The 54,717-nt window shown below is 63.1% G+C and carries 58 protein-coding genes, 1 tRNA gene and 1 pseudogene (2 of these 60 only partly in view); 37 read left to right on the plus strand and 23 right to left on the minus strand.

Annotated elements, in window-relative coordinates; genetic code table 11:
- The 12 genes from BSG19_RS07120 to BSG19_RS07175 all read left to right on the plus strand — a co-directional run.
- Positions 1 to 294 carry the 3' portion of a NifU family protein gene (locus BSG19_RS07120; protein ID WP_092986282.1) on the plus strand. The gene continues 273 nt to the left of window position 1, outside the view, so the window shows 294 of its 567 coding nt (coding positions 274-567); the start codon falls outside the window, past its left edge; it ends in the stop codon at positions 292 to 294.
- A gap of 108 nt (positions 295 to 402) precedes the next feature.
- A complete protein-coding gene (gene tsaB, locus BSG19_RS07125; protein ID WP_092986284.1) occupies positions 403 to 1,089 on the plus strand; it encodes a tRNA (adenosine(37)-N6)-threonylcarbamoyltransferase complex dimerization subunit type 1 TsaB in 687 nt (228 codons plus the stop codon).
- A 1-nt stretch (position 1,090) separates the two neighbouring features.
- Positions 1,091 to 1,591: a GNAT family N-acetyltransferase gene (locus BSG19_RS07130; RefSeq protein WP_092986286.1), complete on the plus strand. Its 501-nt coding sequence runs from the start codon at positions 1,091 to 1,093 to the stop codon at positions 1,589 to 1,591.
- Positions 1,592 to 1,599: 8 nt separating this feature from the next.
- Positions 1,600 to 2,388: a lyso-ornithine lipid O-acyltransferase gene (locus tag BSG19_RS07135; RefSeq protein WP_092986288.1), complete on the plus strand. Its 789-nt coding sequence runs from the start codon at positions 1,600 to 1,602 to the stop codon at positions 2,386 to 2,388.
- 98 nt (positions 2,389 to 2,486) lie between these two features.
- Positions 2,487 to 3,893, plus strand: a complete 1,407-nt coding sequence (miaB, locus tag BSG19_RS07140) for a tRNA (N6-isopentenyl adenosine(37)-C2)-methylthiotransferase MiaB (protein WP_092986290.1) — start codon at positions 2,487 to 2,489, stop codon at positions 3,891 to 3,893.
- 40 nt (positions 3,894 to 3,933) lie between these two features.
- Positions 3,934 to 4,980, plus strand: coding sequence for a PhoH family protein (locus tag BSG19_RS07145; RefSeq protein ID WP_092986292.1), 1,047 nt, complete (start codon positions 3,934 to 3,936; stop codon positions 4,978 to 4,980).
- A gap of 2 nt (positions 4,981 to 4,982) precedes the next feature.
- Positions 4,983 to 5,492 (plus strand): rRNA maturation RNase YbeY, encoded by a 510-nt coding sequence (gene ybeY / locus BSG19_RS07150; protein ID WP_092986294.1) that lies wholly within the window; start codon positions 4,983 to 4,985, stop codon positions 5,490 to 5,492.
- Between the two features lie 12 nt (positions 5,493 to 5,504).
- Positions 5,505 to 6,728 carry a hemolysin family protein gene (locus tag BSG19_RS07155; RefSeq protein ID WP_092986296.1) on the plus strand — a complete coding sequence of 408 codons (1,224 nt, stop codon included), beginning with the start codon at positions 5,505 to 5,507 and terminating at the stop codon, positions 6,726 to 6,728.
- A gap of 241 nt (positions 6,729 to 6,969) precedes the next feature.
- Entirely contained in the window at positions 6,970 to 8,565 is a 1,596-nt protein-coding gene (gene lnt / locus BSG19_RS07160; RefSeq protein WP_092986298.1) for an apolipoprotein N-acyltransferase, read from the plus strand.
- Between the two features lie 152 nt (positions 8,566 to 8,717).
- Complete coding sequence (locus tag BSG19_RS07165) at positions 8,718 to 9,143, plus strand: helix-turn-helix domain-containing protein (protein ID WP_092986300.1); 426 nt, start codon at positions 8,718 to 8,720, stop codon at positions 9,141 to 9,143.
- A 220-nt stretch (positions 9,144 to 9,363) separates the two neighbouring features.
- Positions 9,364 to 10,605: a methionine adenosyltransferase gene (metK, locus tag BSG19_RS07170; protein WP_092931812.1), complete on the plus strand. Its 1,242-nt coding sequence runs from the start codon at positions 9,364 to 9,366 to the stop codon at positions 10,603 to 10,605.
- Between the two features lie 82 nt (positions 10,606 to 10,687).
- Positions 10,688 to 11,404, plus strand: a complete 717-nt coding sequence (locus BSG19_RS07175) for a tRNA (guanine(46)-N(7))-methyltransferase TrmB (RefSeq protein ID WP_092986302.1) — start codon at positions 10,688 to 10,690, stop codon at positions 11,402 to 11,404.
- 12 nt (positions 11,405 to 11,416) lie between these two features.
- On the opposite strand, the gene BSG19_RS07180 is transcribed toward BSG19_RS07175, so the two are convergent.
- From BSG19_RS07180 to BSG19_RS07190, 3 genes are all read right to left on the minus strand, one after another.
- Positions 11,417 to 12,310: a DMT family transporter gene (locus tag BSG19_RS07180; RefSeq protein ID WP_092986304.1), complete on the minus strand. Its 894-nt coding sequence runs from the start codon at positions 12,308 to 12,310 to the stop codon at positions 11,417 to 11,419.
- Between the two features lie 150 nt (positions 12,311 to 12,460).
- Complete coding sequence (locus BSG19_RS07185) at positions 12,461 to 12,718, minus strand: BQ00720 family protein (RefSeq protein ID WP_062595250.1); 258 nt, start codon at positions 12,716 to 12,718, stop codon at positions 12,461 to 12,463.
- Positions 12,719 to 12,857: 139 nt separating this feature from the next.
- Entirely contained in the window at positions 12,858 to 13,286 is a 429-nt protein-coding gene (locus BSG19_RS07190; protein WP_092986306.1) for an Hsp20 family protein, read from the minus strand.
- Between the two features lie 206 nt (positions 13,287 to 13,492).
- Between BSG19_RS07190 and BSG19_RS07195 the strand changes: the two genes are divergently transcribed.
- On the plus strand, positions 13,493 to 14,437 hold the full coding sequence (locus tag BSG19_RS07195; RefSeq protein ID WP_092987275.1) for a nucleoside hydrolase: 945 nt from the start codon (positions 13,493 to 13,495) through the stop codon (positions 14,435 to 14,437).
- A 76-nt stretch (positions 14,438 to 14,513) separates the two neighbouring features.
- Here the strand turns inward: BSG19_RS07195 and BSG19_RS07200 are convergent, their stop codons facing one another.
- The 3 genes from BSG19_RS07200 to rmuC form a co-directional block, all read right to left on the minus strand.
- Positions 14,514 to 14,834: a hypothetical protein gene (locus BSG19_RS07200; protein ID WP_092986308.1), complete on the minus strand. Its 321-nt coding sequence runs from the start codon at positions 14,832 to 14,834 to the stop codon at positions 14,514 to 14,516.
- A gap of 97 nt (positions 14,835 to 14,931) precedes the next feature.
- Positions 14,932 to 15,831 (minus strand): ribokinase, encoded by a 900-nt coding sequence (locus BSG19_RS07205; RefSeq protein WP_092986310.1) that lies wholly within the window; start codon positions 15,829 to 15,831, stop codon positions 14,932 to 14,934.
- A gap of 62 nt (positions 15,832 to 15,893) precedes the next feature.
- A complete protein-coding gene (gene rmuC / locus BSG19_RS07210; RefSeq protein WP_092987276.1) occupies positions 15,894 to 17,090 on the minus strand; it encodes a DNA recombination protein RmuC in 1,197 nt (398 codons plus the stop codon).
- Between the two features lie 170 nt (positions 17,091 to 17,260).
- On the opposite strand from rmuC, the gene def reads away from it, so the two are divergent.
- The 3 genes from def to truA are packed head-to-tail and all read left to right on the plus strand — an operon-like array spanning position 17,261 to position 19,520.
- Entirely contained in the window at positions 17,261 to 17,785 is a 525-nt protein-coding gene (gene def, locus BSG19_RS07215) for a peptide deformylase (RefSeq protein WP_092986312.1), read from the plus strand.
- Positions 17,786 to 17,840: 55 nt separating this feature from the next.
- A complete protein-coding gene (fmt, locus tag BSG19_RS07220; RefSeq protein ID WP_092986314.1) occupies positions 17,841 to 18,776 on the plus strand; it encodes a methionyl-tRNA formyltransferase in 936 nt (311 codons plus the stop codon).
- Positions 18,777 to 19,520, plus strand: a complete 744-nt coding sequence (gene truA / locus BSG19_RS07225) for a tRNA pseudouridine(38-40) synthase TruA (RefSeq protein ID WP_092986316.1) — start codon at positions 18,777 to 18,779, stop codon at positions 19,518 to 19,520.
- Positions 19,521 to 19,526: 6 nt separating this feature from the next.
- Here truA and BSG19_RS07230 read toward each other — a convergent pair whose 3' ends face one another.
- Positions 19,527 to 20,126 carry a hypothetical protein gene (locus BSG19_RS07230; protein ID WP_092986318.1) on the minus strand — a complete coding sequence of 200 codons (600 nt, stop codon included), beginning with the start codon at positions 20,124 to 20,126 and terminating at the stop codon, positions 19,527 to 19,529.
- Entirely contained in the window at positions 20,113 to 21,378 is a 1,266-nt protein-coding gene (gene dapE, locus BSG19_RS07235) for a succinyl-diaminopimelate desuccinylase (RefSeq protein WP_092986320.1), read from the minus strand. Before dapE ends, BSG19_RS07230 begins: the two co-directional genes overlap by 14 nt.
- Before the next feature lie 116 nt (positions 21,379 to 21,494).
- Here dapE and BSG19_RS07240 point away from each other — a divergent pair, with 116 nt between their 5' ends.
- The 4 genes from BSG19_RS07240 to BSG19_RS07255 all read left to right on the plus strand — a co-directional run bounded on the left by BSG19_RS07240 (position 21,495) and on the right by BSG19_RS07255 (position 25,191).
- On the plus strand, positions 21,495 to 21,773 hold the full coding sequence (locus tag BSG19_RS07240) for a metal/formaldehyde-sensitive transcriptional repressor (RefSeq protein WP_092986322.1): 279 nt from the start codon (positions 21,495 to 21,497) through the stop codon (positions 21,771 to 21,773).
- Positions 21,770 to 22,786: a CDF family Co(II)/Ni(II) efflux transporter DmeF gene (dmeF, locus tag BSG19_RS07245; RefSeq protein WP_092986324.1), complete on the plus strand. Its 1,017-nt coding sequence runs from the start codon at positions 21,770 to 21,772 to the stop codon at positions 22,784 to 22,786. The genes BSG19_RS07240 and dmeF overlap by 4 nt, the downstream gene beginning before the upstream one ends.
- Positions 22,787 to 22,880: 94 nt before the next feature.
- Entirely contained in the window at positions 22,881 to 23,921 is a 1,041-nt protein-coding gene (locus BSG19_RS07250; RefSeq protein WP_092986326.1) for an aldo/keto reductase, read from the plus strand.
- A gap of 118 nt (positions 23,922 to 24,039) precedes the next feature.
- Positions 24,040 to 25,191: a GAF domain-containing sensor histidine kinase gene (locus BSG19_RS07255; protein ID WP_092986328.1), complete on the plus strand. Its 1,152-nt coding sequence runs from the start codon at positions 24,040 to 24,042 to the stop codon at positions 25,189 to 25,191.
- A 22-nt stretch (positions 25,192 to 25,213) separates the two neighbouring features.
- On the opposite strand, the gene dapD is transcribed toward BSG19_RS07255, so the two are convergent.
- A complete protein-coding gene (dapD, locus tag BSG19_RS07260; RefSeq protein ID WP_092986330.1) occupies positions 25,214 to 26,071 on the minus strand; it encodes a 2,3,4,5-tetrahydropyridine-2,6-dicarboxylate N-succinyltransferase in 858 nt (285 codons plus the stop codon).
- A gap of 166 nt (positions 26,072 to 26,237) precedes the next feature.
- Here dapD and BSG19_RS07265 point away from each other — a divergent pair, with 166 nt between their 5' ends.
- Positions 26,238 to 27,137, plus strand: a complete 900-nt coding sequence (locus BSG19_RS07265) for an LOG family protein (protein ID WP_092986332.1) — start codon at positions 26,238 to 26,240, stop codon at positions 27,135 to 27,137.
- A gap of 81 nt (positions 27,138 to 27,218) precedes the next feature.
- Entirely contained in the window at positions 27,219 to 27,635 is a 417-nt protein-coding gene (locus BSG19_RS07270) for a pyridoxamine 5'-phosphate oxidase family protein (RefSeq protein WP_092986334.1), read from the plus strand.
- An 86-nt stretch (positions 27,636 to 27,721) separates the two neighbouring features.
- On the opposite strand, the gene BSG19_RS07275 is transcribed toward BSG19_RS07270, so the two are convergent.
- Both BSG19_RS07275 and BSG19_RS07280 read right to left on the minus strand, forming a co-directional pair.
- Positions 27,722 to 28,240, minus strand: coding sequence for an EF-hand domain-containing protein (locus tag BSG19_RS07275; protein WP_170865890.1), 519 nt, complete (start codon positions 28,238 to 28,240; stop codon positions 27,722 to 27,724).
- A 206-nt stretch (positions 28,241 to 28,446) separates the two neighbouring features.
- On the minus strand, positions 28,447 to 29,160 hold the full coding sequence (locus tag BSG19_RS07280) for a pyrimidine 5'-nucleotidase (protein WP_092986338.1): 714 nt from the start codon (positions 29,158 to 29,160) through the stop codon (positions 28,447 to 28,449).
- Between the two features lie 105 nt (positions 29,161 to 29,265).
- Here BSG19_RS07280 and BSG19_RS07285 point away from each other — a divergent pair, with 105 nt between their 5' ends.
- Positions 29,266 to 29,898, plus strand: coding sequence for a histidine phosphatase family protein (locus BSG19_RS07285; RefSeq protein ID WP_092986340.1), 633 nt, complete (start codon positions 29,266 to 29,268; stop codon positions 29,896 to 29,898).
- Positions 29,899 to 29,902: 4 nt separating this feature from the next.
- Here the strand turns inward: BSG19_RS07285 and argB are convergent, their stop codons facing one another.
- Positions 29,903 to 30,790 (minus strand): acetylglutamate kinase, encoded by an 888-nt coding sequence (argB, locus tag BSG19_RS07290; RefSeq protein WP_092931858.1) that lies wholly within the window; start codon positions 30,788 to 30,790, stop codon positions 29,903 to 29,905.
- Between the two features lie 237 nt (positions 30,791 to 31,027).
- Here argB and BSG19_RS07295 point away from each other — a divergent pair, with 237 nt between their 5' ends.
- Together BSG19_RS07295 and msrB are read left to right on the plus strand one after the other, a co-directional pair.
- Complete coding sequence (locus BSG19_RS07295) at positions 31,028 to 31,768, plus strand: anti-sigma factor (protein WP_092987289.1); 741 nt, start codon at positions 31,028 to 31,030, stop codon at positions 31,766 to 31,768.
- A 120-nt stretch (positions 31,769 to 31,888) separates the two neighbouring features.
- The gene (msrB, locus tag BSG19_RS07300) at positions 31,889 to 32,383 is read left to right on the plus strand and encodes a peptide-methionine (R)-S-oxide reductase MsrB (RefSeq protein WP_092986342.1); all 495 of its coding nucleotides are present in this window, start codon (positions 31,889 to 31,891) and stop codon (positions 32,381 to 32,383) included.
- A gap of 60 nt (positions 32,384 to 32,443) precedes the next feature.
- On the opposite strand, the gene yihA is transcribed toward msrB, so the two are convergent.
- From yihA to rpmH, 4 genes are all read right to left on the minus strand, one after another.
- Complete coding sequence (gene yihA, locus BSG19_RS07305; protein WP_092986344.1) at positions 32,444 to 33,097, minus strand: ribosome biogenesis GTP-binding protein YihA/YsxC; 654 nt, start codon at positions 33,095 to 33,097, stop codon at positions 32,444 to 32,446.
- A gap of 67 nt (positions 33,098 to 33,164) precedes the next feature.
- Positions 33,165 to 34,979, minus strand: a complete 1,815-nt coding sequence (yidC, locus tag BSG19_RS07310; RefSeq protein ID WP_170865908.1) for a membrane protein insertase YidC — start codon at positions 34,977 to 34,979, stop codon at positions 33,165 to 33,167.
- Complete coding sequence (gene rnpA, locus BSG19_RS07315; RefSeq protein WP_092986348.1) at positions 34,979 to 35,377, minus strand: ribonuclease P protein component; 399 nt, start codon at positions 35,375 to 35,377, stop codon at positions 34,979 to 34,981. The genes yidC and rnpA overlap by 1 nt, the downstream gene beginning before the upstream one ends.
- Before the next feature lie 81 nt (positions 35,378 to 35,458).
- A complete protein-coding gene (gene rpmH, locus BSG19_RS07320; RefSeq protein WP_037104763.1) occupies positions 35,459 to 35,596 on the minus strand; it encodes a 50S ribosomal protein L34 in 138 nt (45 codons plus the stop codon).
- 367 nt (positions 35,597 to 35,963) lie between these two features.
- On the opposite strand from rpmH, the gene BSG19_RS07325 reads away from it, so the two are divergent.
- The 3 genes from BSG19_RS07325 to BSG19_RS07335 all read left to right on the plus strand — a co-directional run bounded on the left by BSG19_RS07325 (position 35,964) and on the right by BSG19_RS07335 (position 39,908).
- On the plus strand, positions 35,964 to 38,063 hold the full coding sequence (locus tag BSG19_RS07325) for a methyl-accepting chemotaxis protein (protein WP_092986350.1): 2,100 nt from the start codon (positions 35,964 to 35,966) through the stop codon (positions 38,061 to 38,063).
- A gap of 131 nt (positions 38,064 to 38,194) precedes the next feature.
- Positions 38,195 to 39,670 (plus strand): sensor histidine kinase, encoded by a 1,476-nt coding sequence (locus tag BSG19_RS07330; RefSeq protein ID WP_244529178.1) that lies wholly within the window; start codon positions 38,195 to 38,197, stop codon positions 39,668 to 39,670.
- Positions 39,671 to 39,831: 161 nt separating this feature from the next.
- Positions 39,832 to 39,908, plus strand: a tRNA-Arg gene (locus tag BSG19_RS07335).
- Between the two features lie 47 nt (positions 39,909 to 39,955).
- Here BSG19_RS07335 and BSG19_RS25995 read toward each other — a convergent pair.
- The 5 genes from BSG19_RS25995 to BSG19_RS07360 form a co-directional block, all read right to left on the minus strand.
- Positions 39,956 to 40,108: a hypothetical protein gene (locus tag BSG19_RS25995; protein WP_092986354.1), complete on the minus strand. Its 153-nt coding sequence runs from the start codon at positions 40,106 to 40,108 to the stop codon at positions 39,956 to 39,958.
- 34 nt (positions 40,109 to 40,142) lie between these two features.
- On the minus strand, positions 40,143 to 40,628 hold the full coding sequence (locus tag BSG19_RS07345) for a DUF1810 domain-containing protein (RefSeq protein ID WP_092986356.1): 486 nt from the start codon (positions 40,626 to 40,628) through the stop codon (positions 40,143 to 40,145).
- A gap of 83 nt (positions 40,629 to 40,711) precedes the next feature.
- Entirely contained in the window at positions 40,712 to 41,308 is a 597-nt protein-coding gene (locus tag BSG19_RS07350; RefSeq protein ID WP_092987290.1) for an IMPACT family protein, read from the minus strand.
- 100 nt (positions 41,309 to 41,408) lie between these two features.
- Positions 41,409 to 45,068, minus strand: coding sequence for a trifunctional transcriptional regulator/proline dehydrogenase/L-glutamate gamma-semialdehyde dehydrogenase (putA, locus tag BSG19_RS07355; protein ID WP_170865909.1), 3,660 nt, complete (start codon positions 45,066 to 45,068; stop codon positions 41,409 to 41,411).
- 217 nt (positions 45,069 to 45,285) lie between these two features.
- Positions 45,286 to 45,600 carry a YkgJ family cysteine cluster protein gene (locus BSG19_RS07360; protein ID WP_092986360.1) on the minus strand — a complete coding sequence of 105 codons (315 nt, stop codon included), beginning with the start codon at positions 45,598 to 45,600 and terminating at the stop codon, positions 45,286 to 45,288.
- A 171-nt stretch (positions 45,601 to 45,771) separates the two neighbouring features.
- Between BSG19_RS07360 and BSG19_RS07365 the strand changes: the two genes are divergently transcribed.
- Both BSG19_RS07365 and BSG19_RS07370 read left to right on the plus strand, forming a co-directional pair.
- Positions 45,772 to 46,806: a proline racemase family protein gene (locus BSG19_RS07365; RefSeq protein ID WP_092986362.1), complete on the plus strand. Its 1,035-nt coding sequence runs from the start codon at positions 45,772 to 45,774 to the stop codon at positions 46,804 to 46,806.
- 176 nt (positions 46,807 to 46,982) lie between these two features.
- Entirely contained in the window at positions 46,983 to 47,366 is a 384-nt protein-coding gene (locus BSG19_RS07370) for a DoxX family protein (protein WP_092986364.1), read from the plus strand.
- Between the two features lie 74 nt (positions 47,367 to 47,440).
- Here BSG19_RS07370 and BSG19_RS07375 read toward each other — a convergent pair whose 3' ends face one another.
- Positions 47,441 to 47,872: an RbsD/FucU family protein gene (locus tag BSG19_RS07375; RefSeq protein ID WP_092986366.1), complete on the minus strand. Its 432-nt coding sequence runs from the start codon at positions 47,870 to 47,872 to the stop codon at positions 47,441 to 47,443.
- Positions 47,872 to 49,104: an ROK family transcriptional regulator gene (locus BSG19_RS07380; RefSeq protein ID WP_092986368.1), complete on the minus strand. Its 1,233-nt coding sequence runs from the start codon at positions 49,102 to 49,104 to the stop codon at positions 47,872 to 47,874. Before BSG19_RS07380 ends, BSG19_RS07375 begins: the two co-directional genes overlap by 1 nt.
- A gap of 257 nt (positions 49,105 to 49,361) precedes the next feature.
- Here BSG19_RS07380 and BSG19_RS07385 point away from each other — a divergent pair, with 257 nt between their 5' ends.
- From BSG19_RS07385 to BSG19_RS07415, 7 genes and pseudogenes are all read left to right on the plus strand, one after another.
- Positions 49,362 to 50,384: a sugar ABC transporter substrate-binding protein gene (locus tag BSG19_RS07385; protein WP_092986370.1), complete on the plus strand. Its 1,023-nt coding sequence runs from the start codon at positions 49,362 to 49,364 to the stop codon at positions 50,382 to 50,384.
- 151 nt (positions 50,385 to 50,535) lie between these two features.
- Positions 50,536 to 51,618, plus strand: coding sequence for an ABC transporter permease (locus BSG19_RS07390; RefSeq protein ID WP_092986372.1), 1,083 nt, complete (start codon positions 50,536 to 50,538; stop codon positions 51,616 to 51,618).
- The gene (locus tag BSG19_RS07395) at positions 51,618 to 52,415 is read left to right on the plus strand and encodes an ATP-binding cassette domain-containing protein (protein WP_092986374.1); all 798 of its coding nucleotides are present in this window, start codon (positions 51,618 to 51,620) and stop codon (positions 52,413 to 52,415) included. The genes BSG19_RS07390 and BSG19_RS07395 overlap by 1 nt, the downstream gene beginning before the upstream one ends.
- A complete protein-coding gene (locus BSG19_RS07400) occupies positions 52,412 to 53,047 on the plus strand; it encodes a nucleoside triphosphate hydrolase (protein WP_092986376.1) in 636 nt (211 codons plus the stop codon). The genes BSG19_RS07395 and BSG19_RS07400 overlap by 4 nt, the downstream gene beginning before the upstream one ends.
- 154 nt (positions 53,048 to 53,201) lie before the next feature.
- On the plus strand, positions 53,202 to 54,266 hold the full coding sequence (pyrC, locus tag BSG19_RS07405; protein WP_092986378.1) for a dihydroorotase: 1,065 nt from the start codon (positions 53,202 to 53,204) through the stop codon (positions 54,264 to 54,266).
- Between the two features lie 7 nt (positions 54,267 to 54,273).
- A pseudogene (locus tag BSG19_RS07410) lies at positions 54,274 to 54,642 on the plus strand (glyoxalase superfamily protein); the annotation flags it as partial.
- Between the two features lie 60 nt (positions 54,643 to 54,702).
- Positions 54,703 to 54,717 carry the 5' portion of an orotate phosphoribosyltransferase gene (locus BSG19_RS07415; protein WP_092986380.1) on the plus strand. 681 nt of this gene lie beyond the right edge of the window, so the window shows 15 of its 696 coding nt (coding positions 1-15); its start codon is at positions 54,703 to 54,705; its stop codon lies off the right edge, out of view.

Genomic DNA, 54,717 nt, shown 5'->3' on the forward strand with positions numbered 1-54,717 from the left:
ATCATGGCGGGGCAGGGCCGTGCGGAAGAGGCAGACCAGGAAGGCGAATTCTTCGAGAAGGGCGACGAGACCATCGTCGCGACCATCAAGGAACTGCTGGAAACCCGCGTCCGCCCGGCCGTTGCGCAAGACGGCGGCGACATCACCTTCAAGGGTTTTCGCGACGGCACGGTCTTTCTCAACATGAAGGGTGCCTGTTCTGGCTGCCCGTCCTCGACCGCCACGCTGAAGCATGGCGTGCAGAACCTCCTGCACCACTTCGTGCCCGAGGTTCGTGCCGTCGAAGCGGTCTGATCCGCAACGGATGAGACTGTCCTTCGAAAGGCGCCGGGGGCGGCGCTTTTCGGAGGGGATCAATGACCGCCCGGGCACGGGCATTCCGAGACGGGGCCACCCTTCCGCATGATCGTTCTAGCCATCGACACTGCCGGCACGGCGTGTAACGTCGCGATATACGACGCCGCGCGCGACGCAACGCTGGGCATTGCCGGAGCCGATATCGGCCGCGGCCATGCCGAGCGGTTGATGGGCTTCATCGACGAAGCGCTGTCGGTGGCTGGCGTCGAGATGGACGAGGTCGATCGCATCGCCGTCACCATCGGTCCCGGCTCGTTTACCGGCATCCGCGTCGGCGTGGCCACCGCCCGCGGCCTTGGCCTGGCTTTGGGCCGACCTGTCGTCGGCGTTTCCGTTCTGCAGGCATTGGCCATTTCCGCTCTCGCAGCCGCGCCCGGCCATCCCGTCCTCATCGTGACCGATGCGAAGCGCGAAGAGGTCTATCTCCAGCGCTTCGATGCAGCGGGCGAGCCTGTCGCCGATGCCGAAGCGCTGGATGTCGTCTCCGCCAGATCCGCGTTTCATAGCTTCGCGGGCACGATCAGTGGCTCCGGCGCCCGCCTGTTACGCGAAGACGCGGCCGTTGAGGCGAACCAAACTGAAGCGAGCCAGACGTCTGGCGATACCGCGGACATTGCGGTCGTGGCCAAGCTCGGTGCGTGCGCCGATCCCGCCACCGCTCTGCCCAAACCGCTTTACCTCCGGGGCCCCGATGTCCGCTCACAGGCGGGCTTTGCCGTGGCGCGCGCCTGAGATGGCACTGATCGATTATTTCATCCGCCGCCCGGAGTTCGACATCTTCGACATGACGGTCGATCATCTCCCGGGCGTTGCGCGCATTCATGCCGCTTTGTTCAAGCCCGCCTGGAGCGCCAGCGAATTCCATGCCCTTCTCTTGCAGGAAAGCGTCTTCGGCTTCGTCGCCCGCCAGAACAATGCGAGCGTCGGGTCGGCGATGGGCGGTTTCGTGCTGACACGTTCGGCAGGCGGTGAAGCGGAGATCCTCACCATTGGCGTCGATCCCCGCTATGTCAGGGTGAGCCTTGGATGGCGCCTGATGCAGGCGGCGCTGGGTCGTGCCCGCCAGGATGGTGCGGAGGCCATGTTCCTCGAGGTCGATCAGGCGAATGTCGCGGCACTGGCACTCTATCGCCGGTTGGGCTTTCGCAAGGTCGGTGAGCGGAAGGCCTACTACAAGCCTTCGGGTCCTGATGCCGCCCCCGGCGGTGCCGACGTTCTCCGTCTCGATCTCTGAGCCGCACGATGATCGTCTGGCTCCGGATCGTCGTCTGCGTCTTTCTCCTGATCGTGGCGACGCTTCTGCTCGCGCCGGTGCAACTCTTTCTGCTCTGGCGTGACGGACCGGCGAGGCGAACCCTTCCGCGCCTCTGGCACCGCATCGCCTGCCGGATGATCGGGCTTCGCGTCCATGTCCACGGCATGCCGGATACGCGGCGCCCGCTGCTCCTCGTGGCGAACCACGTCAGCTGGAAGGACATCCTCGCTCTCGGCTCGGTCGCCGATGTCGTCTTCATTGCGAAAGCGGAGGTGAAGGCATGGCCTGTCTTCGGCCCGCTCGCCCGCCTGCAGGCAACGATCTTCGTCGCGCGCGAGCAGAAGCGCACGACCGGAAACCAGGTCAACGAGATCGGCGCGCGCTTGGCAGCAGGCGAAATCGTCGTTCTCTTTCCCGAAGGCACGACCTCTGACGGCAACCGGGTGCTAGAGATCAAGACCTCGCTCTTCGGCGCCGCCGCTGCCGCCGTTCCGCTTGCGCCGGAGGGCACCGTCCACGTCCAGCCGGTCGCCATCGCCTATACCAGGGTCCACGGCATGCCAATGGGGCGCTACCACCGCCCCATCGCAGCCTGGCCGGGGGACATCGAACTGGTGCCGCATCTCATGGGGGTCCTGCGCGAAGGGGCGGTCGATGTCGATCTCGTCTTCGGCGACACCATCGACTACCGCGCAGAGAGCAACCGCAAGAAAGTCAGCAGGGACGTGGAGATGCAGCTGAAGGGCATGCTGCTGTCCCGGCTTCGGGGGCGATGAGCGGGGGAGTGACGTGTCTCTTCCCCCATTCTTCGCTCTATCTCCTTCCCTGAAGCACATCGCTTCATTTTCCAGGCGATTTGCGCTATGGAGCCGGCATGACCGACCAAACGCTCCTCGCTCCCGTTTCCATCTCCGCTCTGGCGCCTGCCACGCCGGCGCCGACCAAGAAGGTCTTCGTAAAGACCTATGGCTGCCAGATGAACGTCTATGATTCCGACCGGATGACGGACGCGCTGGCAAAGGACGGCTATGTCGCGACCGACAATGCCGAGGATGCGGATCTTGTCCTGCTCAATACCTGCCATATCCGCGAAAAGGCGGCCGAAAAGGTCTACTCGGCGCTTGGCCGGCTGCGCGATCTGAAGAAGCGCAAGGCGGGCGAGGGGCGCGAGATGATGATCGGCGTGGCCGGCTGCGTGGCGCAGGCGGAAGGCGACGAGATCCTGCGCCGGGCACCGGCCGTCGATCTCGTCATCGGTCCGCAGACCTATCACCGCCTGCCGGAAGCGCTGAAGCGCGTCAGCCGTGGCGAGCGCGTGCTGGAAACCGATTACGCCATCGAGGACAAGTTCGAGCACCTGCCGGCCCCCGACAAGGCGAAGACGCGCGCGCGCGGCGTCACGGCGTTCCTCACCGTTCAGGAAGGCTGCGACAAGTTCTGCACCTTCTGCGTGGTGCCTTATACGCGCGGCTCTGAAGTCTCCCGCCCCATGGCGCAGATCGTGGCAGAGGCCGAGAAGCTCGTATCCGCAGGCGTTCGCGAGATCACGCTGCTCGGACAGAATGTCAATGCCTGGCACGGCACCGTCACCACGGGTGGCGAGGGCCTCGGCGCTCTGCTGCGGCGCCTTTCGGAAATAGAGGGCCTTGCGCGCCTGCGCTACACGACCAGCCATCCACGCGACATGGACGACAGCCTGATCGAGGCGCACCGGTCCCTGTCGACCCTGATGCCCTACCTGCACCTGCCGGTCCAGTCAGGCTCGGACCGTATTCTCAAGGCCATGAACCGCCGTCACACGGCGGCAGAGTACGTCGCGCTTGTCGAGCGGATCCGCCGCGCCCAGCCGGACCTTGCTTTGTCGGGCGATTTCATCGTCGGCTTCCCTGGTGAGACCGATGCGGATTTCGAGGATACGCTGAGCCTCGTGCGCACCATCGGTTATGCACAGGCATTTTCGTTCAAATATTCCACGCGCCCCGGCACGCCCGGCGCCGACCTCAAGGATCAGGTGCCGGAGGATGTAAAGGCCAACCGTCTGGAAACGCTACAGGCTTTGCTTCTGGAACAGCAGCGCGCCTTCAACGAAAGCTGCATCGGCCGCACGATCGACCTGCTTCTGGAAAAGCCCGGCCGCATGCCCGGTCAACTCATCGGCCGCTCGCCTTGGCTGCAGTCCGTGAATGTTGATGCAAAGGGCGTGGAAATCGGTGACATTATCAAGGTACGAATCACCGCCGCGGGTCCCAACAGTTTGTTTGCCGACGTGGTCGACGACTGATACAATCAGGGCCTGACGACATCCTCGGGAGCCCTGCCGCTTGAACGGACACGAATTGGTTTCAAACCCGCCGCGCCAGTCGAAGACAACGCCTACGACAGACGCCAATCACTTCGTGCTCACATTCGAGAACAACCGCTTTGCGAGCGAGCTGTTCGGACAATACGACCAGAACCTCAAGCTCATCGAGCAACGGCTGCATGTGGATGCCCGACCGCGCGGCAACTCCGTGGCGATCTCGGGCGAGGTGACGGCCACCAATCAGGCGCGTCGTGCACTGGATTATCTTTATGGTCGCCTGCAGAAGGGCAGTACGGTCGAGGTCTCCGACGTCGAAGGCGCGATCCGCATGGCTGTTGCCGCTGACGACCAGTTGCAGCTTCCCACCATGGAGAAGAAGGCCAAGTTGAACCTCGCGCAGATCTCGACCCGCAAGAAGACCATCGCCGCCCGCACCCCGACGCAGGATTCCTACATCCGCGCGCTGGAGCGTTCCGAGCTTGTCTTCGGCGTCGGCCCGGCCGGTACCGGCAAGACCTATCTCGCCGTTGCCTACGCGGCCCAGCTTCTGGAGCGTGGTGCCGTCGATCGCATCATCCTGTCGCGTCCGGCGGTCGAGGCCGGCGAACGTCTGGGCTTCCTGCCCGGCGACATGAAGGAGAAGGTCGATCCCTATCTTCGTCCGCTCTACGATGCGCTCTACGACATGATGCCCGGTGACAAGGTCGAGCGGGCGATTACTGCCGGCGTCATCGAAATTGCGCCGCTCGCCTTCATGCGCGGCCGCACGCTCGGCAATGCCGTCGTCATTCTCGACGAGGCGCAGAATACGACGACGATGCAGATGAAGATGTTCCTGACGCGTCTCGGCGAGAACGGCCGCATGATCGTGACCGGGGATCCGAGCCAGGTCGATCTTCCGCGGGGCACCAAGTCGGGCCTCGTGGAGGCGCTGCAGATCCTGAAGGATGTCGAGGGCGTGTCCGTTGTACGCTTCAAGGATGTCGACGTCGTACGCCACCCGATGGTCGCGCGCATCGTGCGGGCCTACGAGGCGCAGACGGCCGTGCCGGACGAAAGCCTCTAGGCATGGCGGCGAGACTGGACCTTCAGGTCAGCGTCGAGGAAGGCGGATGGCCGGACGAGGCCGTGCTCGAGGCATCGAGCACGCGCATTCTCGAACATGCCGCAGCCTTTCTCGTGCGTGAGGAAGGTCAGCCCTTCCCGAAGATGACGCCGGAATTGTCTCTCGTCTTCACCAGCGACGCGGAAATTCGTAGCATCAACGCGGAATGGCGCAGCCAGGACAAGCCGACGAACGTCCTGTCCTTCCCTGCCTTTCCCGTCGTTCCGGGCGGCATGCCAGGCCCGATGCTGGGCGATATCGTGCTGGCCTACGAGACGCTGGTGCGCGAATCAGAAGAACTGGGAAAGCCTTTCGACGATCATCTGACACATCTTCTGGTACATGGTTTCCTGCATCTTTTTGGCTATGACCACTTGGAAACAGAAGAAGCCGAGCAAATGGAACAGCTGGAGACTCGCATTCTCTCGGGTCTTGGGGTATCTGATCCCTATGGGGACAGCGATCCCGTTTGACAGTTTGGAACGATGAGCGACTTCAGATCACAGCCTGCCGTAGCAGGCAAAGACGACGTGGAAGCCTCCAGTCAGGACGAACCGGGCAGTAGTAGCGCGGTTCAGGCCTATGAGGCCGAAGCCGCCGAGGCCCTTAAACCCGAGGCGCACAAGCCGGAAGGTCATCGGCATCATACCTCTTTCTGGGCTCGGGCGGCCCGCCTCTTCCGCAGCCCGAACGGCGCCACGATCCGCGAGGATCTTGCCGACGCGCTGATGGCGGATCCTGGAACCGACGAGGTGTTTTCGCCCGCCGAGCGCGCCATGCTCAACAACATCCTGCGCTTCCGCGAAGTGCGCGTGGAGGATGTCATGGTGCCACGAGCCGATATCGAGGCGGTCGACCAAAGCATCACCATCGGCGAACTCATGATCATCTTCGAGGAGTCCGGACGCTCACGCATGCCGGTCTACAGCGAAAGCCTCGATGATCCCCGGGGGATGGTCCACATCCGCGACCTTCTGTCTTACGTGACGAAACAGGCGCGCGCCCGTCGTCGTGGTCCGCCGCGCGTGGCGGCGTCGCCCGCTGTTGCCGCCCTTGCCGCGGATCGGCCGCAAAAAGTGCAGCGCCAGCCGCGCGCCGGCATCGACCTTGCCCGTATCGATCTGGACAAGACCGTGGAAGAGGCCGGCATCATCCGTCAGGTTCTCTTCGTGCCGCCCTCCATGCACGCCTCTGACCTCATGCAGCGCATGCAGGCCGCACGCATCCAGATGGCGCTCGTCATCGATGAGTATGGTGGCACCGATGGTCTGGCATCGCTGGAAGATATCGTTGAAATGGTCGTCGGCGATATCGAGGACGAGCATGACGACAGCGAGGTCATGTTCTCCCGCACGTCGGACGATATTTTCGTCGCCGATGCACGCGTCGAGCTCGAGGTGATCGCAGCTGCGATCGGCCCTGACTTCGATGTTCGCGAGCAGTTGGAAGAGGTGGATACGCTGGGAGGCCTGGTCTTTGCGTCCCTCGGCCGGATACCCGCTCGCGGCGAGGTCGTGCAGGCCTTGCCCGGATTCGAGTTCCAGGTGCTGGATGCCGATCCCCGCCGCGTGAAGAAGGTCCGGATCGTCCGCAAGCGCCCGCCGGCCCGCCGCCGCGTGGTCGTGAAGGGCGAGGAGGATATCGGTGTGGAGCATTCGCTGCCGGAAGCGACTTCCGCGGAAGAGTCGTCGGGCCGAGCAGGCCGCTGATGCGATGATCGTCCTTGCCAGGAGCAGACGGCAAAATAACCTGTCTTTCAAGGTTTGATGCGCTGTCTGACACATGCTCTGGACATGCCTGATGCATCATGAAGAGGGCTAAAGCATTTCCAGCCGGAGCGGAATCGCTTCGGCGTCGGACAATGCGGCACAAAAGCATCGCCTGCGCCGCCATGATAATCATGGCGCAGGATGCCAAATGCTGGGTTGCAGCAAGCTGATAGGATTGCGAATGGAACGTTTGGCCGGCAGGATCATGCTGTCGTCGGGGCTTCGGCGGGCATTCCTCGGTTTTCTGGCCGGGCTGGTCACAGTTCTCGCCTTGCCGCCCTTCAATATTTTTGCTGTTCCTTTTCTGACCTTCCCCGTTCTCGTCTGGCTGCTGGACGGCACGTCCGGCCAGCCGGAACACGGGGCCCTCCGCCGAGCACTGCCCGCCTTCTCGCTTGGCTGGTTCTTCGGCTTCGGCTACCTTCTCGGCAGTCTGTGGTGGCTCGGCAATGCGCTGCTGGTGGAAGCCGATACCTTTGCCTGGGCTCTGCCGTTCGCCGTCGTCGGCCTGCCCGCCGTGCTCGCGATCTATTACGGTCTCGCCGCCTTCGTCGCCCGCCTGCTCTGGTCGGACGGGGTCGGGCGCATCGCGGCCCTTTCCGTCGCTTTCGCAGGCGCCGAATGGCTGCGCGGCGTGATGTTCACCGGCTTTCCATGGAACGCCGTGGGAATGGCGGCCATGCCGGTACCGCTCCTTATGCAGTCGCTCTCTCTGGTCGGCATGATCGGCATGAACCTGCTGGCCGTCTTCGTCTATGCGGCGCCCGCTCTTATCGGCACCCGCAAGGGTATGGGTGTCGGTCTTGCCATTTCGGCCGGTCTTGTCGCTGCCCATCTGGGCTATGGCGCCTATCGGCTGCACCAGGCGCCGCTGCCTGCCGCCGAGCCGCAGGCAATGGTTAGGATCGTTCAGCCTGTGATCGATCAGGCCCGCAAACTCGACGATACTGAGCGCGCCTCCGTCTTCGAAGCGCATCTCGCACTCAGCGCGGCGCCGCCCGAAAATGGCGGCAAACGGCCGGATATCATCGTCTGGCCGGAGACGGCGGTCCCGTTTATCCTCACGGACAATCCGGATGCCCTGACACGCATTGCCGACGTTTTGCAGGATGGGCAGCTTCTCGTCACCGGCGCGGTCCGTACGGAAGACGCGGGCGCCGGTCTGCCGCCGCGCTACTACAATTCCGTCTATGTGATCGATGACCGCGGCCAGATCGTCGGTGCGGCGGACAAGGTTCACCTCGTGCCTTTCGGTGAATATCTGCCATTCGAGGACCTTCTGTCGCGCATGGGGCTGAGCGCGATCGCCGCCTCGATGCCCGGCGGCTTTTCATCGGCAGCAACCCGCACCATTCTAACGCTGCCGGGGGGGCGCACGCTGTATCCGCTGATCTGCTACGAGGCGATTTTTCCGAACGAAATCGGCAGCGACGCGCTCTCCACGGGTGCGCTCCTCAATATCACCAATGACGCCTGGTTTGGGGACACGCCAGGGCCCTACCAGCATTTCCAGCAGGCGCGCCTGCGTGCGGTCGAAAATGGCGTCCCCATGATCCGGGCGGCCAATTCCGGCATATCAGCGGTCATCGATGCGCAAGGAAATGTCGTCTCGGGGCTTTCTCTCGGCGAACGTGGCTTTTTCGACACAATTCTGCCCGGTCGTGCGGCTTTGGTCGCCGCGCCTGAGCAACAGCGAAGGCACGCTTTCGTTCTGGTGCTGTTTCTGATGGTGTGCGCGTTAATTTCTCGTTTTGGTTTTGTTTTTCGGCGTAATTGACCCAAAACGCATGAAGTTGCATAGTGCCCGCCGCCGGCAACCTCACCTATGCTCGGAGGGGAATGATCCGGACCATGTGGCATGGCATATGGTCTGCTCTCTGCACCGGCCGGAGTACGGGCTGAAGTCACTTCGAATAATAGGAACCCGCTATGATTGAGAATAAGAAGAAGCCCAATCCGATCGACATCCATGTCGGAAGTCGGATCAGGCTTCGCCGGACAATGCTCGGAATGAGCCAGGAAAAGCTGGGCGAAGCCCTTGGCATCACCTTTCAGCAGATCCAGAAATATGAAAAGGGCACCAACCGTGTTGGTGCGAGCCGTCTTCAGAACATCTCCGCTATTCTCAATGTTCCCGTCTCCTTCTTCTTCGAGGATGCACCGGGCGACTCCGGTTCAGGCGGCGGTGCGTCCGGCATGGCTGAAGCCTCGAGCTCGAACTATGTCGTGGACTTCCTGTCGTCTTCCGAAGGCCTCCAGTTGAACCGGGCTTTCGTCAAGATCGGCGACCCCAAGGTCCGGCGCAAGATCGTGGACCTGGTCAAGGCACTGGCGGCGGACGTCGAGTCGGAATAGCTCCGGAAGACCCGGTTCGGAAAAGGCGGCTTACGGGCCGCTTTTTTTATGGCGGGGAGGGCTGGCGCAAGGACGTGCGACGGTGCCGCAGCAGAAGGAAATTCGCAACAAACATCCGCATTTGTTGATATAAAGATATATTTATGTCCTTGTGCGCTTGTCTTTTACGGGCATACTTACTACACCGTCGAAGCCTGTTTTCACTGAGGGGACGTCCCGCATGCGTGCTAACTACCTGTTTACTTCCGAGTCCGTGGCTGAAGGTCATCCCGATAAGGTTTGCGATCGGATTTCGGACGAGATCGTCGATCTGGTCTACCGTGAAGCTGCAAAGACGGGCGTCGATCCCTGGGGCGTGCGCATCGCGTGCGAAACGCTGGCGACGACGAACCGCGTCGTGATCGCCGGTGAAGTGCGCCTGCCGCCGAGCCTGATGAAAAAGGACAAGAACGGCAAGGACGTTATCAATCCGGCCAAGTTCAAGACCGCTGCCCGCAAGGCCATCCGCGAAATCGGCTACGAGCAGGACGGCTTCCACTGGAAGACGGCGAAGATCGACGTGCTGCTGCACTCGCAGTCCGCGGATATCGCGCAGGGGGTCGATAACGCAGCCGACAAGCAGGGCGATGAAGGTGCCGGCGACCAGGGCATCATGTTCGGCTACGCCTGCCGCGAAACCGCCGACCTTATGCCTGCCCCGATCTATTACTCCCACCGCATTCTCCACCTGCTCGCCGCCGCCCGCAAGAAGGGCGAGGGCGATGCCGGCAAGCTGGGACCCGACGCAAAGAGCCAGGTCACCGTGCGCTATGTCGACGGGCAGCCGAAGGAGGTCGCCTCCATCGTCCTGTCCACGCAGCATCTGGACGAAAGCTGGGATTCCGCCAAGGTCCGCGCCGTTGTCGAGCCCTATATTCGCGAAGCTCTGCACGACATCGAGATCGCGGCGGACTGCAACTGGTATATCAACCCCACTGGCAAGTTTGTCATTGGTGGACCGGATGGCGATGCCGGACTGACGGGCCGCAAGATCATCGTGGATACCTATGGCGGTGCAGCACCGCATGGCGGCGGCGCCTTCTCGGGCAAGGACACGACCAAGGTCGATCGCTCCGCGGCCTATGTCGCTCGTTACCTCGCCAAGAACGTCGTGGCGGCAGGGCTTGCCGACCGCTGCACGATCCAGCTCTCCTACGCTATCGGCGTTGCCCAGCCGCTCTCGATCTATGTCGACCTGCACGGCACCGGCAAGATCAGCGAAGATGAGGTCGAAGCGGCAATCCGCAAGACGATCGATCTTTCGCCCTCCGGCATTCGCCGGCATCTCGACCTGAACAAGCCGATCTATGCCAAGACATCGGCCTACGGCCATTTCGGTCGCAAGGCCGGTCGCGACGGCTCGTTCTCCTGGGAGCGTCTCGACCTCGTCAAGCCGTTGAAGGATGCGCTGAAAGCGGCCTGAGCCGTTTCGGTTTGCAGAAATGTGTGACAAGAGAACGGATGCCCTTGCCGGCATCCGTTTTTGTTTTTGGAGACGTCAGCGCATGACAGACAAGCGCCCCTCCGGGTCCCCTACCCGGGCGACAGAAGCCTTCTTCGGCCGCCGCAAGGGAAAGCCGCTGCGGGCGAGCCAGGCATTGCAGCTGGAGCATGGCCTGCCGGCATTCCGCCTCGATCTTGATGCGCCCGCACCGGAGGATCTGAAGAGCCTTTTCCCGGATGACGTGGAGCGCGTGCGGCTGGAGATCGGCTTTGGCGGCGGCGAGCATCTGATCCACCGCGCCGTCGAGCAGCCCTCGACCGGCTTCATCGGCGTCGAGCCTTTCGTCAATTCCATGGCGAAGCTGGTCGGCCGCATCGAAGAGGTCGGGGCGCGCAACATTCGCCTGCATGACGACGATGCGACGCAGGTCCTCGACTGGCTGCCGATGGCGAGCATCGATCAGATCGACCTTCTCTATCCCGATCCCTGGCCAAAGCGGAAACACTGGAAGCGCCGCTTCGTCTCCCCCGTCAATCTCGACCGCTTCGCCCGCGTCCTGAAACCGGGCGGCCTGTTCTGCTTTGCCTCCGACATCGATACCTATGTGAACTGGACGCTGCTGCACTGCCGCGATCACGAAGCCTTCGACTGGCCCGCTCGCAATGCGAGTGACTGGCTGGCGCCATATGACACCTGGCCGAGCACGCGGTACGAAGCGAAGGCGCGGCGCGAGGGGCGCAGCTCCGCCTATCTCACATTTCGGCGCAAAGAGGATTGAAGCTTCGGATCGTCAGGGGACGGGCGTGAGCTTCGGCTTGCGCCCGAAGGGCACGAGGCCCAGCACCAGCGCGCAACCGGCGATGATCACGGCGGCGCCAGCGATTTGTATCGCAGTGATCGGCTCGTCGAGCACGACGGCACCGATAAGAACGGCAACCACCGTCACCGCGAATTCGACGCTGATGGCGCGGGTCGCGCCGATCGAGGCAACAAGCCGGAAATAGGTAACGTAGGTCAGCGCGCTCATGACGCAGGCGAGCACGAGAAGCGCACCCACATCCGTCAAAGAGGGCAGCCTCGGAACCGGGATTGCCAGCAGAAGCGGTAGCGTCATGATGCCGCCGGAGAGAAACGCGCCGATCGTGACCTCCAGCGAACCAATGCCCCGCAAGCGGTGACTTGCAAAGTTGCTGCCGAAGGCGGCGCAGAAGGCACTGAAGAGCGAGGCGGCGCAGCCGAGCAGGAAATCCGGCGTGACGGGTACTGCGGGAAAACCGACCAGAAGCACGATGCCGATCGTACCGACAAGAAGGCCGAGCAGCCCCTGTGTCCGCATGCGCTCAAGCTTCCAGAGATGCGCGATGACCATGGAGAAGAGCGGGATCGCGGCGACGAGAATGGCGGCCATCGCCGTTCCGATGCGCGGCGTCGCATAGGAAAGTCCGATCAGTTGCCCGGCAACCGTGGTCGAACCGACGATGACGAAGGGCAGCGGACGCGCGCCGAAATCAAGCGCGCGGCGACGAAGAGCAGCGAAGACGAGAAGCGTGCCGCCGGCAACAAGGCTCCGTAACGTGACCGCACCCACCCAGCCGAAGGCATCGACCACGTGCAGGAGCACGAGGAACGAAAGCCCCCAGGCAATGGCGAGGAACAGATAGGCGGCGACGTCATGCTTCTTCATGCCATCCGGTTATCCGATGGCAATGAGGACGGCAAAGACTTTTGCTGGGGACGTTTGGGACGCCGCTATAGCCGGGTTCAATGGCTGCGGCGTCGTGTGCGGCTTCGAAAAGAGGGGTTCATCGCCCGCAGATCGGAGCCGTCTCGATGATCAGTGAAGCGTGACCGTTTTCAGGTCGTCTTCGGCAGCCTTGAAAAAGGTGCTGGAACGGTTGTCTGTGAGAAGGATGGGCGTACCATCGGCGCCGAAAAGGGCCCAGAGGTCCAGTCCCGGTTCCATGCTGGGTGCTTCGGGGAAGCAGCGCGAGACCTCGTCAGACCGCATTTTCCGGATGTAACCGACTTCACCTGCACCAAGATGTGCCAGGTCGGTTTTCGACAAATGGCTGCTGACGTGCTTCAATCCCATGAACTCTCTCCTCGTTGCCGCACGAACCCTTCGTCAGAAAGATCACGCGACATAAGATTATGTTTTCATGCGAGGATTGGCGAAATTCGCAACCAGGGTCGCCAGCCTTGCAGCCGGCGAGGTCACCTTGCCGGTGAGCTCACTCTGAGACCAAAATGTTAATTTTCTTTACCATACGAACAGGTTCTGGACGAATGAGGTCGACAGAAAGCAGTCCGTTGCGCAATTCGGCCTTCATGACTTCCATGCCCTCGGCAAGCACGAACATGCGCTGGAACTGACGCGCCGCGATGCCGCGATGGAGATAATCGCGCTCTTCAGCATCGCTCTGGCGACCGCGAATGACAAGCTGGTTCTCGTCGATCGTGACCTCGAGATCGTCTTCCGCAAAGCCGGCCACGGCGAGCGTGATCCGCAAGCGTTCCGGCTCTTCCGCCGTCCCTCCGCGCACACGCTCGATATTGTAGGGAGGATAGCCGTCATTGCCCTTGGCGACGCGTTCGAGCGTCTTCTCCATGGCATCGAAACCCAGCATCAGCGGGCTCGTGAAAGGTGTCAGGCGGCTCATATCTCGTCCTTGCAAACCTCAAGCGACCGATAACGCGAACCCGCGATGCGGCATCCGCGCTGGATATATGGGGTGCACCTCCGCCGCGCGCAAGCCGCCTTGCGCCCCTCTCCGCACGAATCGATCTGGCCCGGAAGCGACCCTTACCGCCTCGCGGGAATCGTTCTATGGATGGGAACTATCGACAGCAGGATAAGGATATCCCCGTGGCCGCACCCGCCAAGATCATCATCGACACGGACCCCGGACAGGACGATGCCGCAGCCATCATGCTGGCGCTCGCAAGCCCGGAAGCGCTCGACGTTATCGGGATAACGACCGTCGCAGGCAATGTGCCGCTCAGCCTTACCGCCCGCAATGCCCGAATCATCTGCGAGCTTTCAGGCCGCCCGGACGTGAAGGTCTATGCCGGCGCGGACAGGCCGCTCTTGCGCGCCCTCGTGACGGCCGAGCACGTCCATGGCTCCACCGGCCTCGACGGCACTGTTCTTTCCGAGCCCACCATGCCGCTGCAGAAGATGCATGCCGTGGACTTCATCATCGACACGCTTCGCACGGAGCCTGAGGGAACCGTGACCCTCTGCACGCTGGGCGCCCTGACCAACATCGCTCTGGCACTTCAGAAAGCGCCCGAGATTGCAGGACGGGTAAAGGAGCTGGTGATGATGGGCGGCGGCTTCTTTGAGGGCGGCAACATCACGCCGGCCGCGGAGTTCAACATCTACGTCGATCCCGATGCCGCCGATATCGTCTTCAAATCCGGCATGCCCATCGTCATGATGCCGCTCGACGTGACGCACAAGGTGCTGACGCTGAAAACGCGCGTCGATCGTATTCGCGCCATCGGCCGCCCGGCGGCTATCGCCATGGCGGAAATGCTCGACTTCTTCGAGCGCTTCGATATCGAGAAATACGGCAGCGATGGCGGGCCGTTGCACGACCCGACCGTGATCGCCTATCTGCTCCGGCCCGAGCTCTTCTCGGGCAGGGACTGCAACGTGGAGATCGAGACAACGTCCGACCTGACGGTGGGAATGACGGTCGTTGACTGGTGGCAGGTCACGGGCCGTCCTCAAAATGCGAAAGTCATGAAGGATGTTGATGCCGACGGCTTCTTCGATCTTCTGACGGAGCGGCTTGCACGCCTTTGAGTACGATAAGGTCAACGAAAAAGCCGCGCGATCCAGACGGATGCGCGGCTTTAAAGACCGTTGATGTTTCTGGCGCTTAACGCCACCACGACCGTGGCTCGGGCTCGCTCGAAGAGCCGAGGATATAACCAACGGCCATTCCGATGGCTGTCGCTAGGACAACTACGCCGGCGATGCCTGTCGGGTGTTCTCTTGCCACATCCGCAACAGCGCGGCTCTCGGCCTTCACCTGAGCCACTGCCTTCTTCGCGTAGGGCGCTGCGGCGTCATAGGCTTCTGCCGCCTTCTCGCGCGTGTCGCTATAGGCGCGTGCACTTTGCGAGGAAACGATCTTTGTCAGGCGCGCCACTTCTTCGCGAAGGGCGCTGACATCTTCACTGGCGGAATTGAAAGACATTTCGGGTTCTCCTTGTCTACCGAACGCTAAACTCCGTCGGACAAGGATTGGTTCCGGTCGGCGCGCGCCACAGGAACCGGGAGGCTTGCGATGCCTTTCAGAGAGCAGCATCCACGGCGCTGGCCAGAGGTATAGCGGGCTGCGCCCCCGGCTTCAGGCAGGCGAGCGAGCCGGCGACCGCCGCGCGGCGAAGGGCCGTTTCGAACGGCAGTCCCGCATCGAGCCCGGCCGCGAGGTAGCCGCAGAACGTGTCGCCGGCCCCAACCGTATCGACCGGCTCGATCACGAGGCCGTTCGCCGCATACATCTCGCCCTCGTGCATGGCGACGACGCCGTCTGCGCCGAGCGTGACGATGACCGTCTGGCCCGTTTCGGCGCTGAGTGCGCGGATGGCCGACTGGCGCTCCTCCGGCGATAACCGGTCACGCCCGGCAAGGCGCTCGAACTCGGTTTCGTTGGCCACCACGATATCCGCCATGCGTCCGAGCGCCGCTGCATGCTCGGTCAAAGGTGCGATGTTGATGATCGAGCGGACGCCGCGCTCGCGGGCGGCAAGAAGCGCCCCTTCGACGGCGTCAGGCGGGACTTCGAGCTGCAGCACCAGCGTATCCTGCGGCGTCATCGTCTCGATGGCGGCAAGCGCATCCGCCTCGTTGACGGTGCCGTTCGCGCTGGCGACGACAACGATCACGTTCTCGCCGTCTCCGCCGACCAGAATATGCGCGGTACCCGTCGGCTCGCTCGCGGTTTTCACCAGCGACAGATCGGTGCCCGCCTCCTTCATGAGGCCAAGGGCGGATTCGGCAAAGGCGTCCCATCCGACGGCACCCGCCATGCGAACGGAGGCTCCTGCGCGTGTTGCGGCCAGCGCCTGGTTCGCGCCCTTGCCGCCGGCCGCCGTGGTGAAGCTGTTGCCCGTCACTGTTTCGCCTGGTTTCGGCAGGCGCGCCGTGGTGGCGATAAGGTCCATGTTGATGGAGCCGAAAACGGTGATCATGCAATGCCTCCCGAATGCGCCGCGTCGGGCGGCGTGTGTAAGCGGGACACTGCCCGACGCCCTCAGTCCTCGTCAACCACTCTCAGCTTCAGCGAGCCGATGCGGCTGCCGGGTGCCGGTGCCTGCCCGGGCTGCGCTCCGTCCGGCGCGGGGTCCGCAGCGGCGGCACCTGCGCTCTCCTGCAGTTCCAGCGCCTCGATCTTGGCGCCACGACGCTTCAGCTTGTCGGACGAAATCAGGATGTCGTCGACATCCTTCTGCGTGGTGGTGAAGTGTCCATGCAGCTTGCGCACCCGCTCGTCGAGCCGTGACAGATCTTCCATCAGTCGCACCACTTCACCCTGGATCAGATGGGCTTGCTCGCGCATGCGATGGTCGCGCAGGATCGCCTGGATGACCTGGATGGAGAGCAGCAGCAGAGACGGCGAGACGATGACGACCCGCGAACGGTGCGCCTTCTGCACGATGCTCTCGAAATGTTCGTGGATGTCGGCGAAGATCGACTCGGATGGCACGAACAGAAAGGCCGTATCCTGTGTCTCGCCGGGGATCAGGTACTTCCCGGCGATATCCTTGATATGCACCTCCATGTCGCGCCGGAAGAGGAGCGACGCCTGTCGCTTCAGCTCCGGGGTCTGTGTCGCACGCATGGCATTCCATGCCTCCAGCGGAAACTTCGCATCGATCGCAAGTCCCGGCTGCCCGTTCGGCATGCGGATGATGCAGTCGGGCCGCGAGGCGTTCGAAAGGGTTGCCTGGAATGTGTAGGCGCCCTGCGGCAGTCCATCGGCGATGATCGTTTCCATGCGCGCCTGCCCGAAGGCGCCGCGGGTCTGCTTGTTGGCAAGAATCTGTTGCAGCCCGGCCATGTCCTTGGCCAGCGACTGAATGTTCGTCTGGGCCGTGTCGATGACGGCCAGCCGCTCCTGCAGCGTGCGCAGGTTTTCATGCGTCTGCCGTGTCTGTTCGGTGATCGAAGCACCGATGCGCTGCGTCATTCCGTCGATGCGCTGGTTGATCGACTGGTTCAGTTCGTATTGCCGCGTCCCGAAAATGTCGGCGATGGCGGCAATCCGGCCCTGCATCTCGGTCTGCGCCTGGATCAGCGCGGCCATCTGCTCCTGCGCCGTGTCGACTTTGGCAGCGGCCCTGTGTCGAAAAGCAGCGAACATGACCAGCGCGGAGAGAACCAGCAGGCTGGCGAGCAGCCACGCGAAAACGGTTGCCGAAAGGCCTGTCGCGTTGGCGGCTGCGAGCATGATATCGGCGGGCGAGAGAGCGTTCATGGCGCGACTGTAGCGAAATTTAACGCCAAATCCAGATCAAATCGTGAACATAATCTTGATCAGCGGAAGTTTCCGCGCGAAAATCAGCGCAAATTCCCGCTGGCCGAATTCCATCGCCAGAAAAGATCGGCTATCACGACGCCATGACGATCAAGCCCCTCATCATCCTGCCAGATCCCCTGCTTCGCCAGATTTCCGCGCCCGTCGAGCGTGTCGATGACGAGGTGCGCCGCGTGGCCGACGACATGCTGGAAACCATGTACGACGCACCGGGCATCGGGCTTGCGGCGATCCAGATCGGCCTTCCCCGTCGCCTTCTGGTGATCGACCTTGCCAAGGAGGGTGACGAGGCAGCGCCACAGGTCTTCATCAATCCGGAGATCCTCACCTCGACCGACGAGCGTTCGGTCTATGAGGAAGGCTGCCTGTCGATCCCGGATTATTACGCCGAGGTCGAGCGTCCCGCAGGCATTACCCTGCGCTATCTCGATCGCGAGGGCCATCAGCAGGAAATCACGGCGGATGGGCTGCTCGCCACTTGTCTGCAGCACGAGATCGACCACTTGAACGGTGTGCTGTTCATCGACCATATCTCAAAGCTGAAGCGCGAGATGGTCGTGCGCAAATTCACCAAGGCCGCCAAGACCCGCGGTTCGAAGGCGATCTGATCGGGGCGGGCCGCCGTCGATGATGGCCCCGACCGCGCTATCGAGGGAGGCCGTCATGCCGCTGCGTATCGTTTTCATGGGAACGCCGGAGTTCTCGGTGCCGACGCTTGCCGCGCTGGCGCAAGCCGGCCACAAAATCGTTGCCGTCTACACCCAGCCCCCGCGCCCCGGCGGCCGGCGCGGTCTCGACCTGCAGAAGTCTCCCGTGCATCAGGCCGCGGAACTGCTCGGCATCGAGGTCCGCACACCGCAGAACTTCAAGGCCGATGAGGACCGCGAAGCGTTTCGCGCGCTGGATGCCGACGTGGCCGTGGTCGTTGCTTATGGCCTGCTCCTGCCGGAGGCCATCCTGTCGGGCACGCGCCTTGGCTGTTACAATGGCCATGCCTCCCTGCTGCCGCGCTGGCGCGGTGCGGCCCCCATTCAGCGGGCGATCATGGCGGGCGACCGGGAAACCGGGATGATGGTCATGAAGATGGAAAAGGGGCTCGATACCGGCCCCGTGGCCCTGACGAGCCTCGTCACCATCGGCCCCGACATGACAGCGGGCGAACTGCATGACAAGCTCATGGTGCGCGGCGCAGCCCTGATGCGCGAAGCGATGGAGAAGCTGGAGGCTGACGATCTGCCCCTGACCCCGCAGCGCGAGGACGGCGTCCTCTACGCCGCCAAGATCGCCAAAGGCGAAACCCATATCGATTTTTCCAAGCCGGCGCAGGAGGTCCACGATCACATTCGAGGTCTCTCGCCATTTCCGGGTGCCTGGTTCGAACTCGACATCGCCGGCAGGCGCGAGCGTGTCAAAGTGCTTGCCTCCACCATCGAGACGGCCGGCGGCGAGACGGGCACGGCGCTCTTCGACGATCTGACGATCGCCTGCGGGGATGGCTCCATCCGCCTCACACGGTTGCAAAAGGCAGGCGGCAAGGTTCTGCCTGCCGATGAGTTCCGGCGCGGCACGCCGGTTCCCGCCGGCACGAGGCTGTTCTGAATGCCGCGCTTCCGGCTTCTGGTGGAGTATGACGGATCGCCCTATGTCGGCTGGCAACGGCAGGATAACGGGCGTTCCGTGCAGGGCGCCATCGAGGCCGCAGTCCTGCGCCTGACGGGCGAGACGGTGTCGGTCCGCGGCGCGGGGCGCACCGACTCCGGCGTTCACGCGCGCGGGCAGGTGGCGCATACCGATCTCACCCGTGACTGGCCGGCGGAAACGCTGCGCAATGCGCTGAATGCCCATCTCGGCCAGCATGGCGAACGTGTCGCGATTCTGGATGCCGAGCCCGTGCCGGAAACATTCGACGCACGATTCTCCGCGCTTCGCCGCCACTACCTCTACCGCATTATCTGCCGCCGCTCGCCTTTGGCGCTGGAAGCCAAACGCGCATGGTGGGTGGTGAAGGAGCTCGATGCGGGGCTGATGCACGAGGCGGCGCAGACACTGGTCGGCCGGCATGACTTTACCACGTTCCGCTCTGTCCACTGCCAGGCCAACAGCCCTGTTCGCACGCTCGACCGGCTGGATGTGACGCGGGACGGCGATGTGATCGAGATCCGTGCGACGGCCCAGAGTTTCCTCCACAACCAGATCCGCTCGCTGGCGGGCACGCTGAAGATGGTGGGCGAGGGGAAGTGGCCGGTGGAACGGGTGCGTGCCGCACTCGAGGCCTGTGATCGCAAGGCCTGTGGCCCGGTCGCTCCGCCGGATGGGCTTTATTTCATGCAGGTGGACTACTGATGGGCGCTATGCCGGCAGAAGCCCGAAGCTGCGCTGCAGCACCTCGCCGATCATCAGCGACGGCAGGATGAACAGCGCGGAGAGCGTTGCGGCCAGCAACGTCTGGTCGCCACCCGTGATCACCTTCAGCACCCGGAAGATTGCGATGATGATGGCGATAAGGGCTATCAGCGACAGCATGCCCGTCAGGCCTTCGCTGCCGGGTATGACCAGCCGGATGGCCGCCGGAAAGGCCATGCCGTAAAAGGTCGGGATCGACAGCCAGTTGGTGACGACGATGATCGCGCCCAGCGCCTGCCCATAGCCGAGCGGCCGGGCGAGCATGACGATCAGCAGGATCGGCAGGATCCACGTCGCGACATCCACGATGAAGAGCTTGGCGATGAAGGCGAGACCCGCCGTCGAGCCATCGGGCATGTTGGCGAGGTAGAACATGCGCCACGCCGACCAACTGACGGCCATGGCCGGCAGGCACCAGAGAATGGCCGCGAAAGAGCGCCAGACGCCGGAGGCGCTGAGGTCCAGCCAGTCGATGCCTTCCGGCTTGCCCAGCACCAGCATCCAGACGCCCTTGAGGTAGATACCGATCTCGTCAAGCTGCGGCATTGTCGAACCAGCGTTCGAGAAAGGCGAGGTAGATGCCGGTCAGCGTTTCCAGGTCGGCAACGGAGACGCGCTCGTCCACCATGTGCATTGTCTGGCCCACAAGCCCGAATTCCACCACCGGGCAGTGATCCTTGATGAAGCGGGCGTCCGAGGTGCCGCCTGTGGTGGAAAGCGCCGGCTGGCGCCCGGTCACGGCCTCGACGGCGGACGAGAGCGACGAGATGAGCTGGTTGCTGCGCGTCAGGAAGACGTGGCTCGGACGCTCGCTCCACACGAGATCGTAGCGAACGGGATCGCGGCCCGGCCGGAGCGGGCCGTCGGCGGCTGCCCGGTCGAGCCGCGCGATGATCTCCGCCTTCAGGCTGTCGGCGTCCCAGGTGTCGTTGAAGCGGATGTTGAAGCGGAAGGTCGCGCGCGCCGGGATGACGTTGACGGCGGGATTGCCGACGTCGAGGCTGGTGACCTCGAGGTTCGACGGCTGGAAGTTCTCCGTGCCTGCGTCGAAGGGCGGATCCATGAGGTCGGTCGCAAGCTGCAGCGCACCGCGCACCGGACTGTCCGCCAGATGCGGATAGGCGGCATGGCCCTGCACGCCGTGAACCATGACGGTGCCCGACAAGGAGCCGCGTCGGCCGATCTTGATCATGTCGCCGAGCCGGTCGGGATTGGTCGGCTCGCCGACGATGCACGCGTCCCAGCGCTCGCCGCGCGCCTTCGCCCAGCCGAGCAGCTTGGTGGTGCCATTGATGGCGGGGCCTTCCTCGTCCCCCGTGATCAGCAGGGAGATGGCCCCTTTGGGCGCTCCATGTCGATCGACGTAACGGGCGACGGCCGCGATGAAGCAGGCGATGCCCCCCTTCATGTCGACGGCGCCGCGGCCGTACATCATGCCATTCTCAATAGCGGCGGAAAAAGGCGGATGCGTCCACGCCGCCTCATCGCCGACAGGCACGACGTCGGTGTGTCCGGCAAACAGCAGGTGCGGACCGCCGGGATGATCGCCAGAATGGTCGCTTGAACTGCCGAGCCGGGCGTAGAGGTTCTCGATATCCGGCGTCCCCTCTTCCTGTGCGAGCACACGGTCCACTGCAAAGCCGAGCGGCGCCAGCATGGCATCCAGCACCCCGAGCGCACCGCCTTCGGCAGGCGTCACGGATGGGCAGCGGATGAGGGCGGCGAGATTGGCCGTGGGATCGCTGGAAGAAGGCGCGGAAGAGGAAGGAGTGGCGGATGCGGGATCGGCAAGGGACATGAAGGCAGCCTGTTGATTCCGAAAAGATGTAGCCGATCGTTCCCCGGCTGTCACGGCAGTTCGCATATGCAGCAACGGATTGCCTATACGCGCCAAATAGGGTATCCCCCTATGCTATGTCGCATCTTTCGAAGAACAAAGCCAAGCTGATTGCCCGGGTCCGTCGCCTCAAGGGGCAGCTGGAGGCGATCGAACGCGCGCTGGAAGCGGATGAGCCCTGCGGCGCCGTCCTCAATCAGGTCGCCTCCGTCCGCGGTGCCGTCACCGGACTGACGGCCGAGCTGATCGAGGACCACATCCGCAACCATGTAGCCGACCCCGATACGGATGCCGATCCCGAGCGGGCGAGGGGCGCTGCAGATCTGATCGAGGTGATGAGGACCTATCTGAAATGACCGACAACCGCCTTTCAAGCCCCCATGACCACGTCTTTCTCGGTCGTGACCACGCCCGCAACGAGCGCCGCACATGGATCGTCATCGCGCTGACCGCGAGCATGATGATCGCGGAAATTGTCGCCGGCACCGCCTTCGGTTCCATGGCGCTGGTGGCGGATGGCTGGCACATGTCCACCCACGCGGCCGCCATGCTCATCACCGCGCTCGCCTATGTCTATGCCCGCCGCAATGCCCGAAATCCGCGCTTCACCTTCGGCACAGGCAAGCTCGGCGACCTCGCAGGCTTTGCCAGCGCCATCGTTCTGGCTCTCGTCGCTTTGTTCATCGCGTGGGAAAGCGCGCTCCGGCTCTGGTCGCCGGTGTCGATCGACTTTCATCAGGCGATCGCCGTTGCAGCCCTCGGTCTTGCCGTCAATCTCCTGTGCGCGTGGTTGCTGGGTGGCGACCATCATCACGGGCACGGCGATCATGGTCATCATCAACATGGCGGTCATCACCATGACCTCACCCATGGCCACGACCACGCCCAACACGACCATCCGCACCACGATCATCATGCCAAAGCCTCGCAGCACACGGATAACAATCTGCGCGGTGCCTACCTGCATGTTCTCGCAGATGCCCTGACCTCGGTGCTGGCCATCGCCGCGCTCGTTCTCGGCAGCCTTTACGGCTGGCTGTGGCTCGACCCCGCGATCGGCATCGTCGGCGCGCTCGTCATCGCCCGCTGGTCGCTCGGCCTCCTGCGCGACAGCGGCTCGGTCCTGCTCGATTACGTTCCCGCAGGCGAAGATCTGCCCGACGACATCCGGCACGTCATCGAAGCTGACGATGTCAGCATCACGGACCTGCACGTCTGGCAACTCGGCCCCGGCCATCACGGCGCCATCATCGCGCTGAAAGCGGCAGACCCGAAGCCCCCTGCCTTCTACCGCGCACAACTGGCGCATATTGCCGAGCTTTCGCATGTCACGATCGAAGTCGAAGCGGCCGAAGTCAAAGCAGCCTGAACGTACGCATGATGACGCTGGACCTGCGCTTGCCTTGCACTAGCTGTAGGCCGACACACGAATAACGATCCACTTCGACAGGATGGGAACGACCATGCGCTACAACCAGCTTGGCAATACCGGCCTCTTCGTCTCCGAACTGTGCCTGGGGACGATGACCTTCGGCTCGGCGGACGATCCGCGATGGGGGCCGATCGCCGATGTGGATCAGGACGCTGCCGACCGCATCGTCGAGCGGTCGCTCGCCGCCGGCATCAACTTCATCGATACAGCCGATGTCTATTCCTTCGGCCAGTCCGAGCGACTGCTGGGACAGGCGCTGAAGAACAATGCAGTCGCCCGCAAGGATGTGATCATCGCCACCAAGGTCTACGGCGTGATGAGCGACAGGCCCAACGACCGCGGCGCTTCCCGCGGCCACATCATGGACTCGGTCGAGGCCAGTCTGGAGCGGCTGCAGACCGACCATATCGACCTCTACCAGATCCACGCCACCGATCCCGTCACGCCGATCGACGAGACCCTGCGTGCGCTCGACGATCTCGTCTCGCGCGGGCTCGTCAGGTATATCGGCGTCTCCAACTGGCAGGCCTGGCGGATCGCCAAGGCCCTCGGCATCTCCGAGCGCAAGGGTTACGCGCGCTTCGATAGTCTTCAGGCCTATTACTCGATTGCAGGGCGGGACCTCGAGCGGGAGCTTGCTCCCTTGCTGCTGGAGGAAAAGCTCGGCCTTATGGTCTGGTCGCCGCTGGCCGGCGGGCTTCTGTCCGGCAAATATGGCCCGGGAGCGCCCGGAAATGGCGAGGGCCGCCGCGCGACCTTCGACTTCCCGCCTGTCGATAAGGACCGTGCATGGGCCTGCGTCGCCGCGATGCGCGAGGTCGGGGAAAAGCATGGCGTGAGCGTTGCCGAGGTCGCGCTCGCCTATATCCTCGCCAAGCCCTTCGTCAGCACCGTCATCATCGGCGCCAAGCGGCTGGAGCAGCTGGAGCAGAACCTGAAGGCCACCGAGGTCCGGCTGGACGCCGGCGATCTCGACCGTCTGGACGCGGTCAGCGCACTCGCTCCGGAGTATCCCGGCTGGATGCTGGAGCGGCAGGGCGCCAACCGGCGCCCGGAGCCTTTCAAAGGTTAGGCAACCCGACCGAACGGAGCATCTTTGGACAGATGCTCCGCTGTGGCCATTGCTTGTGGGTGTGTGAAGGGTTACCCTCCCAACCACGTCAAATGTTCTGTTTCCCGAGAGTATACCGTTGCCCGATCTGGCCGCCGAATCCGTCGATATCGTCTCCAGGATCGATGCCGTACCGAAAGTTCTCGATGTCGTCTGCCGCGTGACCGGCATGGGCTTTGCCGCCGTAGCCCGCGTCACGGAAAGCCGGTGGATTGCCTGCGGCGTTCTCGACACGATCGACTTCGGCCTTTCCCCGGGCAAGGAACTCGCCGTCGAGACGACCATCTGCAACGAGATCCGCGGTCATCGCGAGGTGGTCATCATTGAAAATGTGGCCGAAGACCCGAATTTCTGCACGCATCACACGCCTGCCCAGTATGGTTTCCAGAGCTATATCTCAGCTCCGATCGTTCTCTCCGATGGTTCCTTCTTCGGCACGCTCTGCGCCATCGATCCCGCGCCGAACAAGATCGATACGCCGGCTATCATCGAGATGTTCCGGCTGTTTGCCGAACTGATCGGCTTCCATGTCGATGCTCATCGCCAGATGGAGCAGGACCGCCACGCCAACGAGTTGCGCGAACAGTTCATCGCGGTTCTCGGCCATGATCTCCGCAATCCACTGGCTTCGATCGACGCGGGCACGCGCATGCTGGCCCGCACCGATCTCAGCGACAAGTCGAAGACGGTCGTGGATCTCATGCGCGCCAGCGTGGTGCGCATGTCGGGCCTCATCGACAACGTGCTGGACTTTGCCCGCGGGCGACTGGGCGGCGGACTGGCCGTGGAGCAGGCCGAGCGCGTGCCGCTGCGGCCGGTTCTGGAGCATGTGGTCGCGGAACTGACCATCGCCAATCCCGGCCGGGCGATCGAGACGGATTTCAGCGATTGCCTCGTGCGGTGCGACGAGGGCCGTATGGGCCAGCTCGTTTCCAACCTCGTTGCAAACGCGCTGACGCATGGCAACGCCGATAGCCCGATCCGGGTGAAAACGGCAGAGGTCGGGCCGGAGTTCGTCGTCAGCGTCAGCAATTCAGGCAAGCCGATTCCGCAGGCCGTGCAGCGCGATCTGTTCAAGCCCTTCGTGCGGGCGACGGTCGAGCATGGACGCGAAGGCCTGGGCCTCGGGCTCTACATTGCCTCGGAGATCGTCAAGGCGCATGGCGGCAGGATCGAGGTCACGTCGAACGAAGCGGAAACCTGCTTTACCTGCCGGATTCCGCTTCGCTGAACAGCGTCTCCGATGTTTGCGCTCAGTCGCGCAGCAGCTCGTTGATCCCCGTCTTGGAGCGGGTCTTCTCATCCACGCGCTTCACGATCACGGCGCAGTACAGTGCCGGCGCCGGCTGGCCGTTGCCCATGACCTTGTCGGATGCCAGCGCGCCAGCGACCACGACAGAGTAGGGCGGCACTTCGCCATAAGTGATCTCGCCGGTGGCGCGATCGACGATCCGGGTGGACTTGCCGATGAAGACGCCCATGCCGAGCACCGAGCCTTCCCGGATGATGCAGCCTTCCACGACTTCGGAACGCGCGCCGATGAAGCAGTTGTCCTCGATGATCGTCGGGCCGGCCTGCATCGGCTCCAGCACGCCGCCGATGCCGACGCCGCCGGACAGGTGCACATGGGCACCGATCTGGGCGCAGGAGCCGACGGTGGCCCAGGTATCGACCATCGTGCCCTCGCCGACATAGGCGCCGAGGTTGACGAAGGACGGCATCAGGATGGCGTTCGGCGCGATATAGGCCGAGCGGCGCACGACGCAGTTCGGCACGGCGCGGAAGCCGGCGTTCTCGAACTCGTTCGCGCTCCAGCCGTCGAACTTGGAAGGCACCTTGTCCCACCAGGTCGAGCCACCCGGGCCACCCTTGACGATTTCCATCGGGTTGAGCCGGAAGGAGAGAAGAACCGCCTTCTTCAGCCACTGGTTGACGGTCCAGTTGCCGTCGGATGCGCGCTCCGCGACGCGAACCTTGCCGCTATCCAGAAGATTGAGCGCCGTTTCCACGGCGTCGCGCACCTCGCCTTTCGTGCCCGTCGTCACCGCGTCGCGGTTGTCGAAGGTGGTCTCGATCGTGGAAGCGAGAAAGGCAAGATCGTGGGAGGTCATCGCAAATCCTAAAAGTCCGGGCTGTTTCCAACGCTGTAGAGCATGATGCCCGAGATTTGAAGCGTTTTTCGGTTGCGGCGCACCGGGAGGCACGGTCTATGTCTCGGGATCGTAAGTGATGAGATTCGCCGGCCGTTGCCGCGGCAGGCGCTGGAGACGAGACCCGATGACACGGATGAAGAAGCGAAATTTGCGGCGCAAGGACGGGGTGTGGGATCCGCTTGCAGACAGCGCGCAGGCACGAACCCGTGCCGCCAGTGTCGAAAAGACGCCGCAATCGCTCTCGCCGTCCTATCGTCTCGCTTATGCCGACGCGGATTTCCTCTGCCGCGAGGAGTTGCGGCCGATCCGCCTTCAGCTTGAATTGCTGAAGACCGAGATGGCATTGTCCGAACGCGGCATCACCTCCACCGTCGTCATGTTCGGCGGCGCCCGCATTCCCGAGCCGGGCAAGGACGCGTGGGCTGCGAAAAACGAGACGCAGCGCAAAAACCTGACCGCGGCCTCGGTCTACTACGACGAAGCCCGCAAGTTCGCGCGGCTCTGCTCGGAGCATTCGGCACAGTCCGACTACAAGGAATTCGTCGTCGTCACGGGCGGGGGGCCGGGTGTCATGGAGGCGGGCAACCGAGGAGCGGCCGATGTCGGCGCGCCGTCCATCGGGCTCAACATCGTGCTGCCGCACGAGCAGGCGCCGAACCCCTACGTCACGCCGGACCTCAGCTTCAACTTTCACTATTTCGCGATCCGCAAGATGCACTTCCTCGTGCGTGCCAAGGCCGTTACGGTGTTTCCGGGCGGTTTCGGCACGCTGGACGAACTGTTCGAAACGATGACGCTGATGCAGACCGGGCGCATGGCGCTGGTGCCGCTCATCCTGTTCGGGGAGGCATTCTGGCGTTCGATCCTGGATTTCGATGCACTCGCCGCCTTCGGCACCATCGCGCCTGATGATGTCGATCTGATCCAGTTTGTCGATACCGCCGACGAGGCCTGGGACATCATCGCCCGCTTCTACGGCAGCGTCGATCCCGCATCCCTGCCGCTGGCATCCGGCGAGCGATAAGGTACTTCGTCGCGCCAAGCGAAGAGGCAACAAGTTGGTCCGGCCCGCGTTCTCCTCGGTCACGAAGAGGAGCCTCAGGCCATGACCAACAAGAACCTTTCCGAACTCGCCGAAAAGATGCGCGACATCGATATCTGCATGCTCTCCACCCATACCGATGGTGGCGCGATCGCCGGCCGGCCGATGAGCAACAACCGCGACGTCGAGTACGACGGCACGTCCTATTATTTCACGCTGGAAGACACGCGTACGGTGGATGACATCAAGGCAGACCCCAAGGTCGCGTTGGCCTTTCAGGGCGCCAAGGCCTTCCTGGTAGCCGTCGAAGGCAAGGCGGACCTCGTTCGTGACAAGGACGCCTTCAAGGAACACTGGTCCGCGGATATCGACAAGTGGTTCGCCGACGGCATCGACACCGAAGGCCTCGTGCTCATCAAGGTCGTGGCGGAGCGCGCCCACTACTGGGACGGCGAGGACGAAGGCGAGGTCACCCTGTAACCCTCGGGACGCAAGACCTGTCAAAACGAAAAATGCCCCGTTTCCGGGGCATTTCTGTGTGAACGGCTGGGGATTTATACCTTTGCCTAGATCTTCCGGGTAAGGTCGGCCGCGTCGATGAAGCCATCACCGTTCGCGTCCCGCTTCTGGAAGCGCTCACCTGCCGCCGACGTAACCTCCGCCAAGGAGAGCGAGCCGTTCTTGTCGGTGTCGGCACGCTTGAACATGCGGGGACCCATGGCCGGGATCATGGTCGGGCGGAGTTCCTGAAGCTTGGCGCGCGCTTCCTGACGCTCAGGACCCTTGTCAGATTTGCGCATCTCGGCACGCGCCGCCTTGAAAGCCTCGCGCTTGGCCTTGACTTCGTCCTGCGTTACCTGCCCGTTCTTGTCCGCATCGAAGGCTGCGAAGGCACGCGATGCCGCGGCTTCGGCTTCGCTGCGTGAAACCTTGCCGTCCTTGTCCGTATCCAGCTGCTTGATCGTCCACTCGGCGCGCTGCTCGCGCGTCGGGCCGTTATGCTTGGCGGCAAATGAGGGCGTTGCCAGGGTCGAGGCGGCGATGGCGATGGCGGAAAAGCCGAGGATGAGGGTCTTGCTTGTCATGGGTCGTCCTTGTCTGGGCGCATGCGCCATCGTCCTGAAAGGCAGGATGTGGCTGCATGCCGTGCTTGGGGGATGCGGTGCCGCTTTATACCAGGGCTGACCGCAGCGTGTTCGTCCCTGAGATCAAGGATAGAGGAGACGCCGGCAGGCACCAGTTAAACTTCGGTAATGATGGCCGGGCCTCAGCCTCGAACGCAGGTTCGGTCTCAGGCCGACGGCACAAGACGCCGCAGAAAGCCGGCAAGATCTTCCGTCACGAAATCGATATCTGCGTTCCCGTCCTCGCTCTGCTCCCAGGCCTCTACAAACGTATCTTCGAGGTTCTGCGGCACCAGCAGAACGGTCTTCATGCCCAGCGCCTTGGGCACCGTCAGATTGCGCGGCAGGTCCTCGAACATGGCGGCATGGCGGGTATCGACGCGGTTGAGGCTCATGAACTTGTCATAGGTCGCGCCCGCCGGCTTCGGCACGTAGTCGGCCGCAACGATGTCGAAAATGTCATCGAAGTGATCGAGAATGCCAAGCGCCCGTGCTGCCATCTGCGCATGGATGACGGTGCCGTTCGTGAAGATGAACTTGCGCCCCGGCAGCGCCTTGATCGCGTCACCCAGCTCCGGATCCGGCGGAATGACATTGTAGTCGATGGCATGCGCCTTCTGCAGGAAATCGTTCGGATCGATGCCGTGATGAACCATCAGGCCTTTCAATGTCGTGCCGTGGTCACGGTAATACTGCTTCTGCAGCAGCTTGGCATCGGCAGGCTCCATCTGCAGCAGCTCGGCCACGAAGGCCGTCATGTTACGGTCGATCTGGGAGAACAGGTTGACGCGGTGCGGATAGAGCGTGTTGTCCATGTCGAACACCCACTCTGTGACATGGGCGAAATCGTCGATGGTCGGAAGTCTGTCGATAGATGTCATGAGGGCCTGTTCCGGGAATGCGACGTCGGGCGCCAGAGAAGAGCAGCGGAGAAAGATGCTACGTAAGCTGACAAACTATAAGTGTGCTGCGATAAGGGAACAGCCATGAGAACCATATTCGTCGTTACGCATCCAGAATCCGCGCACCATGTCGAAAAACGCGTCGGAGGATGGTTCGATACCGGTTTGACGAAACGGGGGCAGGCGCAGGCTGGCGCCATCGCGCAAGCGCTCCTCGCGCGGATCGGCAACCGGCCTGTCGAGATCTTCAGTTCCGATTTGCTGCGCGCCTCCGAAACGGCCGACACGATCGCCGATCTGTTCCGAACCGGAATCACGGTCAACCGCGACCTCAGGGAAATGAGCTACGGCGCCGCCGAAGGGCGGCCGCAGGAATGGCTCGACCTTCGGCATGAAGCCATTCCGGAAGATGACCGCCTCGACTATCGCAACAGTCTGACGGGCGGCGAGAGCCGGCGAGAGCTGGCAACCCGCATCTATGGCGCGATGGATGCGATCATGGCCCGTCCCGGCGATTGCCAGATCGTCGTGACCCACGGCTTTGCCTTGACCTTCGTCGTGGCGAAGTGGATCGGCATGCCGATCCACTCGGCCGGCTGGGTCGCTTTCAAGGTCGCGTCGGGCAGCATCACCCATCTCGAACAGGACGATCTGTGGCAGAGCCGGGCGGTCGTGTCGCTCGGCGATATCGACCACCTCGACAAGGTTGCGGACTGACCGCTCAGGGAACGATCAGGGTTCCCGCGCCATGCTCGGTGAAGATCTCGAGCAGCACCGAATGCGCCGTCTTGCCGTTGAGAATGACGACGCCCTGAACACCGGCCTTGATGGCCTCGATGCAGGTCTCGACCTTGGGGATCATGCCGCCGGAAATCGTGCCGTCTGCGATCAGCGCCAGAGCCTCCGCTACGGAGAGCTCCTTGATCAGCTCCTTGTTCTTGTCGAGCACGCCGGGAACGTCCGTAAGAAACAGGAGGCGTGTCGCATTGAGCGCGCCCGCGATGGCGCCAGCGAAGGTATCGGCATTGATGTTGTAGGTCGCGCCGTCGCGGCCGGGAGCGACCGGGGCGATGACGGGAATCATTTCCGACTTCGCCAGGAGATCGAGAAGTGTCCGATCCACCTCGATCACCTCACCGACGAAGCCGAGATCGAGCACGCGCTCGATATTGCTGTCGGGATCGATAACTGTCTTGCGGGCCTTTTCGGCAAAGACCATGTTGCCGTCCTTGCCGCAAAGGCCGATCGCCCATTCGCCGGTCTGGTTGATGAGCGCCACGATCTCCTTGTTGATCGAGCCGGCCAGAACCATCTCGACGATCTCGACGGTCTTCGCGTCGGTGACGCGCAGGCCACCCTCGAACTTCGATTCGATGCCCATCTTGGTCAGCATCGCGCCGATCTGCGGGCCGCCGCCGTGCACGACGATCGGGTTGACGCCGGACTGCTTGAGGAGCGCGATATCGGCGGCGAAAGCCTTGCCGAGTTCCGGATCCCCCATGGCATGTCCGCCATATTTCACGACGATCGTCTTGTTCTCGTAACGCTGCATATAGGGCAGGGCCTGCGCGAGAAGACGGGCCTGAATTTCGCTTTCGGATGGGGACATGTCGGAAACCTTCGGAATCGATGCGGATGCTGTTTAGCGCAAGTTTTTTCTCGGGGGAATGATCGGAAGGTAATATAACGGCATGATGACAGCTGGAAATGGCTGCACGTCACGGCATGTTCGGGCAAACATGAACCCTGCGGCGTAAAACCCATGGAAAATACGCCGAACCATGCGTATGATCCGATCCATCATCCGCTTGGCATGGCCGCGGTTCTAGGCGAGCACATTGACATCATGACGACAGAAAACGCGAAGAGTGGCGATTCCCGCCTCGATCAGGTCATTGCCGGAGAATACGTCCTCGGCGTTCTCTCTCCGGAAGACCGGCAGAAGGTCGAGGCGCGCATGACGCTCGACCGGAACTTCGCAGCCATGGTGGACCATTGGCGGAGCAACATGCTGACGGTCGACCAGACGCCGCGGCCGACCCGCCGCGCGCCGCGCCGCCCGTCTCCCTTCGCCGAACCGATGGCCGTACGGGCCCGCCCTCAGGGTGAACGCGTGCCGGTCTTCAACGTTGCCATCTGGAACTCGGCTGCCTTCTGGCGCGGCGTCGCCTGCATCGCGATTGTCGGCCTCGTGGCAACCGGCGTTTCCCAGTCCGGCCTCTTCGCTCCTTCACCGACCCGTGGTCCGACGACCAGCCTCAGCCTTGCGGGGTCCGATCTGGCGCTGACGGCCCGTTACGACGCCGACAGCGGCCGCCTTCGGCTTGCACCGGTCGCAGCCGCCGCCAGTGCTCCCGGTGTGGCGGATGCAAAGTCTCTCGAAGTCTGGCTCACGCCGGAGGGTGCGGCACCCGTCTCGCTTGGCGTGGTCAATACGAACAGCCATGGCGAGATCGTCGTGCCCAAGGCGGTACGGACACGCCTGCGCGACGGTGCCACTGTCACGCTCAGCCTGGAGCCGGCAGGCGGTTCGCCAACGGGCGCTCCGACCGGCAAGATCCTCAGCAGCGGTATTGTCGGTCGCTAAGGAAAAGGGTGCAGGCATCTGACGATGCTCACGCGGGTTTGATCGGCAGGCTGCTATCTGGACGGTTCAGACAGGCGTAGAACGACCGCGCAGGCTTCACATCGCCTGCAAGGAGGTCCCATGCTCAGCCGCCGCTTCTTTCTCCTGACCGGCACGGCCGGCCTTGCCGCTTTTGCCTTGAAGAACGAGATCGCTCCCTTCGCCGCGGCAGAAACCTTTGCTGTGACGAAGACGGATGCCGAATGGAAGGCGATGCTCGGCGACGAGCAATACCGGATCCTGCGGCACGAAGACACGGAGCGTCCGTTTACGAGCGCGCTCAACGAGGAGAAGCGCAAGGGCACGTTCCAGTGCGCCGGTTGCGCCCTTCCGGTCTATTCCTCCGAGACGAAATTCGACAGCGGCACGGGCTGGCCGAGCTTCTGGCAGGCACTGCCCGATGCTGTGGGAACACGCACCGACACCTCGTTTCTGATGGTGCGGACCGAATGTCATTGCAGTCGTTGTGGTGGCCATCTCGGGCACATCTTCGACGATGGCCCGAAGCCGACCGGAAAGCGCCATTGCATCAATGGCCTGTCGATGACCTTCGTGCCGGGGGCGGCACCAGCCTGATAACCTTCATTGCGGGCGAGACGCGGCAGGCCGGCCGCGCCGCAGGATTGTCAGATCATGTCAGTCCCGGATCGCGGTGAGGATTGCCGCGCGCAATTCGTCAAGGCCATCGCCCTTTTCGGATGAGGTCGCAACGATTTCCGGGAAGGCCGCAGGGCGCTTGCGAATCTTCTCCAGCGTCTCCGCCATCAGATGCGGAACGGCACCCGCCTTGATCTTGTCCGTCTTCGTCAGGACCACCTGATAGGATACGGCGGCCTTGTCGAGCAGCGACAGGACGTCATCGTCGTTCTTCTTGATGCCGTGGCGGCTGTCGATCAGAACATAGACCCGCTTCAGCGTGGCGCGGCCGCGCAGATAGTCGAACACCAGCTTCGTCCAGGCATCCACATGCGCTTTCGGCGCCTGTGCATAGCCATAGCCCGGCATGTCGATCAGCGCCATCGGCGGCAGATCGCCGTCAGCACCCGAATATCCGTCCGGCACGAAATAGTTGAGCTCCTGCGTCCGTCCGGGCGTATTGGAGGTGCGCGCGAGACCCTTCTGCCCCACAAGCGCGTTGATCAGCGAGGACTTGCCGACATTCGAGCGCCCGGCAAAGGCGATCTCCGTCGGCCCTTCGGGCGGCAGGAACTCCATGGAGGGAACGCCGCGAATGAAGATCCAGGGATTGCCGAACATCGGCTTTTCGTCGTTCAGGGCAGTGTCGGTCATCGGCAGGTCCCTCGGGGGCTGAAAAAGAAAACCCCGGGCTTGCGGCCCGGGGCGGGAAGGTCGGTCGCTATTCCGCAGGCTTCGGTTTTCGCGAGAACAGGCCCTTGATATTGTCGAACAGCTCCACCCTGACGCCATGACGCTTCATGATGAAGGCCTGCTGGATCACGGAAAGCGTGTTGTTCCAGGCCCAGTAGATCACGAGACCGGCCGGGAAGCTCGACAGCATGAAGGTGAAGACCACGGGCATCCAGGTGAAGAGCATGGCCTGCGTCGGATCGGGCGGCGTCGGGTTCATGCGCATCTGCAGGAACATGGTCACACCCATGATCAGCGGCCAGACGCCGATCATCAGCGCGTGCGGAACAGCGTATGGCAGGAGACCGAACAGGTTGAAGAGGGACGTCGGGTCCGGCGCGGACAGGTCCTGGATCCAGCCGAAGAACGGCGCGTGCCGCATTTCGATCGTGACGTAAATGACCTTGTAGAGCGCGAAGAACACCGGGATCTGCAGGAGGATCGGCCAGCAACCCGCGATCGGGTTGATCTTCTCTTCCTTGTACAAAGCCATCATGGCCTGCTGCATGCCCATCCGGTCGTCGCCGAACTTCTTCTTCATCTCCTCCATTTTTGGCTGGATCTTCTTCATGTTCGCCATGGACGCATATTGCTTGCTGGCGAGCGGGAAGAAGAGCGCCTTGACGACGATGGTGGTGAGAAGGATGGCGACGCCGAAATTGCCGAAGAAGCGGAAGAAGAAGTCCATCAGCTTGAACATCGGCTTGGTGATAAAGTAGAACCAGCCCCAGTCGATCAGCAGGTCGAACTTCGGAATGTTGTAGCTCGCCTCATAGCCATCGACGAGCGGCACCTGCTTGGCACCGGCAAAAACGAGGTTGTTCAGCGTCGTCGTCTGGCCGGGCGCAACGGTGATGGCATCCTGCTTGTAGTCGGCCTGATAGCGCGGCCGACCGTCCGTGAAGTGCGCAAAACGCGTCTCGTAAGGCGTTGCCTGCGGCGGGACGATGGTTGCCGCCCAGTATTTGTCGGTGATGCCGAGCCAGCCGCCGGTCGTCTTGCCCGGCTGTGCCGGTGCATTGTCCTCGACCTTGCTGTAGCTGACCTCTTCGAGGCCATGCTCGCCGATGACGCCGATAAAGCCTTCATGCAGGACGTAGACGCTCGGTGTGACCGGCTTGTTGAAGCGGGTCACACGACCATAGGTGGACAGCGCGATGGGTGCGCCCGTCGCGTTCTGGATCGTGTCGTCGATCTTGAACATGAAATGATCATCGATCGAGATGACGCGGGTGAAGACCACGCCCTTCTCGTTGGTAAAGGTCAGCGTGACCGGCGTTGCCGTCGTCAGCTTCGCGCCCTCGGGCGCCGTCCAGACGGTGGATGGGCCGGGTACCGCGCCGGTGGAGGCATCACCGACGTAACCGATTTCCGTGAAATAGCCGTCTGGCGTTTCGGCCGGGCTGAAGAGCGTGATGATCGGGCTCTTGTCGTCGACCGTCTCGTGATACTCCCGCAGCTTCAGGTCGTCGAGACGAGCGCCGGTGAGGTTGATCGAGCCGGACAGCGCCTGCGTGTCGATGACGATGCGGGCAGAGCGGGCGATGGCCTCGTCGCGCGAAGCGCCCTGCGGCACGGCGCCGGGAACGGCGGTCGTGGCCGCGCCGGGAATGGCGCCCGGAATCGAGCCATCGGTCGTGGCGGCGGGCGTCTGAGCCTGTTGCTGGGCCTGTTGCTGGGCTTGCACGGCTTCCTGCGCGACGCGTTCACGCTCCATCTTCGGATTGATGTAGAGAAACTGCCAGGCAATGAGGATCAGCACCGACAGGCCGATCGCGATGAAATAGTTGCGGTTCTTGTCCATCATTCTTTCCTGGAGCCGGCCGGCGGCCGTACCTGTTTCTGCCTGCCTTCGGGAGCGCCTTCGATTCGGGCGCCGAGCATCTTTGCCAGTCTGTCGAAGGGGACGCCAAGCACCTCGCGGCGCGCGACAATCACATAATCGTGGCCGGGTTTCATTGCAAACGCGGCTTGGAGTCTGACGGCCTCGCGCAAGCGGCGGCGCATGCGGTTCCGTTCCACCGCATTGCCATGCTTTTTCGTGACCGTGAAGCCGACGCGGGGAGGCTCGTCCGCCGCCTGTCTGTCGAGCACTTCGAGCAGGAAAACGGAGCCTTTCCGCTTCTCTCCTGCACGCACGGCAAGAAACTGCGGCCGGCTTTTCAGCCGCCCGACAGTTGGTTTGGGATTACCTGACGTCATGCGTCTGGGATCTCTTGTCACCGGCAGCCTCCTGCAAGGCAGGAGAGCCGGCTATGGCGACGGCGCGGACGCCGTGTGCCATTAGGCCGAAAGACGCTTGCGGCCGCGGGCGCGACGGGCAACGATGACCTTGCGGCCGCCCTTGGTAGCAATACGCGCACGGAAGCCGTGACGACGCTTGCGAACAAGCTTGGAGGGTTGGTAGGTACGCTTTGTCATTTATTTTAATACCGCGGTGTGCGGCCCTTCTTGGGTTGCTTCCTTAAGCAAGCAGCGTTTCTGTCAAGGCACGGCAGAGCCGGCAAGCACGGAGCTCACCCGCCATTTGGTTCCCGGACGTGCGGCGGCTTATAAGAATAAAAGTGTCAAAGTCAATCGCCGGCCCGGTTTCAGGGCGTTTTTCACGCGATAAAGGGTCTTGGCTCAGGCGGTCTCGCTGCGGGTGCCCCTTGCGGCGGGGGCTGGCGTGTCCGATGAATCGCCCGCCTGCGCTACAACCTTGTTAACCAGTTACAGATAATTTGCTCCCACATGCGTAGGAGGCGGGGACTCTCCTGCGGAAATACCGTTGGAGGGGACGCGGGCCATGCGCATACGCGGTAAGATTTCACTGATCGTCATCGTCATGAGCGCGGTCACGCTTGTCGTCGCCGGGATGGCGCTTGCCGTCGTTGCCCGTTACGACACCCACCTTGCCGCCTATAAAAGCGCTTCCGAGCGCGCTTATAACGGCGAGAAACTCAACCGCCTCGTGACCGCCGTCGTCATGGATGCCCGCGGCATCTATGCTGCGCCCACGACGGAAAAGGCCGAGCCCTTTGCCGAGGGTCTGTTGAAGACGCTCGACAAGATCGACGTGCTCACCGCCGAGTGGCGTCCGCTCGTTCCGCAGGCGGATCTGCCGGCGTTCGAAGCGGTGGTCGCCCGTGCCGCCGAATTCCGCACGTTCCGCACCGAGACTGCGCGCCTTGCGCGTGCCGTTTCTGTCGAGGCTGCCAACGCCCAAGGGAATACCGATCAGAACCGCGCCAACCGCAAGGCTTTCCAGGCCGAGATCGATGCCGTCGTCACCAAGGACAAGGCCGATCTTGCCGACATTCAGGCCGGGATCGATGGCATCGGACGGCAGATGACCATCATGATCGCGGCGACCGCTCTTATTGGTCTCGCGGCTGGCCTGCTGGTTGCCGTCTCCATTGCCCGCCGCGAACTCAGCCGCCCCATCTCCGACCTGACCCGGTCCATGACGGCGCTTGCCGGAGGCGATCTCGATGTCGATCTTCCCCAGGCCCGGCGGTCTGACGAGATCGGCGAGATGGCGCGCGCCGTCGAGGTGTTCAGGAGCAACGGCCTGACAGCCCGGCGCACGAGCAGCGAAGACAGCGCTCTTCGCGAAAAGACAGCTGACCTGCAAGTCAGCATGGCGCATGTCGTTGAAGCCGCCGCCGCCGGCGATTTCTCCCGCCGCATCACGCGAACCTACGGGGAGCCGAGCCTCGACCGCTTTGCCGGCGATATGAACGAACTCGTCACAGCCGTCGATCGCGGTATCGGAGAGACCGGCCGCGTGATCGCAAGCCTTGCGCAGGGGGACCTGACCCAGCCGATGACCGGCGAGTTCCAGGGCGCGTTTGCAGACCTCCAGCGCAATGTGAACGAGACGCTCTCCGTTCTTCAGAGGACGCTGGGGGAGGTCCGCTCGACGACGCTCGAGATCACCGGAAATTCAAGCGAACTGCGTTCGGCCACCGATGACCTTGCCAAGCGTACCGAACAGCAGGCGGCTTCGCTGGAGCAGACATCGGCCTCACTCGGCCAGATCACGGTTGCCGTCCAGACCTCGACGGAACGTGCCCAGGAAGCCACCGTCATCGTGACCCAGGCCAAGGAGGCCGCAGCCCAGTCCGGCACCGTCGTGCGCAGCGCGGTCGATGCCATGGGCCGGATCGAACAGGCCTCGAGCGAGATCGGTAAGATCACCAACGTCATCGACGAAATCGCTTTCCAGACCAATCTTCTCGCGCTCAATGCGGGCGTCGAAGCCGCACGCGCAGGCGAAGCTGGCAAGGGCTTTGCGGTCGTCGCCCAGGAAGTGCGGGAACTCGCCCAGCGGGCGGCACGCGCTGCCAAGGATATCAAGGTGCTCATCGCCAAGTCCGGTGCCGAAGTGTCCACCGGGGTGCAGCTCGTGCAGGAAACCGGGCAGGTTCTCGGAGAAATCGAAAGCCGCGTCCTCTCGATCACGGATCATATCCATTCGATCGCTGCCGCCGCACGTGAGCAGGCCACCGGCCTCGGCGAGGTGTCCTCGGCCGTGAACCAGATGGACAAGGTGACCCAGCAGAATGCCGCGATGGTGGAAGAGGCGAACGCCGCCACACACAGGCTTTCCACCGAGGCGGAAAACCTTGCGCAGATGATCGGCCATTTCCGGCTGGATCAGAGCCGCCCTGTTGCTGCCTATGCGACGTCCAGCACGCGGTCTGCGCCGGCGGTTCGCCCGGCACCCGTGAAGGCCGCGCCGCTGCGCACAGTCGTGCCCAAACCCGTCTCGGCCACGTCCCGTCCTGTCGCGTCTCCAGCGCGCAAGATGATGGGCTCCGTTGCCCGCGCCTTCTTAGCCGGCCCCGCCACCCACGCCACACCGGCCCCCGCGGCCTCGCAGGATAACTGGGAGGAATTTTGAGGAGACCTGTGTCGGTAAGCCTCAGCTCTCCTGCTTGGACATTCGGCAGGTGTGACCTATAATTCGCGCAATGCGCCGATGAACGGCCGGTTGTGTCCGGCAGGCCGGCGCCATGGGAACGCTGAATGTCGATGGACGCCATGAACGGGACGGCTCTGGATGAGCCGCAGCTGCGCTCGGGGTTTCTGCGCGGCCTTTCCGGCAAGCTCCTGCTGCTGACGATCCTGTTCGTCATGATCGCCGAAATCCTGATTTTCGTGCCGTCCGTGGCGAATATGCGGCTGCGCTGGATGCAGGACAGGCTGAATACGGCGGCGGCAGCGGCCGTCGTGGTGGATGGCCTTCAGAACATGCAGCTATCCGGCCCCGTGCGGGAGGATACGCTGATGGCGACGGGAACCAAGGCGATCGCCTTGCGCCGTGCCGAGGAATCCCGCCTGATTGCGGCCACCGAGATGCCACCCGAAGTGGATGCGAAGTTCGACGTGGCCAATACCGGTGCCGTCGGTGCTATCCGCGATGCATTCGATACGCTGCTCTTCGGCGGCGATCGCACCATCCGCTTCTACGGGCCCATCGGCGAAAGCGATACGCTGATCGAGCTGGTCATGGACGAACGGAGCCTGCGCAAGGCGATGCTCGTCTATGCGCGTTCCGTCTTCCTCGTCTCCATTGGCATTTCTCTTTTTACCGCAACCCTGATCTTCTTCGTCATCAACCGTGTGATGATCGCGCCCATCCGCCGAATGACCGCGAGCATGCGGGATTTCGCGGCCGACCCCGCCGATCCGCGGCGCGTAATGGGACCCTTGCGCGGTCACGACGAGCTCGCCATGGCCGGCCGCCATCTCGCCGCCATGCAGACGCAACTGCAAAAGACCCTGAAACAGCAGAAGAATCTTGCCGATCTCGGTCTCGCCGTGTCCAAGATCAATCACGACATGCGCAACATCCTCTCTTCGGCACAGCTCCTCTCCGACCGGTTGGCCGATGTGGACGATCCCGTGGTGAAGCGATTTGCCCCGACGCTGCTGCGCACCATCGACCGTGCCGTCGGGTATACCAGCGAAGTGCTGGAATATGGCCGCACGACGGAGCCGGAACCGCGGCGCCGCTTTCTTGCCCTGCGTCCGCTGGTGGAGGACGTCGGCGAAGTCCTGGCCATCGATCCGAAGTCGGGTATCGGCTTCGTCATCGTTGTTCCCGACGATCTGGAGGTCGATGCGGATGGGGAGCAGCTTTTCCGCGTTGTGCACAACATCTGCCGCAACGCCGTTCAGGCGCTGGTCAACGAGAATGATCCCGGCAACCCGGTGCGCAACGTCACCGTCTCCGCCATGCGCACCGGCAGCGTGGTCAGCATCACAGTGGATGATACCGGCCCCGGCATGCCGAGGAAGGCGCGGGAGAACCTGTTTGCTCCCTTCAGAGGCTCAGCGCGCTCGGGTGGCACCGGCCTCGGCCTCGCCATTGCCCGCGAACTGGTGCTCGCGCACGGCGGCACCATCGCGCTGGTGGAAAAGGCGACACCCGGCACCCTGTTCCGTATCGAGCTTCCCGATCGTCCTGTGCCCCTTGATGCCTTCCGCTCGCAGGGACGAACCTGAGTCCACAATCTACCGTCATCTCGTCGTTATGAAGAAATAAAACGATTTCAGGTAGATAGGAAATCTCCGACGCAAAATTCCGGAAATTTTCCGAAATTGGCTTGCATTCGTTTCTCCCAGGCTTTAGAGGATCGCCACGCACACAGCAGACGCTGTTGCACGCACCCGTAGCTCAGCTGGATAGAGCATCAGACTACGAATCTGAGGGTCGGACGTTCGAATCGTTCCGGGTGCGCCACTTCTTCTCCCCAAGCAAATCATGATGATACGGCCACCGCAAAGCATTCAGCGCTTGCCGTAGAGATCCTCGACCTTGTCGTCCTGTCGCTCTTTCTCGGCTCGCGACAGCTTGCGCTGGCTGGCGAGGCCGTAGGCGAGCGCAAGGCCGAGAATGGCCGCGCCACCAGCGGTGGCGAATAGCCAGATATAGTTTTCCATGCTTATCTCCTTTGATGTGGGGGCCAGAACAGGTTCATCGTCCGCCCGTCGAAGCATGCAGACGGGCAGGACGGACAGTTACAGGCTTGAGCAGGTCCAGGGTGCGCTGATCCGGCTTGCCGCTGAAGTATCGCTTCAAGGCCGTCTCGAACGGTGCTGCATCACCACCTGCCTCGATTGTGGCGCGGGAAAACAGCGTCATGGACGAGCGGAATTTCAGGTCGTCCGGGCTGGAAAAGATGGAGCGTGCCGTCAATGCATCGTCGAGCCCGTTCACCGTCGTCGTGCACTCCAGCAATCGTCCGCCGAGCAGCGGATGCTCCAGATACGCCTGCGCTTCCGCCAGCCCTGAAATGGCAAAGTGCCGTGCTGTTGGGGAAGACCCCAGACCCTCGATCTGCGGAAAGACGAACCACATCCAGTGCGACCGCTTCTCTCCTGCCGCGAGTTCGTTGAGCGCCTGACGATAGACGCGCGACTGTGCCTCGATGAAGCGGGTGAGGTGGAAGGGATCTTTCATGGCGGTCTCCTGAATGTCAGGTATGACTAACCATCTTGCAGGCCGTTTGTTCGGCCTGTCGATCTTGGGACGATTCCGAGATCCTACACCGCGAGATCATTGTCGAACCGTAGGATCGAACGCCCGCTTGTCACGTCGCTTGCCAGCAGCCTTGCCTGATCGCGCACGCCCTCCGGCACATCAATGACCAGATCGGCGCCCGTCGCGGTGAAAACCTCCTCGATGACGATGCCCCCGAGGCTCACAAGGCGCGCCTTGACCAGCGCGAGGTCTGCAAATGCAACACGCAGGAGGCCGCGCGCCATCGCGATGTGCTCGATGCGTTCCGCCCCATGAAGCGCCATGGCTGCCGTACCGCCATAGGCGCGCATGAGCCCGCCACTGCCGAGCAGGATGCCGCCGAACCAGCGGATGACAAGGACGACGACATGATCGAGCCCTTGCCCGTCAATTGCCTGCAGAATAGGTTTGCCGGCAGTACCTCCCGGTTCCCCATCGTCGTTGAAGCGATAGGTCTGTCCGACCCGCCAGGCCCAGCAATTGTGCGTGGCGGTTGGATCCGACTGCGCGTCGAGAAACGCGCGTGCCTCCGCCTCGTCGGCAATCGGCGCGCAATGCGCGAGAAACCGGCTCTTCTTGATTTCCTGATGGAAACTATGCGGTCGGGCAAGGGTGAGCATGCCGTCTCTTACGGCAAATTCCGCAGCGTTGAAATCCGTCCGAGGAAGGACAAAGAGCCGGAACGACGCATGATCGTCCCGGCTCACGGAGTATCCTTCGTCAGCCGATCGACATCAGGCTGGCATTGCCGCCGGCCGCGGCCGTATTGACGCTGGTGGAGACCTCCTCCAGCAACCAGTTGAGGCAGTAGGCATCCGGATTGCCAATCAGGCTTTCCGTGGTCGCCGCCTGCACGAGAACGAGCGGACCCGGCAAGCCGGCAATGGTCCGGTTCACCGCCTTTACCCGGTCCGCATCCCCTTCGACCAACGCGCCCGAAAACGGGCCGGCTTGTGCCCAGTCCTGGACAAAGGACAGCCGCGTCGCAACGCTCGCCGGTAAGGCAGCCAGATCGCCTTCGAGGCCTGAAGCCGCGTCGATGACGCCGGTATTGCCAGTCGCCAGCACGGCCGAAATCTGACGGATCAGGCCTTCCAGCGTTTGCGGCGCCAGAAGGATCTGCCCGCGCGGATGCAGCGCATAGAGATTGCGCTCGCCGACCGGGCCCGGCATCTCGCTGACGAGGCCGAGCGGGGACAGGCTGCCCGTGTCGCGGGCGTCGGACGCTTCCGCCTTCAGGCCGCGTCCATCGAGCCATTTGGAGAAGTCGTGCAGCGCCGGATCGATGTGGACGGAGCTGACCTGCGGTGGAACCGGCGCAACGCGGACGAGGCGTCCGAGATAGAGCGGTCCGCCAGCTTTCGGTCCCGTACCTGAAAGACCGCGCCCGCCAAAGGGCTGCACGCCCACGACCGCGCCGATGATGTTGCGATTGACGTAGAGATTGCCCGCCTTCACCCGGCTCGTCACATGCGCAATGGTCTCGTCGAGGCGCGTGTGCAGGCCGAACGTCAGGCCGTAGCCGGTCGCGTTGATGTCGTCGATCAGCCGGTCGAGATCGTCCCGCTCATAGCGCAGGACATGGAGCACCGGTCCGAACACCTCGCGGACGAGGTCGGAGAGCTTCGTGATTTCGATGATCGTCGGCGCGACGAAGGTGCCCTGAGCGGTCGCCTCCGGCATGGCGATCTGCTCGACGCGCGCACCGATGCTCCGCATCGCGGCGATATGCCTGTCGATCGTCTCCTTCGCCTCGGATGAAATCACCGGTCCGACATCGACGGACAGCCGGTCGGTGCGGCCGATGTCGAGTTCGTGCAGCGCACCCTTCAGCATGGTCAGCACGCGGTCGGCAACATCCGTCTGCAGGCAGAGGACGCGCAAAGCAGAGCAGCGCTGTCCGGCGCTGTCGAAGGCAGACGCGATGACGTCGGCGACCACCTGTTCGGCAAGGGCCGAGCTATCGACGATCATGGCATTCTGCCCGCCCGTCTCGGCGATCAGAGGGATCGGCTTGCCCTCGGGCGAGAGCCGTCCTGCAAGCTGGGCCTGGATGAGCCGCGCCACTTCCGTCGATCCGGTGAACATCACGCCGGCAACGCCATCCGCCCCGACGAGGGCCGCACCCACGCGCCCGTCGCCCGGCAGGAACTGCAGGACATCTCTCGGAATGCCGGCCTCATGCAGCAGGCGCACGCCTTCGGCGGCGATCAGCGGCGTTTCCTCGGCGGGCTTGGCAAGCACCGGATTGCCGGCAACGAGGGCTGCGGCGATCTGCCCGGTGAAGATGGCCAGCGGGAAATTCCATGGGCTGATGCAGACGATCGGGCCAAGGGCCCCATGCGCCGGACCGAGCGTCCGGCCGGCCTGTTCCGCGTAATAGCGCAGGAAGTCAATCGCCTCGCGCACTTCGGCGATGGCGTTCGGTGCCGATTTTCCGGCCTCGCGCATGATGAGACCGAGGAGGTCGGGCATGCGGGCCTGCATCAGATCCGCGGCACGCGACAGGCAGGCGGCACGCTCGGCCGGAGGCGTCGCGCCCCACCGGGCGGTGGCATCCGCGGCAAGCGCTACCGCCTGCACCGCATCTGCGTCCGAAGCCTCGATAACGGTGCCGACATGGTCGCGCCGGTCGCCGGGGTTCTCGACGGGCCGCGCCTGACCGGCTGGCGTGTCGCCCGCGAGCATGGGTACGGCCGTCCAGTCGGCCGTCGCGCCCTTGACGAAGGTTTCCGACAGCATCGCCAGCGTCGTCTCCGAGGAGAGATCGAGGCCTGCCGAATTGCTGCGGCCGGGATAGAGCGCTGCGGGCAGGCGGATCTTGTCATGCGACGCGCCGGGGGAGGGCATGCCGCGCACGATCTCCACCGGATCGGCGATCAGTTCATCCACGGACACGGCAGGATCGGCGATGCGGTTGACGAAGGACGAGTTGGCACCATTCTCCAGCAGGCGGCGCACGAGATAGGCGAGCAGGGTTTCGTGCGTGCCCACAGGCGCATAGATGCGGCACGGCCGGTTGAGCTTGTCGGCACCCACGACCTCGTCGTACAGCGGCTCGCCCATGCCATGCAGGCACTGGAACTCATAGTCGCCGACGGTGAAATCCGGGCCGGCCATGGCATGAATGGTCGCAAGGCTCTGCGCGTTGTGCGTGGCGAACTGCGGAAAGATCACGTCTTTGGCCGCAAGCAGCTTGCGCGCGCAGGCGATGTAGGAAACGTCGGTATGGATCTTGCGCGTGAAGACCGGGAAGTCTTCGAGCCCGTCCACCTGCGCCCGCTTGATCTCGGCATCCCAATAGGCGCCCTTGACGAGGCGGACCATCATGCGATGGCCGGAGCGACGGGCAAGGTCGATCACGACATCGAGCACCATCGGGCACCGCTTGCCATAAGCCTGAACGACGAAGCCGACACCATGCCAGCCGGAAAGTTCCGGGTCGAGCCGCAGGGCTTCCAGAAGGTCGAGCGACAATTCCAGCCGGTCGGCTTCCTCGGCGTCGATGTTGAGGCCGATGTCATAACGCTTCGCAATCAGCGCCAGCGCCTTCACGCGCGGCAGCAGTTCGTCCATCACGCGCGCCGCCTGCGCCCTGACATAGCGGGGATGCAGCGCCGAGAGCTTGATCGAAATGCCGGGACCCTCATAGATCCCCCGGCCGGCTGCGGCCTTGCCGATGGCATGGATCGCGTTTTCGTAGTCCGCATAGTAGCGCTTGGCGTCGGCCGCCGTCGTTGCGGCCTCACCGAGCATGTCGTAGGAATAGCGGAAGCCGCGGGCTTCCAGAGGGCGAGCGCGCTTCAGCGCCTCCTCGATCGTCTCGCCCGTGACGAACTGCTCTCCCATCATCCGCATGGCCATGTCGACGCCGCGGCGAATGACCGGCTCGCCGGCCCGCGCGATGAGGCGCGTGAGCGCTGCCGAAAGCCCCCGATCGTTGACGGTCGATGTCAGTTTGCCGGTGACGACGAGCCCCCAGGTGGCCGCGTTGACGAAGAGCGAGCGCCCGCCGCCGACATGCGAACGCCAGTCGCCTGTCGCGATCTTGTCGCGGATCAGCGCATCGCGCGTCGCCGTATCGGGAATGCGCAGCAGGGCTTCGGCAAGGCACATCAGCGCCACACCCTCCTGGCTTGACAGCGAATATTCATGCACCAGCCCCTCGACGCCGGAGCCCTTGTGCTTGGCCCGCAATGCGGTGATCAGCCCTCGCGCCGTCTTGGCAGCCTGCATGCGCATGTCGTCCGGCAGCGTCGCCTGTTCCAGCAGAGCAGCGACACAGCTCGTCTCCGGCTGACGATAGGCGCGCGTGACGGCGGCACGAAGCGGCGTCGGAGCGGCGAGGGGAGGTGCGAAAGCCTCGAAAGGAAGCGGCATCGTGTCAAGGGTGGACTTCGGCGACGTCTGGATCATCGGGAGGCCTTTTCGGTGCGAAAACAGGAGGATGCGGTCGTGTCGAACGGTGTGCGAAGAGTACCCTCGATGAGCCCGTATCTCCATCCGGAAAAAACGGAGGAATGCCTCATCATCCACGCCTGAAGGCCCTTTCGGGCGCGATTCATGCGGAGATCCTCAAAATACTCCGTCGGAATGCCTAAAGCAGGACATGCGCCGACAAAGCCTGCCGGGCCGTCAGACATTCATCGTCACCCGGCATGCAGGTGCGGCAGACGATCGGCCTGATATCGTAGATGCCGCAACCGACATGCTGCCCCAGCACGCCGGACAGAGCCGCGCACCGGTCATTCTCGCACCGCATGCCGCCGAGATCCGCCGAGACGAACTCTTCCGGGATCCGCGCCAGCTCCTTGTCGCTCTCCATCGAGAAGCGCGGCCAGTCGGCGGAGTAGGAGCAGCAGGCGCCGCAGCTCTGGCAGTCGAAATCTTCGGTAGGAACGGCAGGCATCATAGGGAGAAATCTAGCACGCAACGGCATGCCGCGCCATGCCGCTGATAGGCTCTGAAACAAACGCGGGATGGAAGAAGGTCTCTAGGCAATAGCCGTGAACAGGCGTAAATAGCTCTGTACACATTTTGTCGCCAGGTGACGCGACATGACGGCACGCGAGGAGTTCGACCAATGAGATGGAAGCGTACGATCCAGTTGCTGGATGTTCATTGCGAAGGCGAAATCGGGAAGGTCGCCATTGGCGGCGTGCCGAAAATTCCGGGCAACACGATCGCCGAGCAGCTTCATCACATCAATACGGTGGATGACAGCCTCAGGCGGTTCCTCTGCCTGGAGCCGCGCGCGGCCTCCATCGGTTCGGTCAACCTGCTCGTGCCTGCCAAGCGTCCGGAAGCCGATGCCGGCTTCATCATTCTCCAGGCCGATCAGGCGCATGCCATGTCCGGCTCCAACTCCATCTGCGTTACCACGGCGCTGCTCGAATCCGGCATCGTCGAGATGAAGGAGCCGGAGACGGTCGTCATGCTCGATACCGCCGCCGGTCTCGTCAAGGCGACGGCGACCTGCCGCGATGGCCGCTGCGAGCGCGTCAAGCTGACGATGACCCCGTCCTTCGTGCAGGCGCTGGATGTCGAGGTGGAAACGCCGCAATGGGGCACGATCAAGGTCGATCTCTGCTATGGCGGCATCTTCTATGCCCTCGTGGACGTTCACCAGATCGGCACGACGATCGAGAAAGCCAATGCCCGCGCGATCGTGGAGGCCGGGATGATCATCAAGGACATCGTCAACCGCACCATCCCGACGGTTCATCCCGAGATCCCGGAGATTTCCGGCGTCGCCTATGTCATGTTCCGCAGCACCGAAGCCGACGGCACGGTGCGCACCTGCACGACCATGTGGCCGGGTCGCGTCGACCGCTCTCCCTGCGGCACCGGCAGCTCCGCCAACCTCGCTACCCTTCACGCGCGCGGACTTGCAAAACCCGGCGATGTGTTCAAGTCCCGCTCGATCATCGGCTCCGAGTTCGAAGTCGGGCTGGAAAGCGTTACCGAGGTCGCCGGCCGCCCGGCCATCATCCCCACCATCTCGGGCCGCGGCTGGACGTTCGGCTTGCATCAGGTCGCCCTCGATCCTTTCGATCCGCTGGCGGATGGTTTTGCGCTGACAGATACCTGGGGTCCGCAGGCAGGCGAGATCCGGTAGCTCGCCTCGGGTCGGCGCGGAGTGCCGACTTCAGTTGCGTGGCTTGGCAGTGGCGGTTGACGGTTGGCGGAGGTCGTTCACTCCACGTGAACGATGTGTCGTCGGGCTATGGGCTATGTTCGTCATACATTGCTGCTAAAGCTGAGGCATCTTCTTCCTCAACGGAGCTCCGCCCCATGTCCACCAGCGCCATCGTCCTCGTCGGACGCATCCTCCTCTCCATCATCTTCATCGTTTCCGGCTTCGGCAAGATCAGCAACCTGTCGGGAACCGCCGGCTACTTCGCTGGCCAGGGCCTGCCGGTTCCGATGGTCACTGCCACCATCGTCTCGCTCGTCGAACTCGTCGGCGGCATCTTCATTCTCGTCGGCTTCTTCACGCGCCCAACGGCCTATGTCCTCGCCGCCTTCTGCATCGCAACGGCATTCATTGCGCATTTCAACTTTGCCGAAATGAACCAGATGATCAATTTCCAGAAGAATTTCGCCATGGCTGGCGGTTTCCTGGTGCTCGCAGCCTTCGGTCCCGGCGCCCTTTCGGTCGACGCCCGCCGCGCCTGATCTCTTGTCATCACGTCAAAGAAAAACCCGCCGGATCGAAAGTCCGGCGGGTTTTATCGTTTATCAACGGCGTATTATGCGGGATAGATGACGCCCTTGCGCAGGATCATGTTGCCATAAAGGCGCGGCTCGCTGGTCTGCACCACGGTATGGGCAGCCTTCACACGCGGATAGAAATCCGACCCGAGCAGCGGCACGACGGCCCGTTCCGGCTCGTGCCGGGCACAGCAGGCAATCAGTTCCTCGTGCACCGGGTCGAGAAGGTCGCGATCCTGCTTCACCGTCGCGCGAAAGATTGCTTCATCGACGAAATCGTCGATCGGCATGACGCTGAGGATGGCATCGACCACCGGCACCACGCCGTGGCCATCGAGACGGATCAGGCGGCGGGCGTGTTCGAGTGCAGGATAGTTGCCATCGACGATGGCGATCTCGTCGCCATGACCCATGGCGCGAAGCGTTGCGAGCAGGTCGGGGCTCAGGAGAGGAGAAAGACCTTTCAGCATCAGGCAGGTTCCTTGAAGAGAACATTGGTGTCGAGAAGATAGCGTGAGAAAAGCGGCAGGCTCGCTCCGCCGATGGCGCGTGCCTCGGAGCCGACCGCACCTTCGATGATATCGGGCACGATCACGCCCTGCAGGTCGAGGTCCTGGACGGCCGCGCGCGTCGCGGCAACGATGCGCGCGCGCACCCAGCCGGGAAAGCCGCCGTCGATGACGGCCGCGGCAAAATCGATGATCGAGGCGGCGGAGATGATGGCGCGGGCGAGCGCCTCGGCCGTCTGGACAATCCAGTCCTCCAGCGCCGCTCCGAAATCGACCCACTCCTCCGCGGTGTAATAGAGAGGCCGCGCATCAATGCCGCGCTCCCGCAGCATGTTCTCCAGCACGAAGATGGAAGCGACCTTGAGAAGCTGTTGCGTGCGCCCATCGCGACCCGGCACCTGCAAGGGGCCGAGCGCTCCGGCCGTTCCCGTGCGTCCCGAAAACAGCGCGGAGTTCAGCACGATACCGCCGCCGATGAAGGAGCCGATGTAGAAATAGATGAAGTCCGGATAGTTCGCGCCGACACCGAACACGAGTTCGGCCCCGCAGGCGCTTGTCGCGTCGTTCTGCAGGTAGACAGGGTAAGACGTGCGATCGGACACGGCAGCCTGCAGATCGAAATGTCGCCAGCTTTCCATCGCCTCGCTCGGCGCGCCGACTTCGGGCGCCCAGTTCCACAGTTCGAACGGCGTGGCAATGCCGATGCCGGCAATCCGCGAGCGTTCGCCGGCACTCAGCATCCGCTCGAGCTTCGCCACGCCGTCCGTGATGAAGGCGAGAATGTCGTCCGGCATCGGGTAGGGATAGGGCTGGTGCAGGTTGAGGCGGATGGTGCCGACGAAATCCATCAGGATGAGATCCGCGCTGCGCCGGCCGATCTTGACGCCGAAGGAAAATACGGCGGACGGATTGAGATGCATGGGCACCGATGGCTGCCCGACGCGCCCGCGTGTCGGCTCGCCGCGAATGAGAAGCCCGTCTTTCTCCAGCGCGCGCATGATCACCGATACCGTCTGCGCCGATAGGCCCGATCGCCGCGCGATATCCGCCTTCGACAGCCCGTCATGGCGCCTGACGAGCGACATGACGAGGCGCTCGTTGTGAGCCCGCACACGCGTCTGATTTGCCCCGCCTGCCGGGTCAACGACATCGGGCATGACAGGCAGCGTCTCCTGCTCGGTAAAATCGGTCATTCCACGTCCTCCCATTCCGGCGCCTCACCGGAACCGTCCCTGTGCTTTTCTCTGCATGCTTGGCATGCGATTGCACAATCGACAGGCAGAGAATGCCACAGGTTTTTAATAAATCAATTTGATTTAGTTATTGACAGGCAAAATCGTTTAGTATTTCCTGACTGACGGAAGCGCGGTTTATTGCGGAGGACGTAACGATCGCGAAGCCTGACGGGCCGGGAACCCGGCTCAACATTTTGATCCTTGGGAGGATATCCATGAAGAATCTCGTTACCGCCGGTATCGGCGCGCTGGCGCTCGGCGTCGTTTTCGCGGGCTCGGCACAGGCTGCCGACACGACGGTCTGCCTCATCACCAAGACGGATACGAACCCCTTCTTCGTCAAGATGAAGGAAGGCGCCGAAGCCAAGGCCAAGGAACTGGGTGTCACGCTCAAGGCCTATGCCGGCAAGATCGACGGCGATAGCGAAAGCCAGGTTGCGGCCATCGAAACCTGCATCGCCGATGGCGCCAAGGGTATCCTGATCGCCGCTTCCGACACCAAGGGCATCGTCCCCACCGTCAAGCAGGCCCGCGACGCCGGCCTCCTCGTCATCGCTCTCGACACGCCGCTCGAGCCGGCCGATAGCGCCGACGCGACGTTTGCGACCGACAACCTTCTCGCCGGCAAGCTGATCGGCCAGTGGGCCGCTGCCACCCTGGGCGATGCCGCCAAGGATGCCAAGGTCGCCTTCCTCGATCTGACGCCTTCGCAGCCTTCCGTCGACGTCATGCGCGACCAGGGCTTCATGATGGGCTTTGGCATCGACCCCAAGGACCCGAACAAGATCGGCGACGAGGACGATGCACGCATCGTCGGCCACGATATCACCAACGGCAACGAAGAAGGCGGTCGTACCGCCATGGAAAACCTTCTCCAGAAGGATCCGACCATCAACGTCGTTCACACGATCAACGAGCCGGCCGCTGCCGGCGCCTACGAAGCGCTCAAGGCCGTCGGCCGCGAGAAGGACGTGCTGATCGTATCCGTCGATGGCGGTTGCCCCGGCATCAAGAACGTCGAGGATGGCGTCATCGGTGCGACCTCGCAGCAGTACCCGCTGCAGATGGCGGCGCTCGGCGTCGAGGCCATCAAGAAGTTCGCCGATACCGGCGAAAAGCCGCAGCCGACCCCCGGCAAGGCCTTCTACGACACGGGCGTCTCGCTCGTCACCGGCAAGCCTGCCGCAGGCGTCGAATCCATCGACGTCAAGGCCGGCACGGACAAGTGCTGGGGCTGAGCCCCACGCCGATCCACGATGCGAGGGGCGGCTTCGGCCGCCCTTTTTTCAAACATGCCAATCTTGACCCGTCATCCCGACGAAGCGCCCGGTCTTGCGCGACCTCTCCCTTGAGGTCATCCGCACAGGCCGCCAAGCGGAGGATATATTGATGAGCGAGCCAACAGCCGCTGCGCGGCCCTCGCAGGACTACGAGTCCGTCCTGTCCGGAAGTTCCAAGACGGTTGCGTCTTTCGACACAGACCGCAAGACACCTGTCCAGCACTTCCAGCATTTCCTGCATTCGCGCCCCTCGGCCGTGCCGTTGATCGTGCTCGTGCTGTCGCTGGTCGTCTTCGGCTCGATCCTCGGATCCAAGTTCTTTTCCGCCTTCTCCCTGACGCTGATCCTTCAGCAGGTGGCCATCACCGGCATTATCGGTGCGGCGCAGACGCTGATCATAATGACGGCCGGCATCGATCTCTCGGTCGGTGCCATCATGGTGCTCTCCTCCGTCGTCATGGGGCAGTTCGTGTTCCGCTACGGTCTTCCGGCGGAACTCGCCATTCTCTGCGGCTTCGCCGTCGGTGCCGCCTGCGGCGCGATCAACGGCTGGCTGGTTGCCCGCATGAAGCTGCCGCCCTTCATCGTCACGCTCGGCATGTGGCAGATCATTCTCGCCTCCAACTTCCTCTATTCGGCCAACGAGACGATCCGCAGCCAGGATATCGAGGCGACCGCGCCGCTCCTCAAGTTCTTCGCTGAACCCGTCCGTCTCGGCGGCGCGGTGTTCACCTATGGCGTCTTTGCCATGTTCCTGCTCGTCATGCTGCTCTGGTACGTGCTGAACAAGACCGCCTGGGGCCGCCATCTTTATGCCGTGGGCGATGATCCGGTGGCCGCCGAACTTGCCGGCGTCAACGTCAAGCGCATGCTGCTCTCCGTCTACACGATCTCCGGCGTCATCTGCGCGCTCGGCGGCTGGGCTCTCATCGGTCGTATCGGTTCCGTCTCGCCCACGGCCGGCCAGTTCGCCAACATCGAATCCATTACGGCGGTCGTGATCGGCGGCATCTCGCTCTTCGGCGGGCGCGGCTCCATCATGGGCATGCTGTTCGGGGCGCTCATCGTCGGCGTCTTCCAGCTCGGCCTGCGCCTCGTCGGCACGGATCCGCAGTGGACCTATCTCATGATCGGCGTGCTCATCATCGCCGCCGTTGCAATCGACCAGTGGATCAGAAAGGTAGCCGGCTGATGAACGCGCCCTCCTATTCCGAAGCTCCCATCCTCACCGGCCGCGGTCTCGTCAAGCGATATGGCCGGGTCACCGCCCTCGATCATGCGGATTTCGATCTGCACAAGGGCGAGATCCTCGCTGTCATCGGCGACAACGGTGCCGGCAAGTCCTCGCTGATCAAGGCGATCTCCGGCGCGATCAAGCCGGATGAAGGCGAGATCCGCCTGGACGGCCAGCTGATCAGCTTCAAGTCGCCGATCGAGGCGCAGAAGGCCGGCATCGAGACCGTCTACCAGAACCTTGCCGTATCGCCGGCGCTGTCGATTGCCGACAACATGTTTCTCGGCCGCGAGATCCGCAAACCCGGCGTTCTCGGCTCCGTTTTCCGCATGCTCGACAAGAGTGCGATGGAGAAATTCGCGCGCGACAAGCTGTCCGAACTCGGCCTGATGACCATCCAGAACATCAACCAGGCCGTGGAAACGCTCTCCGGCGGTCAGCGTCAGGGCGTGGCCGTAGCCCGTGCCGCAGCCTTCGGCTCCAAGCTCGTCATTCTCGATGAGCCCACGGCAGCCCTCGGCGTCAAGGAAAGCCGGCGCGTGTTGGAGCTGATCCTCGACGTACGCTCGCGCGGCATGCCGATCGTGCTGATTTCGCACAACATGCCGCATGTCTTCGAGGTTGCCGACCGCATCCACATCCATCGTCTCGGCAAGCGCCTCTGCGTCATCAATCCGAAGGATTATACGATGTCGGATGCCGTGGCCTTCATGACCGGCGCCAAGGAACCCCCGCGCGAGGCGCTGGCGGCATGACACGGACCGTTGGCGAGATTGCCGATCTCGTTCTCGACCGGGCGGCAGGTGCCGCCCGTTTCATCGTCGCGATTGCCGGCCCTCCGGGTGCCGGCAAATCGACGCTGGCCGATGCGCTGCATGCCGAATTTGCGGCACGTGGCGAAACATCGGCCATCCTGCCCATGGACGGCTTCCATTTGGACAACGGCATCCTTGAGGAACGCGGCCTGCTGAAACGCAAGGGCGCGCCGGAAACTTTCGACGTGCGCGGCTTCCTCGATATCGTCACGGCCGTGCGTCGGGGTGACGAGGAGGTGCTGGTGCCGGTCTTCGACCGCTCCCGCGAGATCGCCATCGCATCGGCCCGCGCCGTTGCGCCGGAGACCCGCTTCATCCTCGCCGAAGGCAACTATCTGCTGCTGGACGAGGCGCCGTGGAAACGGCTCGCGCCGCTTTTCGACCTCACGATCTTCGTGGGTCCGGCCTATGCGGTGCTGGAGGAACGGCTGCGCGAGCGCTGGATCCATTACGGCCTCGACGAAGAGGCCATCCGCTGGAAACTCTATGGAAACGACCTGCCGAACGGAGAGCGCATCTGCAATGGCTCCAGACCAGCGGATGTCACGCTCGAGGTTTTCGAGGAGCCGTGATCGGAGAGGCCATCTGGCCATTGTCATCAGCGGCTCGATGAGGCAAACGGGAGCAGGCAGCCCGAGCCCCGAGCAGGGCGACACGACCGCGAGCAATGCGGAACGTCTCGGGCCCTTAGGGGCTCGCGTATATCCGCTGGAGGACAGGCAGACGATGAGCGACCACCAGACGACCACCCTCACCATCCGCCGACCTGACGATTGGCACCTTCATCTGCGCGACGGCGACATGCTGAAAGGCGTCCTGCCCGACACCAGCCGCCATTTCGCCCGTGCCATCATCATGCCCAATCTGGTGCCGCCCGTTGTGACCACGGCAGACGCCGAGGCATACCGCGCCCGCATCCTCGCTGCCCTTCCTGCGGGCGACCGTTTCGAGCCCCTGATGACGCTCTATCTCACGGAGCACACGGAGGCAGCCGACGTTGCCGAGGGCAAGGCAAGCGGGCTCATCCACGCCGTCAAGCTGTATCCCGCCGGTGCCACGACCAATTCGCATGGTGGCGTCCGTGACCTCGAAAAGGTCATGCCGGTGCTGGAGAAGATGGCCGAGATCGGCTTGCCGCTCTGCGTACACGGCGAAGTCACGACGCCGGAGGTCGATATCTTCGACCGTGAGGCCGTCTTCATCGAAACGGTCCTCGACCCCTTGCGCCGTCGCCTGCCGGACCTCAAGGTGACGATGGAGCACGTGACGACGCAGGATGGCGTCGATTACATCAAAAACGCCGACAAGAACCTCGCCGGCTCGATCACCACGCACCACCTGATCATCAATCGCAACGCTCTGCTCGTCGGCGGCATCCGCCCACATTATTACTGCCTCCCCGTCGCCAAGCGCGAGGTGCACCGGCTGGCGCTGCGCAAGGCCGCAACGTCCGGCGATACGAGATTCTTCCTTGGCACCGACAGCGCCCCGCATGTCGACCCGCTGAAGGAATGCGCCTGCGGCTGTGCCGGCGTCTATACCTCTGTGAACACGATGAGTTGCCTCGCGCATGTTTTCGAGCAGGAAGGTGCGCTCGAAAAGCTTGAAGCCTTCGCATCCCGCAATGGTCCCGCGTGGTACGGCCTGCCGGTCAACGAGGACACGATCACGCTCGTCCGCCGCGACGAGGCGGTAGCGTATCCCGCAAAGATCGAGACGGGGGCCGGTCCCGTGACGGTGTTCGATCCGATGTTTCCGCTGCACTGGGCTGTGGAGGACGCGCATGGCTGACGAGCGCGCCGAGGTCGGCATCAAGCCGGCGATCCCGATCTTCCGGATCTTCTCGGTGGAGAAGGCCATGGAGTTCTATCTGGGCTTTCTCGGTTTCAAGCTGGATTGGGAGCATCGCTTCAGCGAGACCATGCCGCTCTACGGACAGGTCTCGCGGGATGGGCTGACGCTTCACCTGAGCGAACATGCGGGCGACACGACGCCCGGCACCCGCATCTTCGTGCCTGTAGGGGACGCGACATCGCTGCAGGCCGAGCTTGCCGGCCGCAACTATGCCTACATGAAGCCGGGTCTCGAAACCGTCCCCTGGGGACTGGAGGTCACGGTTACGGATCCCTTCGCCAACCGCATCACATTCTGCGAGCAGAGGTCCTGACGCAGGAACCTTCGCCGCCTGCCGCCACGCTCTGAGCCTTCGACACCAAGGAACCCCATCATGATCCCCACATCC

Source organism: Rhizobium sp. NFR03, from assembly GCF_900111275.1.
Classification (GTDB): Bacteria; Pseudomonadota; Alphaproteobacteria; order Rhizobiales; family Rhizobiaceae; genus Ferranicluibacter.

Bases quoted from the DNA above. Each gene is read 5' to 3' on its own strand.
- tsaB (WP_092986284.1), top strand. From the start codon at position 403: ATGATCGTTCTAGCCATCGACACTGCCGGCACGGCGTGTAACGTCGCG.
- BSG19_RS07130 (WP_092986286.1), top strand. From the start codon at position 1,091: ATGGCACTGATCGATTATTTCATCCGCCGCCCGGAGTTCGACATCTTC.
- BSG19_RS07135 (WP_092986288.1), top strand. From the start codon at position 1,600: ATGATCGTCTGGCTCCGGATCGTCGTCTGCGTCTTTCTCCTGATCGTG.
- miaB (WP_092986290.1), top strand. From the start codon at position 2,487: ATGACCGACCAAACGCTCCTCGCTCCCGTTTCCATCTCCGCTCTGGCG.
- ybeY (WP_092986294.1), top strand. From the start codon at position 4,983: ATGGCGGCGAGACTGGACCTTCAGGTCAGCGTCGAGGAAGGCGGATGG.
- BSG19_RS07155 (WP_092986296.1), top strand. From the start codon at position 5,505: ATGAGCGACTTCAGATCACAGCCTGCCGTAGCAGGCAAAGACGACGTG.
- lnt (WP_092986298.1), top strand. From the start codon at position 6,970: ATGGAACGTTTGGCCGGCAGGATCATGCTGTCGTCGGGGCTTCGGCGG.
- BSG19_RS07165 (WP_092986300.1), top strand. From the start codon at position 8,718: ATGATTGAGAATAAGAAGAAGCCCAATCCGATCGACATCCATGTCGGA.
- metK (WP_092931812.1), top strand. From the start codon at position 9,364: ATGCGTGCTAACTACCTGTTTACTTCCGAGTCCGTGGCTGAAGGTCAT.
- BSG19_RS07175 (WP_092986302.1), top strand. From the start codon at position 10,688: ATGACAGACAAGCGCCCCTCCGGGTCCCCTACCCGGGCGACAGAAGCC.
- BSG19_RS07180 (WP_092986304.1), bottom strand. From the start codon at position 12,310: ATGAAGAAGCATGACGTCGCCGCCTATCTGTTCCTCGCCATTGCCTGG.
- BSG19_RS07185 (WP_062595250.1), bottom strand. From the start codon at position 12,718: ATGGGATTGAAGCACGTCAGCAGCCATTTGTCGAAAACCGACCTGGCA.
- BSG19_RS07190 (WP_092986306.1), bottom strand. From the start codon at position 13,286: ATGAGCCGCCTGACACCTTTCACGAGCCCGCTGATGCTGGGTTTCGAT.
- BSG19_RS07200 (WP_092986308.1), bottom strand. From the start codon at position 14,834: ATGTCTTTCAATTCCGCCAGTGAAGATGTCAGCGCCCTTCGCGAAGAA.
- BSG19_RS07205 (WP_092986310.1), bottom strand. From the start codon at position 15,831: ATGATCACCGTTTTCGGCTCCATCAACATGGACCTTATCGCCACCACG.
- rmuC (WP_092987276.1), bottom strand. From the start codon at position 17,090: ATGCTCGCAGCCGCCAACGCGACAGGCCTTTCGGCAACCGTTTTCGCG.
- def (WP_092986312.1), top strand. From the start codon at position 17,261: ATGACGATCAAGCCCCTCATCATCCTGCCAGATCCCCTGCTTCGCCAG.
- fmt (WP_092986314.1), top strand. From the start codon at position 17,841: ATGCCGCTGCGTATCGTTTTCATGGGAACGCCGGAGTTCTCGGTGCCG.
- truA (WP_092986316.1), top strand. From the start codon at position 18,777: ATGCCGCGCTTCCGGCTTCTGGTGGAGTATGACGGATCGCCCTATGTC.
- BSG19_RS07230 (WP_092986318.1), bottom strand. From the start codon at position 20,126: ATGCCGCAGCTTGACGAGATCGGTATCTACCTCAAGGGCGTCTGGATG.
- dapE (WP_092986320.1), bottom strand. From the start codon at position 21,378: ATGTCCCTTGCCGATCCCGCATCCGCCACTCCTTCCTCTTCCGCGCCT.
- BSG19_RS07240 (WP_092986322.1), top strand. From the start codon at position 21,495: ATGTCGCATCTTTCGAAGAACAAAGCCAAGCTGATTGCCCGGGTCCGT.
- dmeF (WP_092986324.1), top strand. From the start codon at position 21,770: ATGACCGACAACCGCCTTTCAAGCCCCCATGACCACGTCTTTCTCGGT.
- BSG19_RS07250 (WP_092986326.1), top strand. From the start codon at position 22,881: ATGCGCTACAACCAGCTTGGCAATACCGGCCTCTTCGTCTCCGAACTG.
- dapD (WP_092986330.1), bottom strand. From the start codon at position 26,071: ATGACCTCCCACGATCTTGCCTTTCTCGCTTCCACGATCGAGACCACC.
- BSG19_RS07265 (WP_092986332.1), top strand. From the start codon at position 26,238: ATGACACGGATGAAGAAGCGAAATTTGCGGCGCAAGGACGGGGTGTGG.
- BSG19_RS07270 (WP_092986334.1), top strand. From the start codon at position 27,219: ATGACCAACAAGAACCTTTCCGAACTCGCCGAAAAGATGCGCGACATC.
- BSG19_RS07275 (WP_170865890.1), bottom strand. From the start codon at position 28,240: ATGACAAGCAAGACCCTCATCCTCGGCTTTTCCGCCATCGCCATCGCC.
- BSG19_RS07280 (WP_092986338.1), bottom strand. From the start codon at position 29,160: ATGACATCTATCGACAGACTTCCGACCATCGACGATTTCGCCCATGTC.
- BSG19_RS07285 (WP_092986340.1), top strand. From the start codon at position 29,266: ATGAGAACCATATTCGTCGTTACGCATCCAGAATCCGCGCACCATGTC.
- argB (WP_092931858.1), bottom strand. From the start codon at position 30,790: ATGTCCCCATCCGAAAGCGAAATTCAGGCCCGTCTTCTCGCGCAGGCC.
- BSG19_RS07295 (WP_092987289.1), top strand. From the start codon at position 31,028: ATGACGACAGAAAACGCGAAGAGTGGCGATTCCCGCCTCGATCAGGTC.
- msrB (WP_092986342.1), top strand. From the start codon at position 31,889: ATGCTCAGCCGCCGCTTCTTTCTCCTGACCGGCACGGCCGGCCTTGCC.
- yihA (WP_092986344.1), bottom strand. From the start codon at position 33,097: ATGACCGACACTGCCCTGAACGACGAAAAGCCGATGTTCGGCAATCCC.
- yidC (WP_170865908.1), bottom strand. From the start codon at position 34,979: ATGGACAAGAACCGCAACTATTTCATCGCGATCGGCCTGTCGGTGCTG.
- rnpA (WP_092986348.1), bottom strand. From the start codon at position 35,377: ATGACGTCAGGTAATCCCAAACCAACTGTCGGGCGGCTGAAAAGCCGG.
- rpmH (WP_037104763.1), bottom strand. From the start codon at position 35,596: ATGACAAAGCGTACCTACCAACCCTCCAAGCTTGTTCGCAAGCGTCGT.
- BSG19_RS07325 (WP_092986350.1), top strand. From the start codon at position 35,964: ATGCGCATACGCGGTAAGATTTCACTGATCGTCATCGTCATGAGCGCG.
- BSG19_RS07330 (WP_244529178.1), top strand. From the start codon at position 38,195: ATGGACGCCATGAACGGGACGGCTCTGGATGAGCCGCAGCTGCGCTCG.
- BSG19_RS25995 (WP_092986354.1), bottom strand. From the start codon at position 40,108: ATGGAAAACTATATCTGGCTATTCGCCACCGCTGGTGGCGCGGCCATT.
- BSG19_RS07345 (WP_092986356.1), bottom strand. From the start codon at position 40,628: ATGAAAGATCCCTTCCACCTCACCCGCTTCATCGAGGCACAGTCGCGC.
- BSG19_RS07350 (WP_092987290.1), bottom strand. From the start codon at position 41,308: ATGCTCACCCTTGCCCGACCGCATAGTTTCCATCAGGAAATCAAGAAG.
- putA (WP_170865909.1), bottom strand. From the start codon at position 45,068: ATGCCGCTTCCTTTCGAGGCTTTCGCACCTCCCCTCGCCGCTCCGACG.
- BSG19_RS07360 (WP_092986360.1), bottom strand. From the start codon at position 45,600: ATGATGCCTGCCGTTCCTACCGAAGATTTCGACTGCCAGAGCTGCGGC.
- BSG19_RS07365 (WP_092986362.1), top strand. From the start codon at position 45,772: ATGAGATGGAAGCGTACGATCCAGTTGCTGGATGTTCATTGCGAAGGC.
- BSG19_RS07370 (WP_092986364.1), top strand. From the start codon at position 46,983: ATGTCCACCAGCGCCATCGTCCTCGTCGGACGCATCCTCCTCTCCATC.
- BSG19_RS07375 (WP_092986366.1), bottom strand. From the start codon at position 47,872: ATGCTGAAAGGTCTTTCTCCTCTCCTGAGCCCCGACCTGCTCGCAACG.
- BSG19_RS07380 (WP_092986368.1), bottom strand. From the start codon at position 49,104: ATGACCGATTTTACCGAGCAGGAGACGCTGCCTGTCATGCCCGATGTC.
- BSG19_RS07385 (WP_092986370.1), top strand. From the start codon at position 49,362: ATGAAGAATCTCGTTACCGCCGGTATCGGCGCGCTGGCGCTCGGCGTC.
- BSG19_RS07390 (WP_092986372.1), top strand. From the start codon at position 50,536: ATGAGCGAGCCAACAGCCGCTGCGCGGCCCTCGCAGGACTACGAGTCC.
- BSG19_RS07395 (WP_092986374.1), top strand. From the start codon at position 51,618: ATGAACGCGCCCTCCTATTCCGAAGCTCCCATCCTCACCGGCCGCGGT.
- BSG19_RS07400 (WP_092986376.1), top strand. From the start codon at position 52,412: ATGACACGGACCGTTGGCGAGATTGCCGATCTCGTTCTCGACCGGGCG.
- pyrC (WP_092986378.1), top strand. From the start codon at position 53,202: ATGAGCGACCACCAGACGACCACCCTCACCATCCGCCGACCTGACGAT.